General features: G+C 62.9%; 54 protein-coding genes and 1 pseudogene (1 of these 55 only partly in view). 26 read left to right on the forward strand and 29 right to left on the reverse strand.

The features are described 5' to 3' along the window. Nucleotides 1–36: 36 nt before the first annotated feature. The 8 genes from VGO04_RS01505 to dapA form a co-directional block, all read right to left on the reverse strand. Nucleotides 37–2,082 carry an alkyl/aryl-sulfatase gene (locus tag VGO04_RS01505; protein ID WP_327494190.1) on the reverse strand — a complete coding sequence of 682 codons (2,046 nt, stop codon included), beginning with the start codon at nucleotides 2,080–2,082 and terminating at the stop codon, nucleotides 37–39. Between the two features lie 158 nt (nucleotides 2,083–2,240). Further along, nucleotides 2,241–3,569: a DUF1254 domain-containing protein gene (locus tag VGO04_RS01510; RefSeq protein WP_414650498.1), complete on the reverse strand. Its 1,329-nt coding sequence runs from the start codon at nucleotides 3,567–3,569 to the stop codon at nucleotides 2,241–2,243. A 286-nt stretch (nucleotides 3,570–3,855) separates the two neighbouring features. After that, the gene (locus VGO04_RS01515) at nucleotides 3,856–5,439 is read right to left on the reverse strand and encodes a DUF1254 domain-containing protein (protein ID WP_327494192.1); all 1,584 of its coding nucleotides are present in this window, start codon (nucleotides 5,437–5,439) and stop codon (nucleotides 3,856–3,858) included. 182 nt (nucleotides 5,440–5,621) lie between these two features. Then, nucleotides 5,622–7,133 (reverse strand): DUF1254 domain-containing protein, encoded by a 1,512-nt coding sequence (locus VGO04_RS01520; RefSeq protein ID WP_414650499.1) that lies wholly within the window; start codon nucleotides 7,131–7,133, stop codon nucleotides 5,622–5,624. A 448-nt stretch (nucleotides 7,134–7,581) separates the two neighbouring features. Further along, nucleotides 7,582–8,223 (reverse strand): Isoquinoline 1-oxidoreductase subunit, encoded by a 642-nt coding sequence (locus VGO04_RS01525; protein WP_327494193.1) that lies wholly within the window; start codon nucleotides 8,221–8,223, stop codon nucleotides 7,582–7,584. A gap of 2 nt (nucleotides 8,224–8,225) precedes the next feature. Further along, a complete protein-coding gene (locus tag VGO04_RS01530) occupies nucleotides 8,226–10,379 on the reverse strand; it encodes a xanthine dehydrogenase family protein molybdopterin-binding subunit (RefSeq protein WP_327494194.1) in 2,154 nt (717 codons plus the stop codon). A 4-nt stretch (nucleotides 10,380–10,383) separates the two neighbouring features. Continuing rightward, nucleotides 10,384–10,839 carry a (2Fe-2S)-binding protein gene (locus tag VGO04_RS01535; RefSeq protein WP_327494195.1) on the reverse strand — a complete coding sequence of 152 codons (456 nt, stop codon included), beginning with the start codon at nucleotides 10,837–10,839 and terminating at the stop codon, nucleotides 10,384–10,386. A gap of 202 nt (nucleotides 10,840–11,041) precedes the next feature. Further along, the gene (gene dapA, locus VGO04_RS01540) at nucleotides 11,042–11,956 is read right to left on the reverse strand and encodes a 4-hydroxy-tetrahydrodipicolinate synthase (RefSeq protein WP_327494196.1); all 915 of its coding nucleotides are present in this window, start codon (nucleotides 11,954–11,956) and stop codon (nucleotides 11,042–11,044) included. Between the two features lie 425 nt (nucleotides 11,957–12,381). Between dapA and VGO04_RS01545 the strand changes: the two genes are divergently transcribed. Together VGO04_RS01545 and VGO04_RS01550 are read left to right on the forward strand one after the other, a co-directional pair. After that, on the forward strand, nucleotides 12,382–12,996 hold the full coding sequence (locus VGO04_RS01545; protein ID WP_327494197.1) for a hypothetical protein: 615 nt from the start codon (nucleotides 12,382–12,384) through the stop codon (nucleotides 12,994–12,996). Continuing rightward, nucleotides 12,996–14,882 (forward strand): caspase family protein, encoded by a 1,887-nt coding sequence (locus VGO04_RS01550; RefSeq protein ID WP_327494198.1) that lies wholly within the window; start codon nucleotides 12,996–12,998, stop codon nucleotides 14,880–14,882. Before VGO04_RS01545 ends, VGO04_RS01550 begins: the two co-directional genes overlap by 1 nt. 109 nt (nucleotides 14,883–14,991) lie before the next feature. Here the strand turns inward: VGO04_RS01550 and VGO04_RS01555 are convergent, their stop codons facing one another. Beyond that, nucleotides 14,992–15,387, reverse strand: a complete 396-nt coding sequence (locus VGO04_RS01555) for an Ohr family peroxiredoxin (RefSeq protein ID WP_327494199.1) — start codon at nucleotides 15,385–15,387, stop codon at nucleotides 14,992–14,994. A 152-nt stretch (nucleotides 15,388–15,539) separates the two neighbouring features. Here VGO04_RS01555 and VGO04_RS01560 point away from each other — a divergent pair, with 152 nt between their 5' ends. After that, nucleotides 15,540–16,025 (forward strand): MarR family transcriptional regulator, encoded by a 486-nt coding sequence (locus tag VGO04_RS01560; RefSeq protein WP_327494200.1) that lies wholly within the window; start codon nucleotides 15,540–15,542, stop codon nucleotides 16,023–16,025. 72 nt (nucleotides 16,026–16,097) lie between these two features. After that, entirely contained in the window at nucleotides 16,098–16,628 is a 531-nt protein-coding gene (locus VGO04_RS01565) for a dihydrofolate reductase family protein (RefSeq protein ID WP_327494201.1), read from the forward strand. An 88-nt stretch (nucleotides 16,629–16,716) separates the two neighbouring features. On the opposite strand, the gene VGO04_RS01570 is transcribed toward VGO04_RS01565, so the two are convergent. Both VGO04_RS01570 and VGO04_RS01575 read right to left on the reverse strand, forming a co-directional pair. Then, nucleotides 16,717–17,742, reverse strand: a complete 1,026-nt coding sequence (locus VGO04_RS01570) for a DUF3095 family protein (protein ID WP_327494202.1) — start codon at nucleotides 17,740–17,742, stop codon at nucleotides 16,717–16,719. A gap of 224 nt (nucleotides 17,743–17,966) precedes the next feature. Further along, nucleotides 17,967–18,125 (reverse strand): annotated as a pseudogene (locus tag VGO04_RS01575) (DUF2280 domain-containing protein); the annotation flags it as partial. 33 nt (nucleotides 18,126–18,158) lie between these two features. Between VGO04_RS01575 and VGO04_RS01580 the strand changes: the two are divergent. Next, nucleotides 18,159–18,347 carry a hypothetical protein gene (locus VGO04_RS01580; RefSeq protein WP_327494203.1) on the forward strand — a complete coding sequence of 63 codons (189 nt, stop codon included), beginning with the start codon at nucleotides 18,159–18,161 and terminating at the stop codon, nucleotides 18,345–18,347. A gap of 213 nt (nucleotides 18,348–18,560) precedes the next feature. Here the strand turns inward: VGO04_RS01580 and greA are convergent, their stop codons facing one another. Further along, on the reverse strand, nucleotides 18,561–19,043 hold the full coding sequence (greA, locus tag VGO04_RS01585; protein WP_327494204.1) for a transcription elongation factor GreA: 483 nt from the start codon (nucleotides 19,041–19,043) through the stop codon (nucleotides 18,561–18,563). 240 nt (nucleotides 19,044–19,283) lie between these two features. Next, a complete protein-coding gene (locus VGO04_RS01590; RefSeq protein WP_327494205.1) occupies nucleotides 19,284–20,567 on the reverse strand; it encodes a phenylacetate--CoA ligase family protein in 1,284 nt (427 codons plus the stop codon). 294 nt (nucleotides 20,568–20,861) lie between these two features. Here VGO04_RS01590 and VGO04_RS01595 point away from each other — a divergent pair, with 294 nt between their 5' ends. From VGO04_RS01595 to VGO04_RS01605, 3 genes are all read left to right on the forward strand, one after another. After that, the gene (locus VGO04_RS01595; RefSeq protein WP_327494206.1) at nucleotides 20,862–21,515 is read left to right on the forward strand and encodes a glutathione S-transferase family protein; all 654 of its coding nucleotides are present in this window, start codon (nucleotides 20,862–20,864) and stop codon (nucleotides 21,513–21,515) included. Between the two features lie 36 nt (nucleotides 21,516–21,551). Further along, nucleotides 21,552–21,983 (forward strand): phosphotransferase, encoded by a 432-nt coding sequence (locus VGO04_RS01600; protein ID WP_327494207.1) that lies wholly within the window; start codon nucleotides 21,552–21,554, stop codon nucleotides 21,981–21,983. A gap of 188 nt (nucleotides 21,984–22,171) precedes the next feature. After that, nucleotides 22,172–22,336, forward strand: a complete 165-nt coding sequence (locus VGO04_RS01605; RefSeq protein ID WP_327494208.1) for a hypothetical protein — start codon at nucleotides 22,172–22,174, stop codon at nucleotides 22,334–22,336. A 291-nt stretch (nucleotides 22,337–22,627) separates the two neighbouring features. On the opposite strand, the gene VGO04_RS01610 is transcribed toward VGO04_RS01605, so the two are convergent. Then, a complete protein-coding gene (locus VGO04_RS01610; RefSeq protein WP_327494209.1) occupies nucleotides 22,628–23,161 on the reverse strand; it encodes a hypothetical protein in 534 nt (177 codons plus the stop codon). A gap of 158 nt (nucleotides 23,162–23,319) precedes the next feature. Here VGO04_RS01610 and VGO04_RS01615 point away from each other — a divergent pair, with 158 nt between their 5' ends. Continuing rightward, a complete protein-coding gene (locus tag VGO04_RS01615) occupies nucleotides 23,320–23,877 on the forward strand; it encodes a putative immunity protein (RefSeq protein WP_327494210.1) in 558 nt (185 codons plus the stop codon). A 34-nt stretch (nucleotides 23,878–23,911) separates the two neighbouring features. On the opposite strand, the gene gcvA is transcribed toward VGO04_RS01615, so the two are convergent. Further along, the gene (gene gcvA, locus VGO04_RS01620; protein WP_327494211.1) at nucleotides 23,912–24,820 is read right to left on the reverse strand and encodes a transcriptional regulator GcvA; all 909 of its coding nucleotides are present in this window, start codon (nucleotides 24,818–24,820) and stop codon (nucleotides 23,912–23,914) included. Between the two features lie 121 nt (nucleotides 24,821–24,941). On the opposite strand from gcvA, the gene VGO04_RS01625 reads away from it, so the two are divergent. The 5 genes from VGO04_RS01625 (at nucleotide 24,942) to VGO04_RS01645 (ending at nucleotide 29,158) form a co-directional block, all read left to right on the forward strand. After that, the gene (locus VGO04_RS01625) at nucleotides 24,942–25,646 is read left to right on the forward strand and encodes an SDR family oxidoreductase (protein WP_327494212.1); all 705 of its coding nucleotides are present in this window, start codon (nucleotides 24,942–24,944) and stop codon (nucleotides 25,644–25,646) included. A 182-nt stretch (nucleotides 25,647–25,828) separates the two neighbouring features. Beyond that, entirely contained in the window at nucleotides 25,829–26,224 is a 396-nt protein-coding gene (locus VGO04_RS01630) for a cupin domain-containing protein (protein WP_327494213.1), read from the forward strand. A gap of 11 nt (nucleotides 26,225–26,235) precedes the next feature. Beyond that, nucleotides 26,236–27,573, forward strand: a complete 1,338-nt coding sequence (locus VGO04_RS01635) for an epoxide hydrolase family protein (RefSeq protein ID WP_327494214.1) — start codon at nucleotides 26,236–26,238, stop codon at nucleotides 27,571–27,573. A gap of 264 nt (nucleotides 27,574–27,837) precedes the next feature. After that, entirely contained in the window at nucleotides 27,838–28,548 is a 711-nt protein-coding gene (locus VGO04_RS01640) for a hypothetical protein (RefSeq protein WP_327494215.1), read from the forward strand. 187 nt (nucleotides 28,549–28,735) lie between these two features. Continuing rightward, a complete protein-coding gene (locus VGO04_RS01645) occupies nucleotides 28,736–29,158 on the forward strand; it encodes a hypothetical protein (protein ID WP_327494216.1) in 423 nt (140 codons plus the stop codon). A gap of 110 nt (nucleotides 29,159–29,268) precedes the next feature. On the opposite strand, the gene VGO04_RS01650 is transcribed toward VGO04_RS01645, so the two are convergent. Continuing rightward, nucleotides 29,269–30,171 (reverse strand): LysR family transcriptional regulator, encoded by a 903-nt coding sequence (locus VGO04_RS01650; RefSeq protein ID WP_327494217.1) that lies wholly within the window; start codon nucleotides 30,169–30,171, stop codon nucleotides 29,269–29,271. Nucleotides 30,172–30,465: 294 nt separating this feature from the next. Here VGO04_RS01650 and VGO04_RS01655 point away from each other — a divergent pair, with 294 nt between their 5' ends. Then, nucleotides 30,466–31,239: an SDR family oxidoreductase gene (locus tag VGO04_RS01655; protein WP_327494218.1), complete on the forward strand. Its 774-nt coding sequence runs from the start codon at nucleotides 30,466–30,468 to the stop codon at nucleotides 31,237–31,239. Nucleotides 31,240–31,480: 241 nt separating this feature from the next. Here VGO04_RS01655 and VGO04_RS01660 read toward each other — a convergent pair whose 3' ends face one another. Next, entirely contained in the window at nucleotides 31,481–31,789 is a 309-nt protein-coding gene (locus VGO04_RS01660; protein ID WP_327494219.1) for a hypothetical protein, read from the reverse strand. Between the two features lie 671 nt (nucleotides 31,790–32,460). On the opposite strand from VGO04_RS01660, the gene VGO04_RS01665 reads away from it, so the two are divergent. The 4 genes from VGO04_RS01665 (at nucleotide 32,461) to VGO04_RS01680 (ending at nucleotide 36,220) form a co-directional block, all read left to right on the forward strand. Beyond that, the gene (locus tag VGO04_RS01665) at nucleotides 32,461–34,755 is read left to right on the forward strand and encodes a mechanosensitive ion channel domain-containing protein (protein ID WP_327494220.1); all 2,295 of its coding nucleotides are present in this window, start codon (nucleotides 32,461–32,463) and stop codon (nucleotides 34,753–34,755) included. Between the two features lie 421 nt (nucleotides 34,756–35,176). Continuing rightward, nucleotides 35,177–35,308: a hypothetical protein gene (locus tag VGO04_RS01670; RefSeq protein WP_327494221.1), complete on the forward strand. Its 132-nt coding sequence runs from the start codon at nucleotides 35,177–35,179 to the stop codon at nucleotides 35,306–35,308. A 144-nt stretch (nucleotides 35,309–35,452) separates the two neighbouring features. Next, a complete protein-coding gene (locus tag VGO04_RS01675; protein WP_327494222.1) occupies nucleotides 35,453–35,731 on the forward strand; it encodes a hypothetical protein in 279 nt (92 codons plus the stop codon). A 366-nt stretch (nucleotides 35,732–36,097) separates the two neighbouring features. Continuing rightward, nucleotides 36,098–36,220: a hypothetical protein gene (locus tag VGO04_RS01680; protein ID WP_327494223.1), complete on the forward strand. Its 123-nt coding sequence runs from the start codon at nucleotides 36,098–36,100 to the stop codon at nucleotides 36,218–36,220. 510 nt (nucleotides 36,221–36,730) lie between these two features. Here VGO04_RS01680 and ftsZ read toward each other — a convergent pair. From ftsZ to VGO04_RS01710, 6 genes are all read right to left on the reverse strand, one after another. Beyond that, nucleotides 36,731–37,768 (reverse strand): cell division protein FtsZ, encoded by a 1,038-nt coding sequence (gene ftsZ / locus VGO04_RS01685; RefSeq protein ID WP_327494224.1) that lies wholly within the window; start codon nucleotides 37,766–37,768, stop codon nucleotides 36,731–36,733. 459 nt (nucleotides 37,769–38,227) lie between these two features. Next, nucleotides 38,228–38,836, reverse strand: a complete 609-nt coding sequence (locus VGO04_RS01690; protein ID WP_327494225.1) for a glutathione S-transferase family protein — start codon at nucleotides 38,834–38,836, stop codon at nucleotides 38,228–38,230. A 579-nt stretch (nucleotides 38,837–39,415) separates the two neighbouring features. Further along, on the reverse strand, nucleotides 39,416–40,456 hold the full coding sequence (locus tag VGO04_RS01695) for an ABC transporter ATP-binding protein (protein ID WP_327494226.1): 1,041 nt from the start codon (nucleotides 40,454–40,456) through the stop codon (nucleotides 39,416–39,418). Then, the gene (locus VGO04_RS01700; RefSeq protein WP_327494227.1) at nucleotides 40,444–42,216 is read right to left on the reverse strand and encodes an iron ABC transporter permease; all 1,773 of its coding nucleotides are present in this window, start codon (nucleotides 42,214–42,216) and stop codon (nucleotides 40,444–40,446) included. The genes VGO04_RS01695 and VGO04_RS01700 overlap by 13 nt, the downstream gene beginning before the upstream one ends. A gap of 10 nt (nucleotides 42,217–42,226) precedes the next feature. Further along, on the reverse strand, nucleotides 42,227–43,207 hold the full coding sequence (locus tag VGO04_RS01705) for an ABC transporter substrate-binding protein (RefSeq protein WP_327494228.1): 981 nt from the start codon (nucleotides 43,205–43,207) through the stop codon (nucleotides 42,227–42,229). Between the two features lie 119 nt (nucleotides 43,208–43,326). Beyond that, the gene (locus VGO04_RS01710) at nucleotides 43,327–44,403 is read right to left on the reverse strand and encodes a peptidoglycan-binding domain-containing protein (RefSeq protein ID WP_327494229.1); all 1,077 of its coding nucleotides are present in this window, start codon (nucleotides 44,401–44,403) and stop codon (nucleotides 43,327–43,329) included. A gap of 141 nt (nucleotides 44,404–44,544) precedes the next feature. Between VGO04_RS01710 and VGO04_RS01715 the strand changes: the two genes are divergently transcribed. Together VGO04_RS01715 and VGO04_RS01720 are read left to right on the forward strand one after the other, a co-directional pair. Then, complete coding sequence (locus VGO04_RS01715; RefSeq protein WP_327494230.1) at nucleotides 44,545–45,012, forward strand: carboxymuconolactone decarboxylase family protein; 468 nt, start codon at nucleotides 44,545–44,547, stop codon at nucleotides 45,010–45,012. Further along, nucleotides 45,012–45,869, forward strand: a complete 858-nt coding sequence (locus VGO04_RS01720) for a sigma-70 family RNA polymerase sigma factor (RefSeq protein WP_327494231.1) — start codon at nucleotides 45,012–45,014, stop codon at nucleotides 45,867–45,869. Before VGO04_RS01715 ends, VGO04_RS01720 begins: the two co-directional genes overlap by 1 nt. Before the next feature lie 32 nt (nucleotides 45,870–45,901). On the opposite strand, the gene VGO04_RS01725 is transcribed toward VGO04_RS01720, so the two are convergent. Continuing rightward, nucleotides 45,902–46,480, reverse strand: a complete 579-nt coding sequence (locus VGO04_RS01725) for a hypothetical protein (RefSeq protein WP_327494232.1) — start codon at nucleotides 46,478–46,480, stop codon at nucleotides 45,902–45,904. A 112-nt stretch (nucleotides 46,481–46,592) separates the two neighbouring features. Beyond that, nucleotides 46,593–47,039, reverse strand: a complete 447-nt coding sequence (locus VGO04_RS01730) for a hypothetical protein (protein WP_327494233.1) — start codon at nucleotides 47,037–47,039, stop codon at nucleotides 46,593–46,595. 241 nt (nucleotides 47,040–47,280) lie between these two features. Here VGO04_RS01730 and bla point away from each other — a divergent pair, with 241 nt between their 5' ends. Beyond that, complete coding sequence (gene bla, locus VGO04_RS01735; protein WP_327494234.1) at nucleotides 47,281–48,237, forward strand: subclass B3 metallo-beta-lactamase; 957 nt, start codon at nucleotides 47,281–47,283, stop codon at nucleotides 48,235–48,237. Between the two features lie 94 nt (nucleotides 48,238–48,331). Further along, entirely contained in the window at nucleotides 48,332–48,703 is a 372-nt protein-coding gene (locus VGO04_RS01740) for a hypothetical protein (protein ID WP_327494235.1), read from the forward strand. 144 nt (nucleotides 48,704–48,847) lie between these two features. Here the strand turns inward: VGO04_RS01740 and VGO04_RS01745 are convergent, their stop codons facing one another. Continuing rightward, a complete protein-coding gene (locus tag VGO04_RS01745; RefSeq protein ID WP_327494236.1) occupies nucleotides 48,848–49,255 on the reverse strand; it encodes a RidA family protein in 408 nt (135 codons plus the stop codon). 170 nt (nucleotides 49,256–49,425) lie between these two features. Between VGO04_RS01745 and VGO04_RS01750 the strand changes: the two genes are divergently transcribed. Further along, nucleotides 49,426–50,016 carry a TetR/AcrR family transcriptional regulator gene (locus tag VGO04_RS01750; RefSeq protein WP_327494237.1) on the forward strand — a complete coding sequence of 197 codons (591 nt, stop codon included), beginning with the start codon at nucleotides 49,426–49,428 and terminating at the stop codon, nucleotides 50,014–50,016. A 122-nt stretch (nucleotides 50,017–50,138) separates the two neighbouring features. Continuing rightward, a complete protein-coding gene (locus tag VGO04_RS01755; protein WP_327494238.1) occupies nucleotides 50,139–50,474 on the forward strand; it encodes a hypothetical protein in 336 nt (111 codons plus the stop codon). A 7-nt stretch (nucleotides 50,475–50,481) separates the two neighbouring features. Here VGO04_RS01755 and VGO04_RS01760 read toward each other — a convergent pair whose 3' ends face one another. Next, nucleotides 50,482–52,416, reverse strand: coding sequence for an adenylate/guanylate cyclase domain-containing protein (locus VGO04_RS01760; protein ID WP_327494239.1), 1,935 nt, complete (start codon nucleotides 52,414–52,416; stop codon nucleotides 50,482–50,484). Nucleotides 52,417–52,697: 281 nt separating this feature from the next. Between VGO04_RS01760 and VGO04_RS01765 the strand changes: the two genes are divergently transcribed. Beyond that, the gene (locus tag VGO04_RS01765; RefSeq protein ID WP_327494240.1) at nucleotides 52,698–53,897 is read left to right on the forward strand and encodes a hypothetical protein; all 1,200 of its coding nucleotides are present in this window, start codon (nucleotides 52,698–52,700) and stop codon (nucleotides 53,895–53,897) included. Nucleotides 53,898–54,064: 167 nt separating this feature from the next. Here the strand turns inward: VGO04_RS01765 and VGO04_RS01770 are convergent, their stop codons facing one another. Next, a complete protein-coding gene (locus VGO04_RS01770) occupies nucleotides 54,065–54,670 on the reverse strand; it encodes a nucleoside deaminase (protein ID WP_327494241.1) in 606 nt (201 codons plus the stop codon). Nucleotides 54,671–54,926: 256 nt separating this feature from the next. Beyond that, nucleotides 54,927–56,304, reverse strand: the 3' portion of a protein-coding gene (locus VGO04_RS01775) for a nucleobase:cation symporter-2 family protein (protein ID WP_414650500.1). Its footprint extends 92 nt past the window's final position; the window shows 1,378 of its 1,470 coding nt (coding positions 93–1,470); its start codon lies off the right edge, out of view; it ends in the stop codon at nucleotides 54,927–54,929.

Consider the following 56,304-nt stretch of genomic DNA (forward strand, 5'->3'; position numbering starts at 1 on the left):
TTTGATCCCGAGAGATCAAAGGGCACGACTGGAGGTTCATGCGGTCACGATGTTGAACCAGAACTCGAAGTTGTCGAGCAGGCCGACAAACTCCGAGAGCTTCTTCGGATCGCCCGTCAGCTTCGCCTTTCCTTCCACCACCTGCTTCTCCATGGTCGAGATCCCGAGCATGACGTCGTTGAGATCGGCGCGCGTGGTGACGATCGAGACGTCGGCGTTCGGGTCGCTCTTGTCCTTGGAATAGTGGATCGCCGAGTTCTCGACGCCGACGGCGTATTTCTCCTTGGTGTCCGTCAGCTCCATGTTGATGGCAATCGTCTTGCCGGCGGCCCGGTCTCCGTTCAGCCTGACGCCGAGGAAGTCGAAGAACATCTCGAGCGGCATGGCCTTGATCGTGTCGGGGCTTGCCGTGTTCGGCGTCGGCAGTTGGGTGACGCCCTCGCGCAGTTCACGCGCGCCCGTCAGGTAAAAGTTGCGCCAGGGACCGGATTCCGACTGGTAGCCGAGCTGCTCGTAGGTATCGGCAAGCAACTGCTTGGCCGCGATGTTGTTGGCGTCGGCAAACACCACGTGGTTCACCACCTCGGCCACCCAGCGATAGTCGCCCTTGTCGAAGGAGACCTTGGCTTGCCTCAGCACATTGTCGGCGCCGCCCATGAAGTCGACGTAACGTCGGCCTGCTTCCGTCGGGGGAAGCTGGTGCAGGTTGGACGGAACGCCGTCGAAGAAGCCGAGACGCAGGTTATATTGCGCCACCGCGTCGTGGTAGACGGTGCCGTAATAGCTGCGGCAGGCCCAGGTCGTCGCCAATGTGTCCGGCAGACGGATCACCTCGCCGATTTCCTTCGGCGTCATGCCGCTGTTGGCCATGCGCATGACTTGGTCGTGCAGATAGCGGAACAGGTCGCGCTGCTTCTTGATGTGGTTGACGACGCGCTCATTGCCCCAGGTCGGCCAATGGTGCGAGGCAAACAGCACCTCCATCTCGCCGCCGAACATGTCGAGCGCCTGCTGCAGGTATTTCGACCACAAGAGACCGTCACGCACCTTGGCGCCGCGCAGCGTGTAGAGATTGTGCAGCGTGTGGCAGGCGTCTTCCGCGGCGCAGAAGGCCTTGTACTTCGGAATGTAGAACATGAACTCCGAAGGCGCTTCCGAGTTCGGCGCCATCAGCACATGCAGCTCCAGGCCGTCGACCACGATCTTCTGCCCGGTCTCGGTCGCCCAGTCCGTCGGAAGGGCAAGCCCGATCTCGCCAGACGATGTCGATTTGCCCAAGCCCCCGTCGACCTGGCCTTGCGGGCCACGCGACAGAAGGTTGCCGTACATGTAGCTGGCGCGCCGGCTCATGGCGTTGCCGGCGATGATGTTTTCGCCGACTGCGGCCTCGGTGAAGTCGGCAGGCGCGATGATCTTCACCTTGCCGGCGTCGATATCGGCCTGGGTCACGAGGCCGCGCACGCCGCCATAGTGGTCGACGTGGCTATGGGTGTAGAGCACGGCGACGATCGGCTTGTCGCCGAGCTTGGGGATCACCAGCTCCTTCCAGACGGCTGCCGCGGTCTCGGAGCTGACGAGCGGATCGATCACCAGATAGCCGGTATCGGTTCGAAGGATGCTCATGACCGACAGGTCGTAGCCGCGCGCCTGATAGACGCCGTCAGCCACCACCTCGAAGAGCCCGTGGATCATGTTGAGCTTGGCCATGCGCCACAGGCTGGGGTTGACCGTATCGGGCGCGTCGTCGGCTTCGGACGAGCCGAGGAACTGGTAGACGCTCAGGTCCCAGACCGGCACGCCGTCGGCGTTCTTGATGATCACGGGATCAGGCAATGCGGCAAGCAAGCCTTTGCGCGAATCCGCGAAGTCCTGGACATCGTCGAACGGCAGGCCGTTGCGATACATCGCATTGTACTGAAGTGTCGCCTCTGTCGCCGCTTTTGCCTTGGCCCCGGTCTGCGGCACCGGCGGCGCATCCTGTGCACCCGCCTGCCCGGGTTTGCCGACGAAGGTGACGGCAAGACCCGCCGACGCCACGCCACGAAGAAAATCTGCCCTGCTGATACCGCTGCTGTCCGACATATGCTCAGTCTCCAACTTCTGGTTTTCAGGAAAACAGGGCAAACGGTAGGGTGGCCGGCGCTTCGAGGAAGTACGTAACGGTTACTTTCGGGGTGATCCCGGTTCACGTTGCTGTGAGAGGCAGCCCTTCGGCAAGAAGGGCCGCCCTGCCTGAGACCCTATGCCAGCGCAATCTTTGGCGGCTGCCAGGAGCCGTCGAGGATGCCGGATTTGCCCCAATAGGCACGAATGTAGAGAGAGAACTTGCCGTCCGGTGCCGGCAACCAGTTGCTTTCCTTGTCGCCGCCAGGGTTCTTGGCGCCGGCATAAAGCGTCAGCGAGCCGTCCGCATTGCGCTTCAGGCTCTTGTTCTTGGTGCCGAGCGAGTAGCGCTTGAGGTCGTTCGGGTGGAAGAAGTGCTCTTCGGTATAGAGCGTCAGCGACCAGAAGCCTTCGACCGGAGGCTCCTCGCCGGCGGCAAAGGTGATCGAGTAGGTCTTCGCCCCCTCGAGCTGAGCGCCCGCTGCGTCGTTGTCCGTATAGAAATACTGGGTCTCGTTCGGCTTGTTGTCGAACATGTTGGATTTCGACGTGCCGGTCCGGTTGAAGTAGTCGAGGCCCCATTTGGCGTTGTTGAGCGAGCGGTTCCAGCCGTTGCCGGCCGGCACGCCATTGTGCTCCCAGCGATGGAAGAGCTGGATGACGTCCTTTTCGGTCGCAACAGCCTCTTCGGTAATCCGCTTCTTGATCTCGGGGTCCTTGGCCGCCGCCGCCATCAACTGCCGGAACTGGGCATACATCGCCTCCTCGCCCGGCTGCGGCGATACGGTGTCGAGAACCTCCTGAAACTGGTCGAAGAACTTTTCGGGGATCACCCATTTCGTCTCGGCCTTGCCCTCCGACTTCGGCCCGGGAATATCCGGTGCGGCGCTCCAGTCCACCGTCTTCATCTTGCCGTCGAATTTGCTGAGCGGGTAAAAGACGATCTGGTCGATCTTCTCCTGGATCGCGCGCTTGTCCTCTTCCGTATCGTCCTGGAAGACGCGCGGAATGCCGTTGGCAAGCGATGTCGGCGAACGGAAGATGTCGGTGATCCCCTCTGGCGTGTCCCTGTTCCAGGTCGGTCCGACAAGCAGGTAGAAGCCGGGCTTGCTGCCATAGGGCTTGCCGAGATCGGCAAACTGATCGGTCCGCGCATCATAAAGCGCATAGACCCAGAAGCGGTCGCCGAAGTCCGGCACCTGCGCCACGACCGGTTCCTTGTCGAGATCGAAGAAGCCCAAGCCATAGACCACGTCCTGGTTCGGGCAGGCGATGAACGTCTGGGCCGGATCGATATAGTCGCTGAGCATGCCGACTTCGCTGAGCGGCGCTGCGGGCAGCACGCCATTCAGCTTGCCGGCATGCGGCGCCTTGGTGATCGCCGTGCGCCGGTTGATCATGTTGACCATCGGCCAGCCCCAGAGATAGGCCTGCCGCGCCACGCTCACGGCATATCCCGGCTGCATCTTGGCGTCGTCAGACGGAAGCGCGAGTTCGGCGGCGGCCTTCGGCTTGGCGGGCGGCGCATCCTGCGCCAGCACAGGGCCGGCAGAGGCGAGCAGCGTTGCTGCGGGAACCGCCGCGCCCACGCCGACTGCAGCCAGCGAAGCGGCACTGATACCGCCCTTCATCACGTCGCGGCGGGAGAGTTCAATCGGGCTTTCGAATGTCTTCGTCATCGTCGATCCTCATCTATCTGTCGCTTGATGTCGAAGGGGCGCCCGGATCGGCGCCCGCTCGCTTCGCTCGGCGTCACTTCACCTTGACCAGATCATCCGGCTTCCATGTCTGATCGTAGAATTCGGTTCCGGTGCCATAGAGGCGCAATGTCGCGATGAAATTGCGGTTGGGTGCCGTCTGGATCCAGTTGCTGTCGGCGGCCTCGGCCGGCTTGCTCGCCCCGAAATAGAGATCCACCGAGCCGTCGCCGTTTGCCTTGACGTTGTTGAAGGCGTTGATCGACGGCAGCAGTTGCGGCGTTTCCACCATCGTCCCGTCTGTGACGTTGTAGGCCGTCACCGCCCAGAACAGTTTGGCCGGCGGGTTCGCAGGCAAGTGCATCTTGTAGGCTTTCCCGCCATCCAGGAAATCGCCGTCGGCGTCGCGAACGGCGGTCGGATATTTCGAGCCGGAATCGAGCGTGTGCATGGCCATGGCCGGTGCCGAGGAATAGGCCACCTGGAAGAAGCCGGCACGCTGGTTCACATCGAGATAGCTCTCCTGGAACCATTCGGCCGTGGCGCCGGCCCAGACGTTTTCGTACTGCCGGTCGGTGTAGTAGAAATTGCGCTTGTCGGAGCGGCCGGTCTGGCGCAGCGCCATGATCATCCTCGGCGCCGTCTCGACCGCCTTCTTCAAAAGGTCCTTCTGTTTCGCGCTCGGCTCGAACGGCTGACCCTTGATGATGCCGATCGACGCAAGCACGCCGCGAAGCTCAGGCGTAATGGCAGACACCGGCTCGTAGTCGACGAATGCCTTCAGTTTCGTCCAGTAGCTGTTGTCGACCGGGTACATCATGTTGATGCGCTTGCCCGAGCCGTTCGGAAACTCCATCGGCTTGGCGTCCTTCTCGGTCGCCGAGAGCGGATAGATCCGGGTCCGTTCTGCATTGGCGACGGCAGGCTTCGGGTCCGGCCCGTTGTCGCCCTTGCCCATGACCGTGCGGAAGAACAGGAAGACGTTATAGGTCGAGGATGTGAAGGTGTAATAGCCCTTCGGCACCTCTCCGTCGTAACCCGGCGGCAATAGCAGATAGAGCCCGCCGCGTGCCTCGTCCGGCCCGATCGCGCCAACGTCGGTAATGGTGCGCTGGAAGAAGTCGGTGAACATGCCGATCACGTTCGGCGGCGCGGCGATGACGAGCGGCCCGGTCTCCTTCAGGTCCAGATAGTTCATCGAATAGATCACGTCGGCGTTGGGGGTCGGCACCCAGGCGCGTGCATCCATGCGGTCCTTCCAGATCGGCAGCACGTTGTAGCCCTTGCCGAAGGCCGCTTCCGAGCCGTCGCGCATGCCGATGACGTTGAGCGCCGGCAGCATGGTCATGTAGGCGTGCACGGCGCGCTGGTAGTAGAGTTCGTCGATGAGGCTCTCGGCTTCCGCCTTGTCCAGCCATTTGCCGTTGTTGATCTGCTCGACCAGCGGCGGGGCCGCACCCTCCTGGGCGAACGTCGGGGGTGCAAGGACGACGCCCGCAAGAGCCGTCGTGAGAAGCGCAAACGCCCTGACGGCGGGCAGCACCCGCGTGTGAACGACGCCAACCGACGCGGCGCCGCTGGGGCTCTTGGTCAGATCGCGAAGGGTCTCAACGACATGACGGCTTGAACTTGTTTCCATCGTCATTCCCTCAAATTGAGTTGGAGGCACTTCAGGGCACCGCGTCTTGGATCCCCAGGCTGCTGCGGAATTGCGCAACATCGTCTCGCCGGCGGGCGATTGCAGGGGACTGCCCGACCGCGTTTCGCCTACAGCAATCACAAGGATGACTGTCCGGTAAGTACGTAACAGTTACGCCCCGCCTATTGCGCCGCCGCCACCATGATCTTCGGCGGCTGCCAGGTACCGTCGAGAATGCCCTCCTTGCCCCAGTAGGCGCGGATGTAGAGCGAGAAGATGCCGTGCGGCGCCGGCAGCCAGTTGCTGTCTTTCTCGCCACCCGGGCGCTCGGCGCCGACATAGATCGTCAGCGACCCGTCCGGATTGCGCTTCAGTATCTTCGTCTTGGTGCCGATCGAGTAGCGATTGTATTCGTTGGGGTTGAAAAGGTGCTTGTCGTTGTAAAGGGTCAGCGACCAGAAGCCGTTGACCGGCGGGTCCTCGCCCGGCGCAAAGGTCACCTCGTAGAGCTTGACGCCGGTCAGCTGGTCGCCCGCGCCGTCGAAGTCGGTGTAGAAATATTGCGTCTCGGTGGGGCGGTTGTCGAACATGTTCGACTTGGCCGTGCCCGTGCGGTTGAAATAGTCGATCCCCCATTGCGCGTTGTTGACCGAGCGGTTCCAGCCGTTGCCGGCCGGAAGCCCGTTGCGCTGCCAGTCGAAGAAGGGTGCGATCACCTTGTCCTCGGTCTCGATCGCGGTATCGACGAGCATCTGCCTGAGCTCCTCGTCCCGTTGCGTCGCGTCGAGCAGCAGGCGAAACTGCGCATAGAGCGCCTCTTCCCCCGGCAGCGGATCGGCCGCCGCGATGGCGTCGGCAAACTGGTCGAAGAATTTTTCCGGCACCACCCACTTCGTCTCGCCCTCGGTCGCGCCGTCATCGGCCGGCGGCGCCGGCAGATCGATCAGCATGGCCCAGTCGATCGTCTTCATCTCGCCGGTGAAATCCTTGAGCGGATAGAAGACGACCTGGTTGATCAATGGCTGGATAGCCTTGTTGTCGTCGCCGGTATCATCCTGGAATATGCGGGGGATGGCGTTGGCAAGCGACGTCGGCGAGCGGATGATCTCGTTGATCCCGGCGGGCTTCAGGCCGTCCCAGTCGGGGCCGACGAGCAGGTAGAAGCCCGGCTTGCTGCCATAGGGCTTGCCGAGCTCGCCGAACTGGTCGGTGCGCGCATCATAGAACGCATAAATCCAGAAGCGGTCTCCGAAATCGGGCACCTGCGCCACCACGGGCTCATCGTCGAGCTCGAAGAAGCCGAGACCGTAGACGACATCCTGGTTGGGGCAGGTCACGAAGGTTTCCGAAGGCTCGATGAAATCATGCAGCATGCCCACCTGGCCGCGGGGTGCTGCCGGCAGTATGCCGCCGAGCAGGCCCGGGCTCGGCGCCTGGGTGATCTTGGCCTTGCGGTTCAGCATGTTGACGATCGGCCAGCCCCAGACATAGGCCATCTGCGCGATCGTGCGCGCATAGCCCGGATGCATGTGCACGCCGGTCACAGGCAGCGTCGGCGCGCCCGGCCCCAGCGCCTGCTGCGCGGCGGCGGAAGTTGCCGAGGCCGCAAGCGAGGCGGCCGTAACCGCCGCGGGAACGGCGGCGCCGGCGCCGATCGCGGCAAGCGATGCCGCGCCGAGGCTGCCCCTCATCATGTCGCGCCGTGACATTTCCAGGGGGCCGGTCCTTGCCGATGGTTTTGCGTCTTCGAGTGGGCGGGTCGTTGGTGCGGGCGCGCTTGCGTCCAAGGGATTGCCGAACTGCTTTGTCATGCTCACTCCCTAAAGCACGGCTGGGCGCGCCTTCGGGCGCGCGGTGTTTCCGTTGATCACCTCGTCGAACCCCTTGGGTTCTCGCCGCAACGGCAGACCGTCGCGGAACCTTGCTGATGTCTTTTCAAGCGCGTTCGCCCCGAATGGAAACATGTGTCTCCCAGTCAGGTAAAGTACGTAACAGTTAAGATTGCTAATAAAGGGGTTGAGCGCGTACTGCCGACCCATCGCCAAAGGAGTGCCGCAAAACATCCGCGCGCGGCGGTTGCCGGCGGCGCGCGCGCCGCTGGCAACGCCAGCATATCGACACTCAGTCCAGACATGAGCGCACTCAGTCCGGACATGCAGCGCCCGTCTCCACCCAGGCGGAAATCAGCGCCGCCAATTCCGGTTGCGAGCCGGGCGGTGCGCTGCGGCCCTCGCCCGGATGCCAGGCCCAGCCGACGAGATGATCCTCGCCCATGTGCTTGATCAGGTCCGCGTGCGAGCGGTTGCCGTTGCGCTCCGTGTCCTTCACCTGTTCGCAGATTTCGGCAACACTCAAACCCTGCCAGGCCATGCTTTCAGGCGCCAGCTGCCAATGGGCGTTGCCGGGAATGGATTTCAGCCGGCTGCCGACGATCGGCCGGTTTTCAGGCCCGTGGCAGGTGCTGCAGGCAAGGCCGGCCGGCCCCATCGAGCTTTCGGCCGCGATCATCAGCGGCACATGCGGGTGCATCTCCTCCCCTTGCGTCGGGCTGCGCGTTGCCGGATGGCAGTTGATGCAGCGCGGATGGGTGAGCACCCGGCTCGCCTCGGCAAAGATCGCCTTGGAGCGCGCCGTCGAGTCGGCTATGGAGGCAAATTCCGCGGGCGGCTTCAGGGCGCCGCCCGAGGACGTTTCGGCAAAGCCGCGGATCGGCTCCAGGCCGGCGATGATGCCTGCCGCGGCCAGAAGTGCGGCAAGCGGGAGGGCAAGTGTTCGCTTGGTCACGGTCACACCCTCCTTAGATCGCTCTGGTCGATCGGCCAGGTCCGCAGCCGCTTGCCGGTCGCAGCAGCGATCGCATTGACCAGCGACGGCGCCACGCCGGGCGTGCCGACTTCGCCAATGCCGCCGGGCGGTTCGGTGCTCGGCACGATATGCACCTCGATCGGCGGCGTCTCATGGATGCGCACAACAGGCGCATCGTCGAAATTGCCCTCCACCACCGCGCCGTTTTCAACGGTGATGCGGCCGTAAAGCGCCGCACTCAGGCCGTAGACGACGCCGCTCTGGATCTGCGCCTCCACCGTATCGGGGTTGATCACCTGGCCGCAGTCGACGGCGCAGACGATCCGGTCCGTTTTGAACTTGCCGTCCTCACCAACCGTGACCTCGGCGATCATCGCGGCAAAGCTGCCGAAATCCTCCGCAAGTGCTATGCCCCGGCCCTTGCCTTTCGGCAGCGCCGTCGACCAGCCGGCCTTTTCGGCGGCGAGATTGAGGGCGGCGAGCAGCCGCGGCTTGTGGGCAAGCAGCCGCCGTCGGTACTCGAGCGGATCGACGCCGGCGATCCCTGCCAGTTCGTCGATGCCGCATTCGACCGGCGGAATGTTGCGCGTCGCGCCCACCCCGCGCCAGTTGCCGGTCAGCATGCCATCCGGCGCCTCGTGGCGGGCAAAATCGGTCTGTCGGTTGGGGATCTGGTAGGGCGTTTCAGCCCCCGCCATCTGGTCGAGGTCGACGCCATCCTTGGTAAAGGCCGGCAGCCAGCGCGCCATCACCGAAGGGCCGATCACCCGATGCCGCCAGGAGACGGGCAAGCCGTCTGCCCCGAGCGTCGCCGTCACCCGGCTGTAGTTGAGGTAGCGATAACAGTCGTGGCGGATGTCCTCCTCACGGCTCCAGGTCACTTTCACCGGGCCGTCGACCTGTTTGGCGATCTTGGTCGCCAGCGTGATGCCGTCGACATCCAGCCGCCGGCCGAAGCCGCCGCCAAGCAGGTGGTTGTGCACCACCACCTTTTCGAGCGGCAGGCCGGTGACATCGGCGGCCGCCTGCCGCGCCCGGCTCATGATCTGCGTTCCGACCCAGACATCGCAACCGTCTGCCCGCACGTGCACCGTGCAGTTCATCGGCTCCATGGCCGAATGGGTGAGGATCGGCATGCGGTAGACGAATTCGTGCACCGGCCCGTGTTCGGCCTCGGCTTTCGTCACATCGCCTTCGTTGACGTGCGGCAGCGCCTTGCCGTCGATCGCCTGGTCCATCAGCCGTTCAAGCTCGGCCTGCGCGAGCGAGCCGCTCGGACCGGGATCCCAGTCGATCGAAAGCGCCGCAAGCCCTTTTCGCGCAGCACCGGTATTGTCCGCCACCACGGCGACGGCCTCCTCGATGCGCACGACTTTCTTGACGCCCTTGACCGCCATCGCCGGCGCCTCGTCGACGGCGCGCACCTTGCCGTTGAAGTGCGGACAGATCGCGATCGCCGCATAGGACACGCCGTCCGGACGGGCGTCGATGCCGAATTTTGCCGTGCCGTTGACCTTTTCCGGGCTGTCGAGCCGGCGCGCCGGCTTGCCGATCACCCGGTAGCTGGAGGCAGGTTTCAGCGGCACGTCCTGCGGCACGGCTTCGGATGCCGCCGCCGCAATGAGGTTGCCATAGGCGGCCTTGCGGCTGCCGCCGGTCTCGACCACCTGTCCGGCCTCGGCCTTGCATGCGTCGGGTGAAACACCCCAGTCGCGCGCCGCTGCAGCGACGAGCATGATGCGCCCGGCAGCCCCCGCCTTGCGCATCTGCTCGTAGACGCCACGCACCGACAGCGAGCCGCCGGTGATCTGGTCGCCGAGCAGCGGATTGGCATATTGCTTGGGATCGGTGGGCGCATGTTCGAGCACCACCTGGTCGAGCCCGACCTCCAGTTCCTCGGCAAGCATCATGGCAACCGCCGTGTAGATGCCCTGCCCCATTTCGACGGCCGGCATCACGAAGGTAATCTTGCCCTCGGGCGGAATGCGGATGAAGGCGTTGGGCGCGAAGGGCTGGGCCCCCGCTTGAGCTGCGGCCGGCTGCGGCCTGAAGCCGATCACCAGGCCGGCTCCGGTCAGCGATGCGCCGATCAGAAAGCCACGGCGCGAGACGGCAGTCCTGTCGAATATGGACATCTGATCACCCTCTTGCTGCCTGTTTGATGGCTGCGCGGATGCGCGGATAGGTTCCGCATCGACAGATGTTTCCGGCCATGACCGCGTCGATGTCGGCGTCCGTTGGTGAAGAGTTTGTGGCAAGAAGGGCTGTGGCAGACATGATCTGCCCGGACTGACAGTAGCCGCATTGCACGACGTCGATGTCGAGCCAGGCTGCCTGAATCTTCTTGCCCTCGGGCGTCTCGCCGATCGCCTCGATCGTGGTGACCGGTTTTTCCGCCGCCTCCGATACCGGCAGGATGCAGGAGCGCACCGGCAGCCCGTCGACATGCACCGTGCAGGCGCCGCACATGGCGATGCCGCAGCCGAACTTGGTTCCCGTGAGACCTATGGTGTCGCGCAGGACCCATAGCAGCGGGATATCGCCGTCCACATCGACGGCATAGCTCTTTCCATTAACCGTGAGGTTGTAAGGCATGCGACCATCGGCCCTCAGGGCCGCTCCCCTGTACATGCGAAGGCGCGAAAATACCAACGGGGGCGACGGTCGGCCAAATTACATTTCCGTGAGGTCGCGCTTTTTGCCTGCGGCGGACCGGTGCCGCCGCCGCTCGCCGCGGCGGTCGCAGCCCACCCCGGCGCGTTGGCGCCGGGGTGATGGCGCCGGGGTGATTGGGCCCCTAAACCTCCTGCTCCTCGGCCACCGCCCGGTCGATCCGTGCCGCCAGCTCGTCGCTCACCGGCACCATCGGCAGCCGCATCTCCGGGCTGTCGATCAGCCCCTGACGCCAGAGCCAGTGCTTGACCGGCCCCGGGCTCGGCTCGGCAAAGAGCAGCCGCGGCAGGTCGGCGAGACGCTGCCAACGGCCAAGCGCGCCCGGCTGGTCGCCGGCGAGAAGACGGTTGCGGATTTCGGCAAAGGCGGCCGTGCGCACATGGGCGGATGCGGTGATCCCACCCTCGGCCCCTTGCGTCAGCGCCGTGTAGAACAGCGGGTCTTCGCCGGTCAAAACGGCAAAGTCCGCGGGCTTCTGGCGCAAAAGGTCAAAGGATTGCGTCGCATCGGCCGAACAATCCTTGACGCCGACGATGTTGCTGCGCTCGGCGAGCTTGAGCATGGTCTCGTTGCCAAGGTTCACGCCCGTCCGGTAGGGAATGTTGTAGATGAGGATCGGCCGGTCGGTGGCATCGGCAAGTGCCGAGAAATGCGCAAGCAAGCCCCGCTGCGACGGCCGCGTGTAGTATGGGCAGGCAATCAGATAGCCGCCGACATCCCACGCCGCCGTGCGCTGCAGCGCCTTCACCGTCTTTGCCGTGTCGCTGCCGGACAGGCCGAAATAGACGGGCACGCGCCTGCCCGTTAAAGCCAGCGTCTCGTTGGTAATCGCAACCAACCGCTCGCATTCCTCTTCGTCGAGTGCCATGCCCTCGCCCGTGGTGGCCCCGAGAATGAAGCCGTCGATCGGCTGGCGGGCATAGTGGGTCACGAGGCGTCTGAGCGAGCGCTCGTCGACCGCGCCGGCGTGAAACGGGGTGATCAGCGGCAGCCAAAGGCCGCCAAGCGCTGGCGGTCGCGTCGATCCGGTGTTGTCCATGAAATTCCATCTCCTTCAAGAAACCGGAGACGGAGCACAAGCAAAAACCCCGTCCGAACCGGCGGGGTCGATCTGATCCTTGAGCTTGCTAGATTCTGCGCGCAACGACCGAAAGCCCCAGGAACGGGGCTTTTTTCGAGGTCGTCAGTTTGGGGTGGCGGCAGGTCATGGCGCGAAAGTCGAACAGTTAGGGTGACGAGTCAAGGTGGCGTGAACGGCAGCTCCAAACAACAATGGGCTTGAACGGTTCGGCTTGTACCCAAGCACGCCTAAACTTCTGGCGGCGCGGACGCAGCCGCGCGCCCGCAGCACCCATACGCGTGCAACGCGCCCAAGCATCTTCTAATTGCAAAAATAACTCAATGAACTTGCATGGAGGGTGCTTTGGGGACTACTTATGGAAGCTATGAAGCGGAGATAACCAATTGACGCCATTTCTATTTGACGCCCGCACCCGGGATTTCGACAAGGCCATGGCACGACAACTGCAGATAGAGTTTAAGAAAATCAGCAACCGGATGATGCCGGAACGCAATACCCAGCGCTTTAGCCATGGACGAAGATGGTCAACCAAACCCGATAACGGTGGGGACGAAGCCGGCGAAATGCAGGTGCATTCTTTCGAGCTCTCTACCCGCTTCGAAGACATTGTCTCACATAACTTGGCAGTGCTACCGGATTTTCGGCAAAGAATCGCCGAATCGATGTTCTCACAACTAATGGGATCACTTTACGAGACGGTAAATCGGTCGACATCGAAGTCGGGAAACGTTGTTGACGCCAAAGCGCACGAATCGTTGGCGCATGCTTTTCTTGCAGCGCTGCGCCAAATCGAATTCGGCGTCGACGAAGACGGAAACGTCAGTATGCCAGAGTTCCATCTTGGCTCCGAAGCTTACGAGTCGATGACAGCCTCACTTGAAGCGCAAGGCCCAGAGTTTCGCGAAGAAGTTGAAAGGGTTAAAGCAGAAAAGATCGCCAAAGCATTGGAACGAGAAACGGAGCGTCTTTCCAAATTTCCCCATGATGAGGAAGGTTGATGCGAATATTACTCGCCGTCGGGTGCGATCAATATGACTACAAGCCCCTCAGTCAGTTGCACGGCGCCGAGAGCGATGCAGCAGCTATTTTCGATCACCTAGTAACCAAGGGCTGGGGAGAATACGACAAAGCTCGTTCACGCCTGCTTCGGTCTCCATCGCTTGCTGAGATCCAAAATGAAGTCTCTGCAATCCTCTTCAATGACGGGCGCGTGGTCGAATTTACATTCTTTTTTGCGGGGCATGGCGGCGTGAAGGATGGTGCATACTTTTTATGCGCCAAGGATTCGGATGTCAGCAAGCTTTCCATGACATCGCTTTCTATGACCCAGCTGTTCGCGTGGCTAAACGAAGCAAAAGTTGCTCAGACAAACATTATAATCGACGCGTGCCAATCTGGCGGCGTCGTGCACGACATCAGCACGCTGCTGAATCCCAACGTAATCGGAAAGGTCGGTTCTCTAGCACTGTCTATTCTCGCAGCTTCAGGTTCGGACGAGTACGCCGGGGAAATCGATGGGGGTGGCATCTGCACCTCCGCCTTACTCTCTTGTCTTCGCGGCGATATCATCGTTCAAACGACGCGACCTACTCTGGACCTTGTGGAGGTAGGCAAAGTCGTTTCCGAGACGCTTGGACATGGGAACCAAACCCCTGTGTATTGGGGCATAAACCTCTACGGCAGGGCCCGGCTGGCGAAAAACCCAAAATTTGCTCAAGGAGCGCCGCATATTGCCGAAGCGTGGGCAAGCTTTACGCCAAACGAGGCAGCCAACGATCACATAAGGGCTAATGCTGATAAGATTTGGGGATTATACATTTCGCTCGCGCGTGGCTTCGATGCTGACCGGTTTTTTGAGGTTTTGGAGCCATTATGCGATCACTTCGCGAATGAGATCGCCATCGCGTCCTCCTTTGTGGAGGGTCTGGCAAATACCTTTGGTCCGCGTATTCGCCAAAACGGAGATCTGTACGACGAGGCGCAACTTTATGCAGCCTGTGTTGCTTCTCTGATGAAGCTCATAGAGAGCGGGAACGTTGCTGATCAAGTTTCTCAAGATCTGATCCGCCGTACCGTTCGATGTGTCAACGAGGCAAACGAAGCCTTACTAAGTCAACTTCGACAAGATAAGTATGCACTATTAGCCCCGCGCTCAGGGTTTAGCGATCTCTACTTCCTACCATTGCGCGTCCTCAGCGTGTTCGGGTGGATTGGCGCGGCCGCCCAAGCAGCAACCCTGCTGGGACAGCCGACATTACTTTCTAGAACGGCCGCTGCCGATTTGGTAGAATTGATCCTTGCCGAGTATTCGCAATCTGTGGTCGCCGTCTCCGATGAGCAAGCTCCGTTTTACGTGGCTTTCGTCGCTGGGTGCGACACCCTGGACTGCGCCGAGGCCGCCGAACTAACCTCGGGTTATCTGTTTTCAACACTCTGCGACAGTCGCGGGCAGCTAGCTGCGAGTCGCTTAACGGGCGACCAAGCCTTGGCGTTCCTAGACGCTAAAATCTCCGGCAACTACGCGGACATCGACGACACGTTGGCGCGACCAACAAGTCTGTTACCCGCCCTCATCCTGCATTATCACAAGATGGGTATGCCAGATCTTGTGGATCGTGCGATAAGAACATTCGACCATGTCCACATGAATATTTTCACTCCTTTTACGTATCGAAGTTTCTGCGATCCCGTTGTGGACGGCATTAACTATTCCTACCAGGTTGGCCATTCTATATGGCGCACCGCCGACCTCGTTGGCGAATGGAGGAACATCAGAAGTAAGATTGATGACGATCCAGCTTTGAAAATCGCCTCGTTAAGAGTTGGTGCGTTGCTGGTGTCACTTTTGCGGCCCGACCGAGAGGCATGGTTTAACTTCAACTAATTTCTGCTAGTACTCCGAGCTAGGCGCACGCCACGGGTATCACGATGCGCCGCGGCTGGTGACCCAGCGCCGGCGCATCCCGATGATCTTAAGGCGCTTTCAGGCGAAATCAGACGAGATTGGTCTCGACGTTGATGTTGCCGCGCGTGGCCTTGGAGTAAGGGCAGATCTCGTGGGCGGCGTGGATGATCTCCTCGGCGACGCCGCGATCGAGCCCGTCAAGGCGGACATTGAGGCGCGCGCTCAGGAAGTAGGAGCCGTCGTCGACGTTGAGGTTGATATCGGTTTCGACCTCCGGACCCGCCGGCAGCTTGATCTTGCGCTGCTGCGCGGCAAGCTCGATCGCGCCGATGTAACAGGCCGACCAGGCGGCGCCGAAAAGGTTTTCTGCGGCCGGATGCGGCTGCGACAGCTTGAGCTCAAGCGTTCCGTCGCTGCTCTTGGTGCCGCCGTTGCGGCCGCCGGTGTTGTGGGTCTTGCCAGTGAATACGAGCTTCGCGGTCATGTCATTTCCTCTCTGTTTCAATTTTTATCGGATCCGATTTATTCGGATGCGATGTATATACGCAAATCCGAATGCGCCGTCAACACTGTTGCGATTTAATCGGATACGATTTATATTAAGTGCAGATACGGAAAAGGAAAAAAGGTGACCTCATGCCCGCCACGACAACGAAAGACCAGGATGCAGCACCGGCAAAGGACGGAAAGAAGCTCTCAAACTTCCTGTGCTTCGCCATCTATTCGGCAAACCTCGCTTTCGGCCGCGCCTATAAACCCCTGCTCGACAAGCTCGGCCTGACCTATACCCAGTATGTCACGCTGGTGGCGCTATCCGAGGAAGACGACCAGACGGTCGGCATGCTCGGCGAAAAGCTCTTCCTGGAATCCAACACCCTGACGCCGATCCTGAAGAAGCTCGAGGCCGACGGTTACCTCAAGCGCCGGCGCGATCCCCAGGACGAACGCCAGGTGCGCCTCACGCTGACACCGGCCGGCCGCGCGCTCGTGGACGCGGAACCGGGCTCGGCACTGCTCGAGGCGACCGGGCTCGGCGACGATTTCGGAGCGGTGCAGCAGTCGGTGGCGGACCTGCGCGACAACCTTCTTGCCTCCATGCGTCCCGGATCGGCGAAGGAATAGCCGGCGCCGCCGCACTTACACCCGATCGACGCCTTTGCTATCCTCGGTAAACCAGAGGTGGAGGTTCTCAGCATGGCAAGGATCGTCTTCGGCATGAACCTGTCGCTCGACGGCTATGTCGATCACGAGCGCTTTGCACCGGGCCCCGTGCTCTTTCGCCACTGGATAGAGCACGTCAAGGGCCTGGCCGGCAGCCTCTACGGCCGCCGCATGTACGAAATCATGGGCTATTTCGACGAAGACCATCCCGAATGGACGCCGGAGCTTCAGGAGTTTGCCGAAGCCTGGCGGAAGCTGCCGAAGTGGGTGGTGTCACGCTCACTGACATCGGTCGGCCCCAACGCCACGCTGGTTGCGGGTGACCTCGAGACGGCGGTCCGCAGGCTGAAGAGCGAGCTTGCCGGCGACATCTCGGTATCCGGACCGAAGCTTGCCCAAGAGCTGACCGACCTTGGCCTGATCGACGAGTATCGGCTCTACTTCCACCCGGTCGTGCTTGGCCACGGCACGCCGTTCTTCGCCGGCCCCCGGCCGCCGCTTCGCCTTGTCGCCAACGAATTGATCGACGAGAGCGTGATCCGGCTCACCTACGTTCCCGCCTGATCCGGCGGGCCGATCTGCCGCCGAATTCTGACGTCAGTGGCGAGGCCAGCAGCCCGTCGAAAACGTTGGCTGCCCGATTGAAGCTCGCTCAGAGCGCCAGCCGCTTGCGCGGCTCCATCATTTCGGCTGCCCTCGCGTAGCCGCCATCCATGCCGTCTAGAAAATGCAGGTGCGCATCCGGCCGGGCCGATGGCACGAGGCAGGTCATCAGTGCGTGCGACTGCCGATGCAGACCGAAATTGACCTCGCCCCGCGCCTTCGCTGCAACCAGGATTGATTCGACCCGATCGATCTGCCCGACGGTGCAATCGACCGTCAGCCGCAGGCCGTCGTCGTATTTGCGAAAATCCGAGTTGGCGGCAACGCCCGCCCAACGAGCGGGCTCGACATGCACGCGCGGGTCCTTCGGCACTCCCATCTCGCTCGGCAGCGGATGCGACTGGCGCGGCGCTTCGTCAAAGACTGCCATCACCTCTCGTGCCAAAGCAGTGAAGCGTTCGGGGTCGGCATTATCAGCAGGCTCGACCAGAAGCGACAGGATCAGGCCCTGTCGGCTCGGAAACGGCCGCCATTCGCAGGCAAGTCCCGCAAGATCAGGCTCGCCCTTGGCCGCTTCCGGCGCCAGCCGGTACCGCCCTTGCTTCAGCTGCTGCTCGGCCCATTTGAGCCCGCCACCGGCAAACATCGCATAGGTCGCCTCCGTGGAAGCGGCATAGCGCGCGATCCGCACGTCCTGCCCGCCCGCGCGGATTTCGTCGACCGTCAGCAGGCCGACCCGAAGCTCCAGATCGAAACGATCCCTGACAAAGACCGCCAGCTGCCTGAGCGCCATAGCCGCCATCTCCCGGCCCTCCGGCGGCAGCGCGAAGGCAGCTCCATCACCGCGAAAGACGAAGGGAAAGTCGAAGCTGCCCCAGGCGTTGCCGATCGCCGCGATCGCCGAGGCGCCCGTATAGTTGACGTCCTCGTAGCGCCCGGCCCGGATCGCCAGCGTCGAATCGACGATATCGGTGATGCCGATCAGCCAGTCGCCCGGCAAAGGCTCGTAAATGCCGGGATCGAGCATGCGCGAAAATTCGCTGTGGGCCTGCACGCCCTGGGGTTCAATGTACATCAGCTTTCTCCGGTCGACGGACTGACCGCCGGGGCGGCTCACCAGCGGATGCCGAAACGCTCTCAAGCGTGGCGGTCATCCGGTGGCCGGGCACCTCACATTAAATCGGATGCGATATAAATACCGAAACATCCACGATGTCAATCGCGCTATTTAATCGTATCCGACAATAAATGCCGGAGATAGCTATACCAAAGATTGGCTATGCTGAGGGATAGCCGTCCGGCCAGCGCTGAAGCGGCCTTCCTGTTCGGGTCGCGGCTCTGTAACAGCCGTCGGCTCACATCGAGCACGAAGGCTGAAAAGGCCGATGGGCTGTCGAAGCAAACCAGCGCCTGTGCGATGTAGGTCTTGACCTCATCGTTGAGTTTTGCTTTGGCCATTGGTCTGTCAAAGTCCCGTCGAAGGAGCAACACGTGACGAAGTACCATCCCGATAGACTGAAACTTCAAATCCAGGGACGTGGCCTGAACACGTGGAATTGGAAGCTGCTGCTTGACGGCAAGAAACTCATAAAATCCGGAACCGTCTCGGGTTCAAGACGCAATGCCGAAGTCGCGGCTCAGGCTGCAATCCGCGAAGTATCTGATCTGGATGCAGAATAGGCGCCCCTGAGCTGGCAGGTCCCGCATGCGCGCGATCTGCGATCTCAGGTTTCTGGTTGGCGGCATCGACCATGGCGCGTACGCCAGCAGCATCTGCCCCTAGCGTCTGCCCCCTCCGACGAACTCCTCGACATCATGTCCACGGAACACCGGGCGGGCGATCGCCTTACTGAACTTCGGGGCGCCGAATGCGTCGACGGTTTGGCGTCGCACTTAGGCGATGGTGATAATCTCGAGCTCCTGGCCGCCGACGGTGACCACGTCGCCGATGCCCTTGCCAGAGAGGGTGCGCGCCACCGGCGAGACATAGGAGATCGACCCCGCCTTGGGGTCGGCCTCGTCCTCGCCGACGATCCGGTATGTCTGCACCCGCCCGTCGTCGCGGCTGAAGGTCACCGTGCTGCCGAAGGCAACGACTTCGGTTGACGCAGGCTGCGGCATCAGTTGCGCCGTCCGGATGCGCTCGGAAAGATAGCGCGCGTCGCGCAAGGGGCCGGCCTGCTGCCGGCGCTTCTCGTTGACGTCCTCGATCGCCGCTGCCGCCTCATAGGCCGCTCGCGCCTCCTCCATCTGCGCCTCCAGCGCCTTCAGGCCCGCTTCGGTCACCAGGTTCGGATGCGGCGAAACCGGCCGGTCGGGCAGCAGGGTTTCCGCCGCGGTTTCGGCACTTTCTTCCTTGGTGAAGGCAACGCTCAATCTCAAAAACTCCGTATCGGCGGCAAAGCGCGTGGGCTGCGACGACGCGGCAGCCGTTGACTGGGGCAACGCTGCGCGGGGGTGACAAGGTCAGCCGGTCGCAGGCAGGCTCGAGCCAATACCATAGCTTTTTTCCGCCCCGGCTGACCACCCGGCATGTTCCACCGTCGGTGCGGATCCAGAGTTTTCGCGCCCGCTTGCAAAGCCGGAAGCGTTCAAGCCCGCACCGCGCGACGCCCGTCAAGGCTGCCTAGCGGGCGCTGCCGCCACCAGCTTCTGCTTGGCGCCTGCGCCAGAGCGTTCGATCTCGTCCACCACCCTCACCCGCAGCTCGGCCGGTTCGGCACCGACACCATCGAGTGCTGCGCGCACGGCCTCTTCGACATCCACCGTGACCGCGCCAGCGTCCACGCCTTCAAACACGGCAATGACAACCTCCAGCCCGTCGGGCAACTGCACGAACTGGAACTGCCGCACCCCCGCCATGCCGGTCAGCGGCGAGCGCAGCCGGTGGGCGTGTACCCGCACGGTGCCGCCCCCTTGCTGCGGCAACACCAGCGTCTCTTCCCTGCGCCCGGCGATCGATCCAATCCGCCAGAACGGCAGGCCGCACGGGCATGGTTCGGTCGCCATCGCCACGATGTCGGAGACCTCGTAGCGCACCAGCGGCAGCACGCGATTGGTGAGCGTCGTCACCAGGAGCTTGGCGCCCTCGACGCCATCAGGCACAGGGCGATCGTTTTCGTCCACCACCTCGAAGAAAAAGCTGTCTTCGGCCAGATGCAGGCCGTCGCCGAAAATGCACTCGTGGCCCATGGGCCCTGCTTCGGTGCACACATAGCTGTCGGCGATCGCCGCCTGCCAGGTCTCGGCCGCAAGCTCGCGCACCGCCTCGGTCAGCGTTTCGGCGCTGGTGCGAAACAGCCGCGGCTTGATCCTCAGCCGGCCCTCCTTCTGCTCCCCCGCCAGCACCCGCACGAAGGACGGATAGGTCGAAATCACCTCGGGCTGGCTGAGGTTGAGGCCCTCCACGATCTCTTCCAGCGGCATCAGCACGTTGAAGGGCGGTGCCGGCTGCCGGATCTGACGAAGCTCGGCGCCGACATGGTAGGAGATATGCAGCGGCGACGATGCGAAGATGGCGATGCTGCGCGTCGTCTCGTCGATCCCGACGATCGCCTGGAAGCGCGCCATGTTGGCAATTGCCGCAAGCCACGCGGCACGATCGTAAACGGCAACCCCGCGCTCTCCGGTCGTACCTCCGGTCGCCACGGTTCTGTATTCGCCAAGGAGAAGGGAGCCGGCACCCTCGCCGCTCAGATGCCCCTCCACCAGATGCCGGTTAAGCCTTCGATCGGTGACGATCCGGTCGAAATTCTCCATCAGAGCCCGCTTGGTCAAAACCGGGAATGCGTCGAGCGGCGCGTCCCGCGCCATGAGGTCGCCGATGGTCTCGCAATAGAAGGCTGACGAACTGACGGCGTGGCGCAAGGCTGCCTGCAACGCGCCCTGTTGAAAGGCCAACAGGCGCTCCCTCGACCACTCTGCACGCAAGAGACGCTCCCGCGCAGCTTTCAGCAGAAGATCGCGGTCGAGCGTTGGAGATGCGGCTGGCGACATCGGATTGGCCCTTGCGTTTGCCTGCTTCTGGCGCCGGCGCGCCGCAACCGGTATTTGTGACGAAGCTCTCCATCACACCTCAAGACCTTGATTGTAACGCGAAAGCGGGGATCTATGCGACGGCGACGGGAAAAGTGATTTGCCTTTGGTCCTGAAGAGACAGGTCGCTGAGGATTGCGTCGCCAGGAGGAGAACGTATTGGCCGAACCATTTGTCGTCTTTGGAGCATCCGGCTCCGGGTCCGTGCCGATCGAGGCGGCCCTCAGCCTCATCGACGTGCCCTATCGCCTCGAGGATTTCGCCCCATGGGAGGGACAGGAGGAGGCAGACCGACTTGCCCGGATCAATCCCTTGCGCCAGGTCCCGGCGCTGGCACTACCGACCGGCGAACTGATGACGGAAAGTGCCGCGATCCTGATCTGGCTCGCCGACGCCTACCCCGACGCGCGGCTCGCACCGGCCGTGACCGACGCCAGGCGACCGGCGTTCCTCAGATGGATGAATTTCGTATCCTCGGCCATCTACGCGCTCTATTGGATCACCGACAACCCCGCCCGCATCGCCGAAGACGAGGCCGTCCAGGCCGACGTGAAGACCCGCGTGTTCGACCGCATCGCGACCTGCTGGGCGCAGATGGGTGCACAGTTGCGTCCGGGAAAATACCTCCTCGGCGAGGACCTGTCCGTTCTCGATCTCTATGTCGCCACGGCATCGCGCTGGTCCCCCGGTCGCCGCCGCTTCTATGAGGTTGCCCCGGCGCTTGGCGAAACCATGCGTCGCGTCGACGGCGACCCGCGGCTCGCCGCCATCTGGGCCGAGCGTTTCCCGTTTTCGCCCGGCTGGGAGCGCTAGGCGTGAGCATCCCCGGCGAAAGGTGAGCGACCCGTCGTGACCGGCATCGACAGAGATTGGGACAGAGATTGGCTCTCCTCGCGATACGCCCGTGGTTTTACCGACATCGATCTGGTGACGGGCGGCGTCAACCGGACCTACCGGCTTCGGCAAGGTGGAGACACGTTTTACCTGCGCCTCTATCGCCCCTCTGGCCGCCCGCTTGCGCAAATCGCGGCAGAAGCAAGCCTTCTGACGCAGTTTGGCGAAACCGCGCATGTTGATGTCAGCCGACCGGTCGCAACGGCTGACGGCTGCCATATCGTCGACGTGTCCTTCGATGGGGAAAGGCGCTACGCCTGCCTGTTCGAGAGTGCCGATGGCGAAGAGATCGAATTCAACGCTGCCCACATGCAGCGCTTCGGAGCGTCGACGCCCATCTGCAAAATGCCATGCCGGCCCGCGTCGATGGCGAGGTCCGCAGTCTAGACCCCATCGCCATTGTCGAGGACGCCCTGTCGGCACTCGCCAGCGTGCCCGACAGCAAGGCGGTCACGGACATCATCGCCCATGCCTACCTTCCATCACTCCGTCGCTTTGATCTGCGGGCCCTGCCCCATGGCCTCTGCCACGGCGATCCCTAGACGGGAAATGCCCGCTTTCGGAGCGGCAAGGCCGTGTTCTTCGATTTCGACGATTTCGGTCGTGGCCCTCTCGTGCTCGATCTGAGCACCGCCGCCTGGCATTTTGCACAGACGCAAAGCGCGGAAAACCAGGCCATGATCGAGGCCCTGATATCGGGCTGCGAGACCGTCCGTCCGCTCGAACGGCGTTCGCGGTGATTTATCCGACTTTGCGCGAGAGTCTCCTTTTGGCGCAAAGCGGCCGCTACCATTTTATGATAAGTTGGGATTGGACTATATGTCCCAGGTCTGCCAAAAGGCGTCCAGGACGCGACTGCCGTTATCTTGAGAACGGGGTCGGGCGACCGATTGACGTCACGTTGCTGCCGCGAGATTACGCTGGCCGTCCTACTACTCCTGACCGTTCGATACCGGCCTGACCCGCTGGCCAATACGGAGCGATAGCTCCTTTTGGCCCGAAGTCCCCGAAGCGAACAAACATCCGACGGATCAGCGCCGCAGCAACGAGAGCTTGCCCTGAAGCTCCGCCGCGCTGACAGTGGCGAGGTTTGCCCCACGGAAAAAATCGTCTCCTGTAACCTCCAACCTGCTCCACGGCGGAGGTGCCAAGGCACGCAGCGCATCGCTCGAGCTGGCTTCGACCTCCGACAGGATCAGCCCGGCGAGTGCGCCCTCAAAGACGTCGATGCTGTAGAGCATCCCCTCGAAATCGAGACGATAGCGGCGCTTGCGAACCGTGTTTCCCGAAAGACGCGACAGCAGTTCGTACTCTCCGGCAGTCAGGTAGATGTTTACGATCGGCGCGGACGTGACGCTGTCCGACGGGTATTTCTTGCAGAACTTGAACGCAGGCGGACGGCCGTCGCTGAAGGTGATCGCGCGAACCCGAAGCCGGCTGTCGGCCACATAGATATCCTCGATCGTCCGATAGTCGCGCTCGCTCAGGTCAGGGCAGCGGTAGACGAGAAAGCGCCTCTCGTGCTCGACCTCGGCATATTTGGGAACGTCGATATCGGTAGCCATCACCATCCGCTTCATCTCGTCTTCGGGCATCGCAAGCGCACAATAGGTCTGTTCGGGATCGCCGCAAGCGCCGCCATGGCTGCAGCAACAAAGGCCCAGCCCTCTCGCCGCTGCTTCGCGCCGATTGCGGCATGCCGCCTTCCATGCAAAAAACGACCATGCCCGACGAAGCCACCCGGCCGCTCCTGAACGAAGACGACCTGCGCCACATCACCCGCTGGGCGGTGCTTTCAGCCGAACGCGCCCTGCCGGTCTTCGAGGCCGCGGCACCGGCCGATCGGCGGCCGCGCCATGCGATTGCCGCGGCCCGCGCCTTTGCCGAGGGCGCGCCGCGCACCGCGCAGCTGCGCAAGGCCGCCTGGAGTGCTCAGGCCGCTGTCCGCGAGATTGACGATCCCGCCGCCAAGGCCGCCGCCCGCGCGGCCTCGACCGCCGCCGGTGCCGCCTACACCCACCCGATCGAAACGCCGCACCAGATCAACCACGTGCTTGCACCCGCCGCCCATGCCATCCAGGCGCTCTCGCTTGGCGCGGGCGAGGAAGCCGACCTCATGTCCGAAGTCATGGCCGAGCACATCGAAGCAGAGGTCGCTCGCGCGATCTCTGCCGCCTCGCCCGAGCTTCGGCGGATCGTCCGGAAAATGCCGGGGAGAAAGCCGAGCAAGGGCACCTTTCATGCCCTGCTCTACCGGCTCGATACGGCGCTGCGCAGCTGATCGGCGCTCCTGCCAAGGCGCGCACGGTCAGAAATCACGGCAGCGCATGCTCGCGCGCCTTGTTCGCCTCCGCGCTGATCCAGGCAATCACCGTCTGAAGCCCCTGGGATTTGCGGTAGCGCGGCCAGACGAGGTAGAAGTCCGACGGCCCGGTGAGTGACCCCTCGAAAATGCGCACGAGCCGCCCTTCGGCAATGTCCTGCGCCACGAAATCGCGATTGGCGAGCACGATGCCCTGGCCAGCCGTCGCCGCCTCGATTGCGTGCGAGGTCTGGTTGAAGCTGATGCCCTTGAACGTTGCCTGCCGGCTTCCCCCCAGATGCCGCTCGATGAATTCGGGCCAGAAATTGTGGGCGTCGTGCAGCAGCGTGTAGCCGGCAAGCTCGTCGGCCGTGTCCGGCACCTTGCCGCCGGCCATCAGCATCGGGCTGCAGACGGCGACGATTTCCTGCTCGAACAGCAGTTCCACCGCAAGCCCCGGCCCGAAAGGCGGTCGCCCGTAGCGCACCGCCAGGTCGACGCCATCGACCTGGAAATTCGACATGCGGTCGGTCGCGAGAATGTGCAGGTCGAGATCGGGGTGGCGCTGGGTGAAGTCGGGCAGTCGCGGGATCAGCCATTTCGAGGCGAAGGACGGCGTGGTGCTGATCGTCAGCCTGACCGGCTGCGGCTTCAGCCCGTCCGTCGCCCGCGCGATGATTTCGAGCGCCCGCCTGACATCGGCAATGTAGACGCGCCCGGCGCCCGTCAGCGCCAGCATGCGCGGCAACCGCTCGAACAGCGTCACGCCAAGCTCGGCTTCGAGCCCGCGGATCTGCTGGGCGACGGCGCCCTGCGTGACGCCGAGCTCTTCGGCCGCCAGCCGAAAGTTCAGGTGGCGCGCCGCCACCTCGAACACCTTCAGCCCATTCAACGATGGGAGCTTTCCAGGAGCGTCATTCATCGAATAGTTTTTCTACTGCCATTTGAAAGCGAAACTGCTTCGCCGTCCCACCCGGAAGATGGTATTTCAATTGCAAAGGCAGCACAATCGGCGCCCGCGTCAACCGAGAGAGGATCGAAAGATGGCAGTAGAAAAAGTCGCAATCATCACCGCCGGCGGCTCAGGCATGGGAGCGGAAAGCGCACGGCGTCTGGCAGCCGACGGCTACAAGGTGGCGATCCTTTCCTCCTCCGGCAAGGGCGAAGCGCTGGCGGCCGAGCTCGGCGGCATCGGCATCACCGGCTCCAACCAGGTAAACGACGACCTGAAGCGCCTGGTTGACGCGACCATGGAAAAATGGGGCCGCATCGACGCGCTGGTCAACAGCGCCGGCCACGGTCCGCGCGCCCAGATCCTCGAGATCACGGACGAGCAGTGGCACACCGGGCTCGACGTCTACCTGATGAACGTCATCCGCCCGGTCCGGCTCGTCGCCCCGATCATGCAGAAGCAGAAGTCGGGCTCGATCATCAACATCTCCACCGCCTGGGCCTTCGAGCCGTCGGCGATGTTCCCGACCTCTGCCGTCTTCCGCGCCGGCCTTGCCTCCTACACCAAGATCTTCGCCGACACCTATGCGGCCGACAACGTGCGCATGAACAACGTGCTTCCCGGCTGGATCGACAGCCTGCCGGGCACCGAAGAGCGCCGCGACGCCGTGCCGATGAAGCGTTACGGCACCAGCGCCGAAATCGCCGCCACCGTCGCCTTCCTCGCCTCGGAGGGCGCCGGCTACATCACCGGCCAGAACCTCAAGGTCGACGGCGGCCTGACGCGCTCGGTCTGAGCGCCCTTCGTCCGTTCAGATGCACGGACGGCGCGCGCCATGAAAGCGAGATCCGGGTGGCCACCGCCCGGATCTCAGACACATGCTGATACAAATCTCCCTTCCGCCGGACACATCCCCGGTGCAGTTCTCAGGCGAAATGGTCCCCGAACCGAACAGCCGGAACCGAAGGGAACGATCTGATGAACACCACCCGCACGACGGCCTTGGCACTCCTGCTTCTTGGCAGCGTCATCGCCCCCGCCCAGGCACAACAGCCGGGCCTCCAGCGCACCGATCTCATCCAGCAGGATATCGAGGCCCCCGGCCGCCAGGTGGTGCAGGTGCGGGTCGACTTTGCGCCGGGCGCCGTCTCCATCAAGCACAACCATCCGGGCGAAGAGGTCGCCTATGTGCTCGAAGGCGTGCTCGAGTACCGGCTCGAGGGCCGAGAGCCCGTGACGCTCACGGCCGGCCAGAGCCTGTTCATTCCCTCAGGCGTCGCCCACGTCGCCGCCAATGTCGGCAGCGTCAAGGCGTCCGAGCTTGCGACCTACGTGGTGCGCAAGGGCGAGACGCTGCTCGCGCCGGTCAAGTGAGGCGCGCGATCATGGCTAGCAGTTCCCAGCCGAAGGGCGGCTCTACCCGCGAGGCAAGCGCAATCCCCATGCTTTCCCGCCGTGCCCTGCTTCTGGCTGGCGCGGCGGCGGCCGCAGCCGGTATCCTTTTCCCGGCTGCGGCCAACGCCGAGGCATCCGCCGCCACCCCTGCGGCGGATGCCATCCGACCTTTCCGCATCGACATTCCTCAAGCTGACCTAGACGACCTGCGCACGCGGCTTGCGGCGACCCGTTGGCCGGATGCGCAAACGGTGAGCGACCGTTCTCAAGGGGTCCAGCTTGAAAAGCTGCGGCCGCTTGTCGACTACTGGCGGGAAGGTTACGGCTGGCGCATGGTCGAGGCCAGGCTCAACGCGCTTCCCCAGTTCGTCACGCGCATCGACGGGCTCGACATCCACTTCATCCATGTCCGCTCGCCGCACGCCGATGCCCTGCCGCTGGTCATGACCCATGGCTGGCCGGGCTCGGTCCTGGAACTCCTGGGCACGATCGGCCCGCTCACCGACCCGACAGCCCACGGCGGAAAGGCCGCGGACGCTTTTCACCTGGTGTTGCCGACGATCCCCGGTTTCGGCTTCTCCGAAAAGCCGAAGGCGTCTGGCTGGAACCCGGACCGGGTCGCCCGCGCCTGGGATCAGCTGATGCAGCGCCTCGGCTACGACAGCTACGTGGCGCAAGGCGGCGATTGGGGCGCCATCATCGCCGACGCCTTGGGCCGCCAGGCGCCAGCCGGCCTCAAGGCCATCCACGTCAATCGCATCGAGCGCGCGACCACGCTGCCGCCCGAAATCGCCAAGGCGCTGAAGAGCGGCGACCCGGCACCGGCCGGCCTGACGGCCGAGGAAAAGGCAGTCTTCGACGAAGCCAGAGATTTCCTCAGCAAGGGCTTCGGCTATGCCGCGATCCTTGGCACGCGACCCCAGACCATCGGGTTCGGGCTCGAGGATTCGCCTGTCGGGCTTGCCGCCTGGCTCTACGACAAGATCGCCGACTGGGTCTTTACCCGCGGCGACCCGGAACAAGCGCTCGGCCGCGACGCGATCCTCGACAACATCACGCTCTACTGGCTGACGAACAGCGCCACATCGAGCGGCCGCATCTACTGGGAAAACGGCAACACCCCCGGCACCCGCGGCCCCATCACCGTCCCCGCAGCCGTCACCATCTTCCCCGGCGAGGTCTACCGCCCGCCGAAAAACTGGGTGGAGCGAACCTACCAGCACCTCGTCTACTACAGCCACGTGGACAAGGGCGGCCACTTCGCCGCCTGGGAAGAGCCGGAGCTTTTCAGCACCGAGGTCCGCGCAGCGTTTCGCGGGGTGCGCTGAGGATGCGTTTGTTTTGGCGGTGCCGGATATCCGGGCCGGTGGCGCGAAACGCCACCGGTAGCCTAGAAGATTGGGCAGGTGCTGCTCATTTGGCGGCAGCGCATCCCGTCGTCTCCCGAAGCGGTTTTGACCTTCGGGCGGTACCCTGACCTCGGCGAGCCGTTGGGACACCGAGCCTTACGTCCAACCACTCCGTTACCCGGATATTGACTCTAGGTTGCGACCTGCGACCATCTAAGGCGAAGGATGGGGAGGGCTGGAACGATGTCGACAATCACCACTCATACAGACGAAGTCACGCGAGGAGAGGAAGAATTGACTCGGCCGGGAAAAGAGATCGTCCATAACTTACCACCTGCACTTCCGGCCCCCACTTACATACCGGTCACCGGTGAGAAGTACAATCAACACTTCCTTGTCGGCGGATTGATCTTCCTGACGGCATCCATGGCATTGTTCGCTATGGCCGCATATACGTCATTTATTGCGATGCAAAACGCCCCACAGTTCACGATTGCTGCCTTTGAGAATGCCAAAGTACCTGGAGCGCCCCCAGAGGAACACCTAGTCAAGTTGGTCGCAGGGCTAATCGGTTTTTTGCTTGCTCCGGCCATTTGCGTTATTTCGGCCGCGATATGTTCCATGCTGGGAATTCGACTGCTTCGAAGTTCCGGAGCCGTTGCCGCTCACGTGATTGCACCTCAAGACTATGCCTTGTTGGGACCTGCGATTGCCGCCGGAAATTCGGATGCAATCGGCCAGTTCATACGACTCAGCAGCCTTTCGGGCGCAACCGGAACCTTCACAAAAGTCGGCCTCACCGGGCTACCGCTCGCAACCATCGTCCTGACGCTGATTTTAGCCGTCCTGGGACTGTTCAATGATCAGTTCTTTGATCTCGCAAAACTCACTTTGGGCGCGTTTCTCGGATCGTTTGTCCAGCGCCAGGCCGAAGCGACAGCGCCCAAAGCTTGAGTTGGCTCAAAAGCTGCGGTGAGGATGGAATAGCCCTGTCGTGTTTATCTGGCACCAAGGAGCCGGTGGCGACAACAGGCGCAAACTTGCTTGGTTGAGCCCGCGAGGCACCCGGGTGCACGCGCTTCGACGAACCGCCACGTCTCGTTGCCACTAAGAAGCCGCGACTTGCCGGGGAGAACCAAAGGTGCCGCATTTGACATCAAGCATTTCACGAACGGTCGCAATCCTTCTCGCAACCACGCTCGAATCTCCCGCATTCGCCGGCGAGACGATCCACGCTCCCTCGGGAACCTATTGCGGCCAGCTTTCGTCCGCCGGCGTCATGTCGGATGCGCAGACCCGGTTCGAGACCAATGCCGGCAACCTCGTCGGAGATTACATGTTCTCCGATCAGGGCCAGCCCGTTCAAGGAGAGCTTGCCGAGACCGGTGACGATGGCGACGGCAGCGATCTGACGCGGACCTTCATGTGGCGCGACAAATATGGCTACGGTCAGCTGATCGTGACCTTCACGCCGGACTTCTCCGAATTCGAAGGCAAGTGGAACGCCGGCGGCTCGGAGTTCCTGCCGTGGAACGGGCGGCGCTGCAACCAGACGATCAGCTAAAGTCCACGTCGTGCGTTCACTACAGCGCCTGGAAAAGGATGGAACCTGTCTGAGACTTCAGTCAGATCCGTTATCGAACTTATCCATCAAGAATTTCGATAGCTCCCCCCTCATGCCGCTATCACGCCCCGCAACAGCCCCTCCAGCCACTCGGCAAACGCCTTGAACCGGCCCGACAGGTGCTGACGGTGCGGGTAGAGCAGCGCCATCGGCATCGGCGCTGCATTGTGGTTCGGCATCACCTCGACCAGATTTCCGTCCCTCAGGTGGTCGATCACGTCGAAGGCGGGGATCTGGATGAGGCCTAGGCCGGCGAGGCAGCAGGCGATACTGCCCTCGGCGCTGTTGACGCTGACGCGGCCCGGCACCTGCACGCTGCGCACCTCCCCCGCCTCGATCCATTCCCACTCCTCGACCCTCCCGCTTGAGGGCGAGGCATAGTTGACCGCGAAATGTCCCTGGAGGTCGCCGGGCGTCGCCGGCGTGCCGTGGCGCTCAAGATAGTCGGGGCTGGCCACGTTGATCAGCCGGAGCGAGCCGAACGGCCGGGCGATCAGGCCGGAATCGGCAAGCGGCCCGACGCGCAGCGCACAATCGACGCTTTCCTCGATCAGGTGCACGGCCCGGTCGGTCATGCCGAGATCGATATCGATCCCGGGATAGCGCGCCAGGAATTCGGGGAGCGCCGGCGCAACGATCAGCCGGCCGATGCGACTTGGCAGGTCGACGCGCAACCGCCCGGTCGGCCCGGTCGCACCCCGGCGAAACAGGTTTTCCGCCTCGTCCATATCTAGGATCAACCGCAGGCAGCGCTCGTAAAAAGCAGCGCCGTCCTGCGTCGGCGCGACCTTGCGGGTCGTGCGGTGCAGCAGCCGTGTGCCGAGCCTGGTTTCCAGCGTCTGCACCGCCGCCGAGACCGACGAGCGCGGCAACCCGAGCGTATCGGCCGCCCGGGTAAAGCTCGCGCTTTCGACGACGCGGGTGAAGATGCGGAAAAGCTCGATCCGGTCCATGGCTCGCCCTATTGTTCGCCAATTCTGACAAGTCATGTCACGCGCTGGCGCTTTATGCCAGCGGCATGGACGATATTCTCTCCCTTGCGATGCCTCTCGTAGCCACCCCGCCCCTTACGCGTTGGCGGCGGCAAGGCATGCGCTATGTGAAATATGGCGTGCAGGCGCGTGCGGTCGGCTAAGGCGCCGCCACCGGGAGCGCCAAGCAGGAGGCATGGGTTCGTCCCGCAGCCATCCCCAGCGCCAGACCAACGACCGGCGAGCGCCAGGCGCGGCCGCAAACAGGAGAAGCCCATGGCAGACCACAGCATCACTGGTAAATCCGTTCTCATCGCCGGCGGCGCGAAGAACCTTGGCGGCCTGCTTGCCCGCGATCTTGCCGAACACGGCGCGCGCGCCGTTGCGATCCACTACAACAGCGCGGCCACGAAGGCCGCGGCCGACGAGACCGTGGCGGCGATCAAGGCGACCGGTGCTGCGGCTTACGCTTTTGACGGCGACCTCACGCGCGCTGCCAATGTCGAGAAGCTGTTTGCCGACGCCAAGTCGGCGCTTGGCGGCATCGACATCGCCGTCAACACCGTCGGCAAGGTCCTGAAAAAGCCCTTCGTCGAGATCACCGAGGCCGAATATGACGAGATGAGTGCGGTCAATTCCAAGTCCGCCTTCTTCTTCCTGCGCGAGGCTGGCCGGCACGTCAGCGACAACGGCAAGGTCTGCACGCTCGTCACCTCGCTGCTCGGCGCCTTCACCCCCTTCTACGCGGCCTACGCCGGCACCAAGGCGCCGGTCGAGCATTTCACCCGCGCAGCCGCCAAGGAGTTCGGCGAGCGCGGCATCTCGGTCACCGCGATTGGCCCTGGGCCCATGGACACGCCCTTCTTCTACCCGGCCGAAGGGGCAGACGCCGTTGCCTATCACAAGACGGCATCGGCCCTTTCCGGCTTCTCAAAGACCGGCCTCACCGACATCGAGGATATCGTCCCCTACATCCACTTCCTCGTCTCCGACGGCTGGTGGATGACCGGCCAGACGATCCTCGTCAACGGCGGCTATACGACCAAGTAGGGTCGCCGCTCCGGTGAGGGCCTGCCCCTCATCCGCCTGCCGGCACCTTCTCCCCGTCACGACGGGGAGAAGGGAGCAAATGGCACCGGGTTCGCCAGACATGAAGCTTGACCAATGAAGCAGCGAAAGTTCGGAATCCGAGCGTGCACCCAGCGTCTCTCTCCCCGCGTGGTGGGGAGAGATGTCCGGCAGGACAGTGGGGGGCAAACGGGCAAGGCCGGCGACCCCATTTTCGACGGCATCAGTCCGAGTTTTGAAGCCGCTGGACAACCTCAACCACGTCTCGCGTGCGCGTTGCCCGCCCGTGCCATGTGGCATCGAATTCCGTACCCGGCGATTGCATGGCCGCATTGGCCGCCGCCAAACTGGAGAACTCGTAAAAGGCAGTGTGCTTCGAGGGAACGGTTCGGCTCCATGTGCGCCACCCCCGCAGTGCGCCAAACGCGCGCAACGCGTCTGGCATATGGCGGTCGTACCACTCGTCGAAGGAGGCTCGGTCCGCTTCGTCGGGAATTTCGGCGTGCACGATTAGCAGAACTTGAGTGGACATCTTGCCCTCCCGTTTCTCAGATCGCATGTGCCGCGACGCGCTCTGACAAGCTTACAGGATTCCGACGCGGTTCGCGACAACGTGCCCATGCGGAGAGGCGAAATGCCAGGTCCCTCATCCGCCTGCCGGCGCCCGGAAAGGGGGGCAAGGGGGCAGATGGCATCGGATTCGCGAGACTGACGGTTGGGCAATGAAGCGACGTCTTTGGAAAACGGAGGTCTGGCTGCGGCGGGTGCCCCCTGCGTCTCTCTCCCCGCCTGCGGGGAGAGATGTCCGGCAGGACAGTGAGGGGCAGTCTGGCACGGCCGGCGGCCCAAGCCCCTCATCCGCCTGCCGGCACCTTCTCCCCGCCGAGCGGGGGAGAAGGAAGCAAGCAGCATCGGATTTGCCAGGCTGACGGTTGGGCAATGAAACGACGGTTTGGAAAACGGCGAGGTCTGGCTGCGGCGGGTGCGCCCAGCGTCTCTCTCTCCGCCTGGCGGGGAGAGATGTCCGGCAGGACAGTGAGGGGCAGCCTGAGACGCTGCAGGCAATGAGGGGCAGCCTTTGATGCGGCCCGCATCAAGAACGCAAAATACGTTTGGAATTTTAGAACGTTATGTAATGTGATGTGCAGGTAACGTGGGGCGTGAGGCCGCAGGGCGCACAACCGATCTTGATGGATGAATTTCATGGTGCGTATCCCCTTCCTCAGCCGTTGCCTGCTTGCAAGCCTCGCGCTGCTTCTGGCGATCGCCCTGCCCGCAGCCGCCCAGACGCCGCCGCCGATCACCGTCATTCTCACGCCCGGCCAGAGTGCTGCCGAGATCGAGGAGACCTTGCGCGCCGCCGCCAAGGCTGGCGGGCCAGTCACCGTCGAGTGGCGCGACGCTGCAGAGCAGGCCCAAGGTCCGGCCGCGACGACAACCCCGGCCGGTGCGACCGCTGCGACACCGGCTGCTGAGGGCGGGACGACACAGGCGCCCGCCCCCGCAACCACGACGTCAGAACCTGTGCCTGCCGCAGATACCCCCGATACCCTCGACACCCTCTCCGCCCGATTTTTCAACGGCTTGCAGATGGGTGTTGCCGGCACGTCCGGCATTGCCGGCGTGATGGCTGACGTTGCGGCAGGTATCCGCGCCGAGGGCTGGTCGGTGATATCAGTCGCCGCCATTGCGGCGCTCGCCGTTGCCGCCGGCCTTGCCGCCGCCTTTGCCAGCCGGTTCCTGATCCATCGGCTGTTCGGCGCCCAATTCGAAGTGGTCGACCTGCTCCACCGCGTCCGTGCCTCGGTCGTGCGCCTCGGCTTCGACATCGCTTATCTCGCGATCTTTGCCGCAGTCGCCCATGCGCTTGCTCGGCTGTTCGTGACGCCGGGCACGGCGTCGGCCGAACTCGCCCACGCCCTCATCACCATTGCCCTGGCCTCAGGCACCTACGCCGTCGGCGCGCGCTTCCTCTTTGCGCCGACGCGCCCCGAAATCCGCCTTCTCGGCATCGCCCATCCCCGCTTTCACGCCAACATGCTGACCGCCTATGGCGCAATCGGCGCCATCCTCGGCGCCAGCCTTCGCTTTGCCCATCAGCGCGGGCTGGAGACCGCCGCCACCGACGGCTGGCTGCTGATCGGCGTGACGGTCCTGACGCTTCTCAAGCTCTACTGGTTCATCGCAGGGGCAGCCGATATCCGCGCGGTGTTCGCCGGCGAAAACCCCGGCCCGGTCAGGCGCGCCATCGCCTTCGGGGTGCCGGAGTTCTACGTGGCAAGCGCCATCGTGCTCTGGCTGATGAGCGTCATCGTCGCCGGCAGTCCCAACAGTGCGGCCTGGAGCTTTGCCGGCGGCACGACACAGATCATCCTGCTTGCCCTGCCGATCCTCGCCTTCGGCATTCATTCGCTCGCAGGTGCGGCGGCCGAGCGGCGACGCACCCCCGCCTCGGTCGCTCTCCATGCCGCAATCTCGGGCAGCATCCAGACAGCCCTTGCCGGCGCCATCTGGCTGATCGGCCTGCACGTGATCATCGAGCTCTGGCGCCCGGTGCTCGTCCAGAAGGACACCGCCGGCGCCATCGGCTGGATCGTCATCCTCGAGCGCATCAGCCTTGCGGTTGTCGCCGCCTGGGTGATCTGCAGCTTTCTGTGGCGCAGTTTCGAGGCCTTCGCGCCGACAGCCCGCGTCGCCCTTCCCGGCGAAAGCGAGGACGAGACGATGATCCGCCAGCAGAGCCGGCTCTCGACCATCCTGCCGCTCGTCCGCAACCTCATCTTCGGCGGCATCTTCGCGGTCACCAGCCTCGTGATCCTGTCGGCGCTCGGCATCAACATCGCGCCGCTCCTGGCCGGCTTCGGCGTACTCGGCCTTGCCCTTTCCTTCGGCTCGCAGACGCTGGTGAAGGATGTCGTCTCCGGCATCTTCTTCATCGCCGACGACGCCTTCCGCGTCGGCGAATATGTCGACACCGGCAAGCTCAAGGGCACGGTCGAGCGCATCTCGCTGCGCTCGCTCCGGCTGCGCCACCAGAACGGCCAGATCCACACGGTCCCTTACGGCCAGCTGCAGGCGGTCACCAACTTCAGCCGCGACTGGAGCACGGTGAAGTTCGAGCTGAAATTCGAGCGCGACGCCGACCCGGAAAAGATCCGCAAGACCATCAAGAAGGTCGGCCTTGCCATGCTGGAAGACCCGGAAATCGGCGGCGAGTTCCTGGTGCCGCTGAAGATGCAGGGCATCCAGGACGTGACGGAAAACTCGCTTGTGGTGCGGCTGAAGTTCACTGCCCGCCCCGGCAACCCCAGCATTCTCCAGCGCGAGGCGATGAAGCGGCTGTTGCCGGCGCTGCGCGAAGCGGGCCTCGACCTTGCCTCCAATGCCGTCACCGTGCGCTCGGGGCCCGGAGGGGCTGCCGAGGCGGAAGCGGCAGCCGTCAACCTGGCACTCGCAAAAAAGCCGGTGGCCGCCGAGGCGGCGGACGCAGAGGGGTAAGGACAGAACCGGCAAGGCCGTCGCGCCTTCCGCCGAACAGGCTTTCACCCGCCCCGGAAAACAGGAAAGGCCGGGGCTGCTGGCCCCGGCCTTCTTCTTTTTTGCTCTCAAGACTTGCCAGTACATCCATGGTCAAAGTCGAAAGCAGCGCGCGCTTGCCGGCATCCTGTTCTGTCACACCAGACAATTGCGCTTATGGGTAAAGTGTAAGGCGCGGCGCACCGCAGGACAAGCTGTCCATCGGGATTAGGAAGACGGTCGGGGATTAATTCCGTGTGCTCAAACAGCAAGATCCTCAACTTCACCCCTCGCCCGCAGGGATGGGGGACTTCCGCACCTGAGTGAAGCGGCATGGAAGATGAGGTGTTTTATCCCGCCGGCTATTTGTTAAAAGCGAGGCAACGCAACGGAGCCCTGGGCAATGGACAACGACAACCTTTGGTACTGTCTCACCGGCACAAGAGACACCAACTCCGGCATGCTGCGCTTCCTGCTCGCGGTCGGCGCCTTCATCGTGCTGTTCGGCAGCCTGTTCTGGATCCTCGGCCTATAGGCCTCTGCCCGCAAGCGCGTCCAGGCCGGCCGATGGAGCCCGCCTGACAAGCCTTTCGTAACCATCGCGGGATTTCGTGGATCGCGGCCCTGTCGAAATACGGCAGGTGCCGTATGTCGCCGGCGCGCCGGCGCAGCTAGGCGAATGGTTGCCGCGCGCTCGGCGCGGTTCAAACCGAGGAGACGCCCCATGAAAACCATCATTGCCGCAGCGGCTGTGTTCGCAATCGCAATGCCTGCCTTGGCCGCCGCGCCATCGGCACCCGTCGAAAAGAAGGCGGTACAAAAGACTGCGGAGCTGATCGAGCTGGCAAACGGAGAAAGCCGGACCGGCGCCATCAGCGCGCGGCAGAACGACAGCAAAAGTCGAGATCGGAACAAAGGCTCGATCACCGACGGACGATCGCTGTTTTCCGGCAAGTAAGGTTCGGTCAGGGTGGCGAAGGCCACCCTCACTTTCGTAAGGGCCGCATCTGCGCCCCGAGACCCGCGCACGAGGCCCGCCTTCGCCTCCGGCTGCACTCAGCAGGCAGAAGAGCGAAAGCGGCACAAAGCCCGTTTCTTCCACGCGGATTTCCAACGTCCGATACTGAGGCGCGTGCGCCACGGCAAAACCCGCGCACCAGCATTCCCCCTGTCCCCGCGGGAACAATAGCCGCGCCCGTCCATTTGCTAAAAACATCTTAACGAAAGGCAGACGCCTTTTACCGGGAAGCATCGGTTTCCGGATCAATCACAGCCTGGCGCAACAAGGGTCAAAGCCAGGCGAAAGGAAGTCGGAGCAACGCCCATGCGTATCATCCTGGTAGCACTCTTTGCGTCGGTCATGAGCATTCTGGTGTTCAAATACGCCGATCATTCGCTCGGCAACGCCCAGATCGTCGCGACCGCCGAACAGCTGGCAGCGCTCTGAACTTCAGCCTGTGGCCGACCGCAGGAACGCCCGTTTCGCGCGTCCCGTCGGACCAGACTCTCCCCACATCTGTAAATTGCACTTTCGAATCCGCTCGGCGGCGCGCCCGCCGTGTCTCTATGGTGCGCCCGCTTCCACAGCCGCCTGGCAGCCCCGACACTGCGGCGCACGGCGAACGGAAATAGTGCTTGATTAACGGCTATTTCGGTCGATCCAGCTACCCCTCGTGACGCAGGTCGAGGCCCTCCACGGCCCCTGAAATTGGTAGCGCCCACTTTGCAAGCGATATCTAATGCAAGTTGAACGATGCGAGAACGCTCCAAGCACGAAACGAGTTTCCGTACCCCTGCCTCCCCCGATTGGGTGAGGAACAATGCGTGAAGACGCTGCAAGAGACACAGCCTCAATCCGGGCGTACGGCTCACCGCGGCGACATGCAAAAACGCCATGCGCCGCAGAGCAACGCATGGCGTCTGATAGGTCAGCCTCGCCGCTCTAAAGCGGTGGCGGTTACTGCAGCGTGCGGGTCGGCGCAGGTGCCGGCTGACCGGCGGCAACGCCGGGTGCCTGGCTGGCGGCAGCGCGGGCGCTGTCGAGGCCGGTTGCGACCACCGAGACGCGGAACGTGCCATCGAGCGAGCGGTCGAAGATCGAGCCGACGACGATGTCGGCTTCGTCATAGACCTCTTCGCGGATGCGGGTCGCGGCTTCGTCAACCTCGAACAGCGTCATGTCCATGCCGCCGGAGATCGAGATCAGCACGCCCCGTGCGCCGCGCATCGACACTTCGTCGAGCAGCGGGTTGGCGATCGCGGCTTCCGCAGCCTTGAGTGCACGGCCCTCGCCGGTCGCCTCGCCGGTGCCCATCATCGCCCGGCCCATGCCCTTCATGACCGACTTCACGTCGGCGAAGTCGAGGTTGATCAGGCCTTCCTTGACGATCAGGTCGGTGATGCAGCCGACGCCGGAGTAAAGCACCCGGTCGGCAATCACGAAGGCGTCGGCAAAGGTGGTCTTGGCGTCGGCGATGCGGAAAAGGTTCTGGTTCGGGATGACGATGACGGTGTCAGCCGCCTCGCGCAGCCGCTCGATGCCCTGCTCCGCCGTCTCCATGCGACGCTTGCCTTCGAAGCTGAAGGGCTTGGTGACGACGCCGACCGTGAGGATGCCCGCCTTGCGCGCGGCCGCCGCAATCACCGGGGCCGCACCGGTGCCCGTACCGCCGCCCATGCCGGCTGTGACGAAGCACATATGCGTGCCGCCGAGGTGGTCCATGATCTCGTCGATCGATTCTTCCGCCGCCGCCCGGCCGACATCCGGCAGCGAGCCGGCGCCGAGACCTTCGGTCACGGCCGCACCCAGCTGGATGATGCGCGACGACTTCGACATGGCAAGCGCCTGTGCGTCCGTGTTGGCGACCACGAAATCGACGCCCTGAAGCCCCTCGTTGATCATGTTGTTGATGGCGTTGCCGCCACCGCCGCCGACCCCGATCACGGTGATCTTCGGACGCATTTCGGTGATCGTGGGCTTCTTGAAATCGGTCATGGCTTTGTCTCCTAGAGCCGGCGCCTCGCGCGGCACCGGCAGCGGCGAATCGGGCAGCTTGTATTTTAGGAATTGAAAAAAGCCATGGAGAAGGCAAGGAAAAAGGACAGAACGGCTATCCACATATGAATTTTAGCGGGTCCGCAAAGGCGGGAAACCGGCCATCAGGCTGCTGCGGAAAAATAAAGAAATATCCCCGAAGATCAAGGCTTTAGGGGGCGTCTGCCCCTCACCCTGGCCCTCTCCCCGCATGCGCGGAGAGGGAACGAGGAAGACGGCTGGCTACCAACCCGAGACCTGCCGACAGAGACTGCGGCTGCCAGATTGGCCGATGGAACGAGCGGCTGCCACACGTCTCCTTCTCCCCGTCAAAACGGGGAGAAGGTGGCCGGCAGGCCGGATGAGGGGCAGATCCGCACTGCGTGGCGAGGCGGCCCACCCCTGCCCTCTATCGATCCCTCAAGCCTCGAAACTCGGCCGCGCGCGCACCCGCTCCAGCCAGCGCTGGACATTCTTCGCCGAGGCCGGGATCTCCATGCCGAAGACGTCGCAGAGCCAGGCGGTGACGCCGGCGGTGATGTCGGCGATCGAGAACGCATCGCCGGCGAGGAACGGCCGGCCGTCCGAAAGCTCGTCGTCGAGCCAGCCCCACTTCTTCGGCACCGCCACCCGCTCGGTCTCGGCAAAGGCCGGAAACTGCGTCAGGCGCTCGGCGAAGAAGGCGTCCGAGTGCAGCGCGACGTTGCCGACGGTGCCGAGGATCACCAGCTCGGCGCGGCGGTTCCACATCTCCACCTTGGCGCGGCTGACGGCATCGTGGCCGAAGAGTTGCGGCTCGCGGTGCATCTCCTCCAGATAACGGCAGATCGCGACGCTCTCGGTGATGATGGTACCGTCGTCGAGCTCCAGCACCGGGATCTGGCCGAGCGAATTGACCGCCAGGAATTCCGGCGCCTTGTGCTCGCCCTTGGCGAAATCGACATCGACCATCGGCAGCGAAATCCCCTTCTCCGCCATGAAGATGCGCACGCGATAGGAATTCGGCCCCATGCCCTGATAGAGTTTCATCTTGTCCTCCTGTCGATGAGGCGCTTCGCCTCGTTCCTCCTCAACCGCATGTCAGCGGAACACCGGTTGTTTATAGCAACCGGTTTCATTTAACTCAATGGTTTATTTCAACGTGCCGAAATTTTCCCGGCTCCCCTTCACTCCGGCTTTCGCAAGCACCCGGTTGAATGCGGCCTGAAGCCGTGCTTGGCTGGCGCAAACAGGAGCCATGCCATGCTTGCCCGCTCAACCCTTTGCTGCCTCGCCCTTCTCCTTGCCGCCGGCCAGGCAGCTGCGGCGCTCGCGCCCAACTATCAGCGCGCCCGCGAGCTGAATGCCGTCATCAACGCCGTCGCCGCGGCCGTTCCCAAACACCGATCGACAAGATCGTCAGCCAGGGGCGCGACCGCTATGCGGTGGTTGCCGGCAAATGCGCTGTTATCGCCAAGATCGTCGACCTGCCGGCAAAACCTGGCCTGGTCGGCCCGCGCCAGTTCGAGGTGGTGCTCGACAAGCCGAATTGCGATTGAGGCCGGCGCGCGCACCATCCGGATTGCGTACGGACAAAGAGTGGAATCAACTCAAGTTTCGATGAACGATCTAGAGCCGCCAGCCCCGGCTGATGGCGAAACGCGCCGTCTCGCCCGGTGTCATGGCCTGGTCGCCATAGGCCTTCAACAGCTGACCGTCCGGTAGCAAAAGCGTCAGCGCAAACCGTTCGCCTTCGAAGGTGCAGGTGTTGACCCGAAGCGAAATTCCCTCGCCGTCGCGCGCGACATGCTCCGGCCGCACCAGCACGTCGCAAAGGCGGGCGGCACCTGAAGCGGCTTTGCCGAGACCGTCAAGCGCAGAGCGCAGGACCGTCCACTCGAGCGTCCGCGGCGCACCCTCGGGCAGCGCCAGCCGAAGCACAGCGCCGCGGCCGATCAGGCCGCCGACAACGGCGCCTTCGGGCCGCGCATAGATCTCCGCCGGCGGCGCCATCTGCACCAACCGCCCCTCCGACATGACGGCGACATCCGTTGCAAGCGCCATCGCCTCGGCCTGGTCGTGGGTCACATAGATCATCGTCGCGCCAGAGCGCTCGTGAAAGATACGGAAGGTCTCTTCCATCGATTTTCGCAAGTGCTGGTCGAGATTGGCGAGCGGCTCGTCGAGCAGCACCACATCGGGCGAAGTCACCAGGCAGCGGGCGAGCGCCACCCGCTGGCGCTGTCCACCGGAAAGGGCCGCCGGCCGGCGCTCGGCATAGTCTGTCAGTTTCACCAGCGAAAGCGCGTCGCCGACGCTCCTTTTCCAGGCCTCCCCGGAAATGCCGCGCACTTTCAAGGGATAGCCGACATTTTCGGCGACCGTCATATGCGGCCAGAGCGCGTAGGACTGGAACACCATCGCCATGTTGCGCCTTTCGGGCGGCAGCGCCTGTGCAGCGTCCGAAAGCCGCCTCTCGCCAAAGTCGATCGAGCCGTCGCTTGGGCGCTCGAAACCGGCGATCATGCGGAGCACCGTCGTCTTGCCGCAGCCCGATGGCCCGAGCAGCGCCAGGAAGCCGCCTTCGCGCACCTTGAGCGAGACATCCGACACCGCCGGCCGGCCGCCGCCAAAATGCTTGGAGAGATGGTTCAGGATCAGTTGCGCCACGGCAGCACGCCTTCCGGAAGATATTTCGCGAGCGCCTCGAGCGCCGCCATCAGGGCGACGACCATCACCACCACCAGCACGGAAAGAGCCGAGGCAAGATCGGACGAGCCGCTGTCGTCGAGGTTGAAGATGGCGACACCGAGCGTCTGGGTGCCGGCCGACCAGAGCAGCGCGGAAACCGTCAGCTCGTTGGCGGCGATGAGAAAGACGAGGATGATCGCCGCCCCCGCCGCCGGCGCCACCAAGGGCAGGATCACGTCGCGCATGCGCCTGAAGAAGCCCGCGCCCGAAAGCCGCGCCGCCTCTTCCAGCGACGGATCCATCTGCAGGAAGGCGCTCATCACGGGCTTGAGACTGACCGCCAGAAACGAGGAGAAATAGGCAATCAGGATGATCCAGATCGTGCCGTAGAGTGAGACTTTGAAGATCGGCAAGGGTGCGGCGAAGGTGAGGATGAAGGCAACCGCAAGCACGATGCCGGGCAGCGCATAGGGAATTTCGATGAGGATGCCGAGCCCATTGGCGAGCGCCCCCTTGCGTCTTGTCATCAGGTAGGCCGCCGGCACCGAAACGGCGAGCAGGCCGAACGCGGCCGAAACGGCGAGGAACATCGAGTTGCCGAATGCCTTCAGCGTCATCGACTGGCGAAAGAGGATCTCTTCGTAGGCTCTGAGCGACACCGTCTGAAGGTTGAGCGGCACGCCATAGGCCGGCACCAGCGAACTGGCGACAAGGGCCACAAGCGGCGCTGCCAGCACGAGGAACAGGATGGCGGCCAGCACGAGCTCCATGACCAGCCGGAAGCGGCCGAGCGAAAAGGCGGCATTAGCGCCGGAAAGACCGATGATGCGATAGTCGCGCCCGGAAAGCGCCCGCTGCTGCAACAACAGCCCGCCCGCAGCGATCACGGCGATGAGGCTGGAGAGCAGCGCGATCTCACCGAAGGTGCCGGCGCCGAAGCTTGCAAGCCGAGTATAGATCAAGGTCGGCAGCACCTCGATGCCCGCGGGAATGCCGAGGATCGCCGGAATGCCGAAATTGCCGACGCCGGAGACAAAGGCGATCGCGGCACCCGCGATCAGCCCCGGAGCCGACAGCGGCGCGACGATGTCGCGGAAGACGCGAAACGGCGTGGCGCCCGCAAGCCGCGCCGCCTCCACCCCGTCGCGCGGCGAGGCGGAAAGCCCGGCTTTCAGCGCCAGGAAGACGAGCGGCGCATGCTGCACGCCAAGCAGCAGCGAAATGCCGGCAAGCGAATAGAGCGGCTGCGGGCTGCCAAGCGGCGGCGCGATCCCGAGCGTCTTTAGAAGCGGGCTCGCAGGCCCCGTCATTTCGACCCAGGCCAGTGCGGTCACCTGCGGCGGGATCATCATCGGCAGCATGAAGGCGAAGCTTAAAGCCAGCTTGCCGCGCACGTCCGTCAGCGCCACAGCAAAGGCAAAGAGCGCGCCGATCAGCACGGAAACGATCATGCCGCCGGTCGCGGTCAACAGCGTGTTGCGGATTGCCGCAAAGGTCGCAGGCTCGCTCAGCACGCCAACCGACTGGCCGGAAACGAGCCCGGCAAGGCCCGCTTTGGCGAGGCTCACAAGCGGCAAAAGGCACAGCACGAAGAGGCAGGCAACGACGAAGGGCGCAAGCCAGCGTGGCTCTGCGGCAGGCGTAGCACCTGCCCTTGCCCGCCGTCTGCTGCCTGTCACGCCTTGAAAGAGAAAGCGCAGCCAGCGGGGCCGGCTGCGCGCATCGTTACGGTCGAGCATTCCAGAAATATCAGTTCGTGCCGAAGATGCCGGAGAAGGTTTTCAGGTCAGCGTCGGCGCTCTTGACTGCTTCAGCCGCGTTGACCGGCAGCACCTTGATCGTCTCGCGAGCCGGATAGCCCTCAGGCAGCGCCACGCCGTTGCGGGCCGGGATATAGCCCATCTTCACCGCCACCTCTTGGCCGTCCTCGGACAGGAGGAAGTCGACGAATTTCTTGGCAGCATCGACGTTCTTGGCAGTCTTCAGGATGCCGACCGGCTCGGTTACCGCCGAAACGCCCTCGGCCGGGAAGACGAACTCTACCGGTGCACCCTTGGCCTTTTCGCGGATCGCCATGAAATCGACGAGCATGCCATAGGCCTTCTCGCCGGTTGCGACGGCCTTCAGGACGCCGCCATTGCCGCCGGCAGCCGTAGCACCATTGGCAGCCAGCGCCTTGTAGTAGTCCCAGCCAAGGCCGTCGATGCCGGTCAGCGTCTGTGCGTGGATGAGTGCTGCACCCGAGGTCAGCGGGCTCGGCATGGTGACGAGGCCCTTGGCTTCCGGTTTGCTGAGATCCTGCCAGCCCGAGGGCTTCATGCCTGCAGAGGTGTTGTAGACGATGCCGGTCGTGATCATCTTGGTGGAGTAGTAGGCACCCTCCGCATCATAGAGCGAGGCGTCGAAGTTGGCGGCCTCGGGCGACTTGTAGTCGGCCAAGTGCCCGGCTTCCTTCAGCCGCTGCATCGTCACCGTGTCGGCAATCAGCAGCACGTCGGCCACCGGATTGCCGGCCTCGATCTCGGCCATCAGCTTGGCCATGATCTTGGTCGTGCCCTCGCGCACCCATTCCACCTCGATGCCCGGATTGGCCGCCTGGAACGCGTCAACCGTCGCCTGCGCGTCCTCGTTCGGCTGGCTGGTGTAGAGCACCAGGTTTTCGGCGTAGGCTGCGGTCGACAAAAGGCCCGCGACAAGCACGCCGGCTGCGGCAGAGACAAAGGATTTCATGGATATGCCCTCGTGTTGAAACTGGCGCCGAGGGATAGAGCCGCCGCTTTACAGCGGTATGACAATTGCGTCCGTCAAACGCTCGCGCAGCGGCCAAGCCTTCCAAAGCAGGTAAGGACTCACTGGGACGGGGATGAGGTAACGTTGCGGTAGTGGACGTAGGCCTTGGCCACCGTATGGAGAAATTCGCGGTCCCGGTGGCTGTTGTAGTCGTATAATCTGAAGACCCGCGCAAAATTCCGCGCCGCCCTTTCCGACCTCGCTCCGAAGTCGTTGTCGACATCGCCGTGGTAGAACCCCAGATAGCCAAGATATTTCTGCAGGAGGTCGACATCGCCGCTTGTGGCCTCAAGCATCAGCTTGTCGAATTCCTGCTCCACGTAAAGCGACAGGCCATGGTCGCTCTTCCTGTTCACGATGCTCAGTTCATATCCGAGGTTCGCCGCGGCAATGAATGTGTTCAGCGCGTTGAGGATGAGGTTGTAGTCGATGGGCCTGCCGCCGACGGGCAGGAGCGCGAGATTGAGCGACAGCATCATCGACGCGATCCGGGATTTCATGCGGAACGGGCTGTTCAGCGAGTATTCCAGCACCTCGAACAGGCAGCCGTCGCCCGCATAGTCCTCCGACGGATCAAGCACCCGCTTCAGATAGTCGTCGTTGACGCCCGTTATCCGGCTGTTTTCGCCATAGCGCAGACGGCCCTTGTCCTCGCCGCCGCCATCGGCGGCAACCGTCACCTGAAGCGCTTCCAGTGCAAGTTCCTTGATGGCGATGCCGACGCGCTGCATGAGCATCGTTGCAAGGATCGCCTCGACGGCGGTCTTCTCCATCCCGTGCCTGGGCACGACCGGGCCCAGATAGCCGTCAAGCCTGCCGAACGAGACGTCGACCTCCCCCCGCAGCTTGCCAAACCAGCTTGGAGACTGTGCCGTTAGAACAAAATGACGTTCTTCAAGTTTTCTCCAAAGAACAGCAACGTCCTTTATCGTTATGTCGAAAACATACGGCATGTCTAACGCAGCATTGATCTCTTCTGGCATGAACCCTCCATGAAGAACTCTGTTGCTGTTTGAGTGGATATCCCGCAAGTCTCGCATAATCACACAATGCAATTCTGTGAAATAGTCATCTAATTGGATTAGGGGCGTGCCAAATCGGTTCATTTCTACTTTAGAGAGCAGTGAAAACGACACATTGTGCGCTCCACGCGTCCCGTCTGGAGACGATCTGGCTGGAGACGATCCGGGGGCGGCTTTAAAAAAAATTGCGGGCGATGTCACACCGGGCGTAGCTGTCTCGTCATGGTATCGGAACCAACGAAAGGAAACGGAACCATGACTGCCAAGATCGACCTTTTCGCCGCTGCCCCGCAACTGATGAAGAGCTGGACCAGCGTCTCGATGACCATCGCCGCCAGCCTGGACCCGACCATCATCGAGCTCGTCAAGATCCGCGCCTCGCAGATCAACGGCTGCGCCAACTGCATCAACATGCACACGCAGGAAGCGCGCGCCAAGGGCGAGACCGAGCAGCGCATCTACCTGCTTTCGGCCTGGCGCGACGCGCCGGTCTATTCCGATCGCGAGCGCGCCGCGCTAGGCTGGACCGAAGCGCTGACTCGCCTGTCCGAGGGCCACACCCATGATCAGGCATACGACGCGCTGAAGGATCATTTCACCGAGGAGGAACAGGTGAAGCTCACGCTGATGATCAACGTCATCAACGGTTGGAACCGTCTCGCCGTCGGTTTCGGCCTCTGGATCGATCCGGCTGCGGCGAAAGCCGCGCAGGCGGCCGCCTGATGGCGGATAAGGCGACAATCGACGCAGCGGCGGCTTTCGACCCGCTGCGTCCCAAGCTCGTCCGCGTCGCCTACCGCATGCTCGGCTCGGTCGCCGACGCGGAGGACATGGTGCAGGAGGCCTTCATCCGCTGGATGGGGGCCGACCGCGCGTCCGTGCGCGAGCCGGAAGCGTTCCTGCGCCGCACCGTCACGCGGCTCTGCCTCGACCAGCTGAAATCCGCGCGGCTGAAGCGCGAAACCTATGTCGGCCCCTGGCTGCCCGAGCCGGTCGTCGAGGAGGAGCCGGAGGACGATGTCACCCTGCCGCTGATGCTGGCGCTGGAACGGCTGTCGCCGCTGGAGCGCGCCGCCTTCCTGCTGCACGACGTCTTCGGCCAGAGTTTCGAAGAGGTCGCAGCGACGATCGATCGCGACGCGGCCGCCTGCCGCCAGCTGGCCGCCCGCGCCCGCACCCATGTGCGCCAGGAGCGCCCCCGCTTTGAGATCGAGCAGCAGCGCGGACTGGAACTCGCCAACGCCTTCTTCGCCGCGTCCAGAAACGGCGACATGAAGACGCTCGGAGCGATGCTCGCAGCCGACGTCAGCGTGCATTCGGACGGCGGCGGCAAGCGCCCGGCGGCGATGCACCCGATCCTCGGCTTCGACGCCGTGATGAAGGTGCACGAGCAACTGGCCGCGCTCTTTGCCAAGCACGGCTCGACACTCGTGCGCGCCGGCTTCGTCAACGGCCTGCCAGGTTTCGTGACCAGGGAGGCCGATGGCGAGCTGCAGACGACCGCACTCGAGATCGAGGACGGCAAGGTCAAGGCCATCTACGTGGTGCGCAACCCGGACAAGCTTGCGCATCTGCACTAGGTGCGAGCGATCGCGACCTGTCGTTCCGCGCCTTAGTCGGCGCGGCGCAGGCCCTCAATATAGACACCCAGACTGGTACGGCGGCCGCTGATCAGAACGCGCCCGCCCGGATGAAGGCTCTGCCTGAACTCGTCTGATACGCTGCAGATGCTGTTGAAGAGGAACGGCACGTCCTGCAACTCGACCGGAGAGCGGCACCGACTGGTGTCGTGCCGTTCCGCATCCGCGACAGTGAATGGGATCTCGACCTCCTGCCCCGCGATCAAGGCAATGATCATGGGGCCAGCAAACACGACGATATTTTTTCCGGTATGGTAGCCGTAGAGAACGTAGAGTGGAGCGGCAAAAATGACAAAGAGCCGTTTCGTTTCACTGCCTCGAATTCGATATTTGCTGGCGTAGATCAGCCACAGGATTCCTGCAGCTAGCACCAGGCCGACAGCGACCCCGGCAATGTCTGATGTGGCCATCCATTCAACCGACGGCAGAAACGGAAAGCCAAGCATTTTCGCCCAAAGCGGCAGCCAGCCAAGCAGCGCCAAGATCAAGGCCAGACAGCGCGACGGGCCGGGTAGTTTCCGCTGCGGCTCCTCGTCATTCACTCCACCCATCAAGCCACACCCGTTCCTTCCAAAGAGGCTCCGCCTTCTTTGGCATACTGGAGGTTGTGGTCACAAGAGCGTCAATCGGTCGACGATGGCTTCTGCTCGTTCTCAGCGCGTTTCACTTCGCCGCTGCCGCCACGCCAAGCACGTAGCCGCCGTCCCAGTGCCAGATCTGCTTGTCGTCGACGGTGACCTTGACGATTGCCTGGAAGCCTGAGAGCGTCCCGCTGCCAGCGTGGAATGCGCAGGTCCCGAAGGGCGGGCTCGCCGAGTCATAGACGACGCAATAGCCGACCGCCGTGTCACCGTTGCCGACGGCAATGACCGCCGTGCTGCTGGAGAACAGCGGATTGGCGACGACAGGTCCATAATAGAGGATCTTCGTGCCCGCCGGGATCGCCGACAGGTTCGATTCCGTAATCGTACAGAAGCTCGGGACCTCTCCGGTAAACTGGCTGCACTCCTTGGAGATTTTGAGCGGTTGCGTGGCCGGGGCCGGTGCTGCGGACACGGCGGACGTCAGTGCAACGATGGCACCAGCCGACAGGATCAAGAGTCTGCTCATTGCCTACCCCCTACGGTCGAGTTGAAGCCGAAGATTCTACGCAGGCTCTCCCTTCGTCGCAATTCGCTGGATCTTCCCGGCAAGAAGTAGCCGCCTGCCCGGCTTCATTCGGTGCATTTGCAGGCGCGCACATCGCGGCCGGACCGGCAGGCGTAAACTACCGCGCGATCGTGTATAGTCCCGCACGGCGTAATTGCACGCGCTCCGAGGGGAAAATCCGAACGGGACCGGGGGAACGTCCATGAGGAAGGCAGTGTCATTGCCTGCGATGCTTTTGTCCGCGCTGCTGGCTGCTTCGGCAGCGCAGGCACAGCAGACCACGCTTGCCGAACAGGAACGGCCGGCCGACGACTGTGGCCCGCTGGCAGCCGCCGCCAACGTCCTTCTTTGGCCGGTACCGCAAAAGCCTTTCCACATTGCGGGACCGCTCTATTACGTCGGCACCAAGGGCCTTGCGTCCTACCTCTTTAGCACGAGCGATGGCTTGATCCTGCTCAATACCGGCGGTCGGACATCCGGACCGATGATCGCCCAGTCGATCAAGACGCTCGGCTTCGACCCCAAGGATATCAGGATCATCATCAACGGCCACGGCCATTTCGACCATGCCGGCGGCTTCGCCTATATCAAGAAGCTGTCCGGCGCTGAGCTCGCGATCATGGAGGGCGATGTCGCCATCATCAAGGACGGCGGCAGAAGCGATTTCCACTACGGCAAATACTGGCCGTTAGCGGGCCAGCGTGCGGTCGATGTCGACCGGGTGCTGAAGAAGCGGAAGAACGGCGATCCCGTGACGCTGGGCAATGTGACGCTGACTGCGTTCAACACGCCCGGCCACACGCTCGGCGCCACCACCTGGGTGACGGATATCGTCGAAGGCGGAAAGACCTATCATGTGGTCTTTCCCGACGGCGCCGGCGTCAATCCGGGCTACCACCTGACGGGAGACAAGGCCGAGTACCCTGGCATCGCGGACGACTTCCGCGACACCCACCGTTTTCTCGCGACGCTGCGTCCCGACATGTGGTTCGCCTTCCACACCGACCAGTTCGATTTCCGCGGCAAATATGCCCGCATGGCCAAGGAAGGTGCGGCCGTATGGGTCGATCCCAAGGGATACAGACAGTTTATCGCGTCCAAGAAACGTGCCCTTGACGAAAAGATCGCGCGCGAAGGCGGCGCAAAACCGAAGCTATGATCCGAGCCCTGGCCTATTCCCAAGAAGAGCTTGCCCTGTATCCGCTGATTGTCCAATCTAACCGAGGTGCAACTAGAGTTGTTGGAGGAACATCGTGCGCTTTGCAGTCTTAGCACTCTCGTTGTTATTAGCCTGCGCTGCATCGTCCGCATCAGCCGATGAAGAATTTCCGTTCCCTGAGCTTCAGACGGAGGTCTATTGCAAGACCTTGGTAGAAAAGATGCTGGACGAAAACGAACGGGCAACCGAGCACACAAGATGCCTTGCTCAAGAAGCGTTCCTGAAGGGGCAGCTGGAGCCCTGGTGGCCGTTTCTGGACCCCAGGACACAAAGAATGATTGTAAAGTCACACTATAGGGAGCCGAAGTATCAAACCTACATCACCCTGTTGCAATACACCGCGTCGGCCATAGGCGACGCGTGCCTCTCACGGCGGATAGAATGCAAGAATCCCAAAGCCCGGTGACGCGCCCGATCCTCGACGTTCGCAAGTCCTGCGCCACTCTTCGCGCCTCACTCCGAATTCAACGCTTTCGTACGGGTTTTCAAAGGAATCCGCGCACTGCTTCCAGGCCCGGAAGCAGTGCGCGGATTACAAGCTTCTCGAAACTCAGGCCGCCGTTTGGGCCGCCGGAATGCGCGCGATCACCTTGATCTCGAAGTCGAAACCGGCGAGCCAGTTGACGCCGATGGCTGTCCAGTTCGGATAGGGCTTTTCCGGGAAGACCCGGTTCTTGACGGCCATGAAGGTCTCGAACTGGTTTTCCGGATCGGTATGGAAGGTGGTGATGTCGACGATGTCGTCGAATGTGGCGCCCGCCGCCTTCAGCGTTGCTTCGAGATTGTCGAAGGCGCGCTCGACCTGGCGCTGGTATTCCGGCTCGGGCGACCCGTCCTCACGGCTGCCCACCTGCCCCGAGACGAACAGCAGGTCCTGCGACTGGATGGCTGCGGAATAGCCGTGTGCCTCGTAGAGCGCGTGGCGGTTCGCCGGAAAGACTGCGTTGCGTTTGGTCATCTGTCTGGTCCTTTTCCAAAACTCGAGAGCGCAGAAACAGGCGAGCGCTGCCGGCTCCGACAGAACTTCACAAGACCCGCTTCATTTGATATACGCTACGTATATGAACTAACCAAATACGATGCGTATGTCAAATCCATATACGCTGCGTATATGAAATTGAGGACGATATGGCCAGGCGTCGCCAGGAGACGATGGAAGAGAACCGCGTGAAGCTGATTTCGGCGGGCCGCAAGGCGTTTGCGGAAAAGGGCTACGCGGCCGCCTCGATGGACGAGCTGACCGCCGATGTCGGGCTGACGCGCGGCGCGCTCTATCACAATTTTGGCGACAAGCGCGGCCTGCTCGCCGCCGTCGTCACTGAGATCGACGGCGAAATGGCCGCCCGCGCCAAGGAGATCGGCGCCTGCGCCGGGGATCACTGGCAAGGCATGCTCGCCGAAGGCGCCGCCTATATCGAGATGGCGCTTGACCCGGAGGTGCAACGCATCGTGCTGCTCGACGGCCCGGCCGTGCTTGGCGATCCCTCGAAATGGCCGAGCCAAAACAGCTGCCTGGTGGCGACCAAGCGCTCGGTGGAGCAGCTCCTCGAAAAAGGCGCCTTGAAGCCGGTCGATCCGGAGGCAGCCGCAAGGTTGCTCAGCGGCGCTGCCCTCAACGCCGCCCTCTGGGTCGCCGCCAGCGATAACCCGAAAGACGTGCTACCGAAGGCGATCGACGCGTTCCAGACCCTGGCGTCCGGCCTGCTGGCCGATCGATAGAAGGTCTTCACCTTCAGAGGCCCTGACGGGAGAGGCAGCGCGTTGTTCGCGGGCAATCGGGTGCTTCGGCTGCCCGCCTGGGCGCGTTGCCGACAGTGCTGTTGAATGCCAGAATGCGAGTCATGAAAAATATTCAGGTTATCGACGGCGCGGCAAACGCCACGTTCAGCGTGTTCCAGGCAACCGAGGAGGAATACGCCGCGATCTTCCCGGATGGCCGGGACATCGAACTGGTCGAAGATCTGGTCGAACGGCTTGGCGATGACGCGGCGGATCGTGTGCTCGCGCCGCTTTGGAACCGTCCCGTCCTGAAACGCGATGCGCTCGGCCTCCATGGGACGCTGTTCTACGACAATGAACACAGGCGAAGGCACATCCCGCAATCGAAGCGCGAAGTGGATTGGGATGATGGTTCGCTCAACCAGGCCCAGAGGGACCTATTCTCCCTGAACCGATGAGCCGTTATTAGGGGCCACCCGGTCCGTGGCGGAGGGCGCTCTCGCCCCCTTCCCCCACCAGCTCCCAAAGGTCGATCTTCGCCGCGCGCCCCTTGACCTGCACCAGCCCCATCGCGCGGAACGCGAAGCCGCCGGCAACCGCCTGATGCACGTTGCCGCTGACGAGGATCGCGGTGTTGTAGTCCTTGTTCAACCCTTCGAGCCTGGAGGCGACGTTGATGGTGTCGCCCATCGCCGTATACTGCTGGCGCGAGAGCGCGCCGAAACTGCCGACGACGGCGGGACCCGTATGCACGCCGAAACGGGTGAACAGTTCCGGGCGGCCTGCCTGGCGGTTGGCTTCATTGAGGCGCTCCACACCCGCCTTCATCGCCAGCGCGCAGCGACAGCCGTTTTCGACATGGCGCGGGTCTTCCGCCGGCGCGTTCCAGATGACGAAGATGGAATCGCCGAGATACTGCACCACCGTTCCGCCGTGCTCCTCGGCGATCGCGTTCAAAAGCTCGAAATAGGCCGAGAGAATATCGACCACGTCCTCGGGCGAATGCTGCTCGGAAATGGTGGTGAAGTCGCGGATGTCGGTGAAAAGCGCCGTCACCTCCTGCCGCCTGCCCTTGACCACTGCCCCGCCCTCCGGGTCGATGATCCGCCGCACAACCTCGCGCGGGACGTAAAGCGCAAACTGAACGATGGCGCGTTGGCTGGCGGAAAGCGCTCCACCGAGCGTGTTGATCTCGGTGATCCAGGAATGCGGCACGCCCTTGCCGGTAAAGTTCAGGTCGCCGATCCGCCGCGCCTCGTCGGCCAGCCGATAGAGCTTCTGGCTGATCACCCGCGACAGCATCAGCGAGCCCAGGACGCCGGCCACCAGCAGGCCGGCAGCGATCGCAAGGTTGCGCAACAGCAGCCGGTTGGCCTGCGCCACGAGATCATCGAGCGGCACGACGATCGCGACCGAGCTGCCCTTGAACAGCCCGTCGAGGCTGACGGGAGCGACCTGCGCCAGATAGCGCTCGCCGTCGAGGTCGATCTCGGCAAGGCCGCCGTTGGCGTAGCGCGCCTCTTTCCGCAGTTGCGCAACCGCCTTGACGCTCGGGTCGAGGCTCTGCGTATCGGTGGCGTTGCCACCCGACCAGGTGCCGAGGATCCGGCCCATGATCGACGGATCGGAATGGGCGACCAGCATGTCGCCGTCGCCGATGATGAAGGACCGGGCGCGGGCCGAGATCTCGCGCGGATCGAGCAGCCGGCTGACGGTCTGCAGGTGGATGTTGACGCCGACGACCACCCGGTGGTCGTCATTCATCGATGCGGCCAGAGCAAGGGTCGGCACCCTCACCGTTCCGGTGACGAAGGGCCCGACCGAGACCGGCTCTCCGCTCAAGACCGCGGACTGGTACCAGGGGCGCTGCCGCGGATCGAAGGATGTCGGCTCCAACCGCGGCTCGCCGATCGGCCGCGTCGAGCGGTCGAGAAACCGGATCGTCGACACCGCCGCGCGGCCCTCTCCCGGCACGATGGTCTTGATGGCGAAGGCGGCCGCCTGCGGAGCCGAAAGGCTCTGGCGCACATAGTCCTTGGCCGTGTTGATCACCTGCAGATAGGAGCCGTCAGGGTAGCCGGCATAGATGCTGGTTGCGTTGGAGACGCTGCGCAGCACTTCCAGAAAGAACTGCTGCTTTTCTTCCAGTTCCCGAGGCGGCGCCGGAATGAGCTGCGGCACCGTCGACGCGAGCCCCACGGCCTCCTGTCCGCCCTCCAGCGCGTTTCTGTAGCCCTCGATCAGCCGGAAACTCATCTCGCGCATGTGCTTGGCGCCGGCAAGCACCGCCGCCTCCCGGCCCTGGCTGAACGCCATCCAGATGATCGGCGTCGCCGTGCCAAGGAGCAGCGCCACGACAAGCACGCTGAGATGCACTCTGAGAGGCCTGGACCAGTTCACGCACTTCCCCCGAAACGCGGACCGTTGTTTAGGCAAACCTATCACCGGGTCTTGCCGGCAGGAATGCGCAATTTATGGAAGAAGAGATCCATCCAATTCTGCCGCAACCGCAGGCGCCTAAGTCGAGCTTGCCTTGGAATGCGCCCAAAAGACCTAACCGGTCACGTCATCGCTTTCCCAAGGGCGCCCGCATCGCTTAGCCTGGGTTGCGCGACCGCAAACATGCACGTGCATTCCAATCGTTAAGCTTCCAGACGTATTGATTGCTGAAGAGGTGAGAAATGCTCCGAATACTCCTGGCAACATCTGTTCTTTCATCGTGGTTCTTTTCCTATCCCCTGCTGCCCGCCGCTCTAGCGACTGAGCGACAGTTCGAAGACTTGTGCCTTGTTCCCATCAAGGACGGACAGCCCACTCAGGAAGACTTTGGCGACGCTTGGCGGATGGTGGGCAAGTTTATCGCCTTCGATGGCATCCCGAGGCCGATCATCTACCCTTACAATCGCGCAGGTGTTTGGACGATCGATGGTAGCAACCGGTTTGTACCCTTCGGCGGAAAATTTCCGCAGAACCTGATCCAGGATCGGTTCGCTTCTGATCCGGAACGTGGAATTGTTATCGGAATTAGCCCAAGCGAGGGTGTGTTTGTAGCCCGCCGCGGAGAGACCGCATTCACGCTACTGTACGCAGCAAATGATAGCCCTCTCCGGTCCCCGCATGACATCACCTACGTGCCGCGCTTCAAGGGGTTTGCCCTGTCCGACCGAACCGGGCTCTATCTGCTTGATCAGCGGTTCAGCCTGGAGACCTTGCCCCTCCCGGCCAAGGGGGACCCGGAAATCGTCTTCGATTTGCCTGAACTCAATGCGCTGATCCTAAATCCATCGAATAAAGTCTATCTGCGCGACGATCGTGGCGATTTGGCACTGCTCGCCACCTTGGAAGACTGGGACTTCGTCGTGCAGACGCGCCTCACCCGGGAAGGACAAATACTCATCAAGACGTACCGAAACGAGTTTACCGTCACGCCGCCGATTAAGGATGCCTCCGGCAAGTTTTCGCGCGTGACGGATGCCGATCTCGTTCGACAACGTCCCGCACCGGCGGCCATTCCAGAGATGATCTCCGGGCCAAGGATAGGGGGACGCAGCTTTTTCTTTCGTTCCTCGGGGCTCTGGCGGGATGAGAACGGAGCAAGAGTTCCGATTGCGCTGCCGTTCGATGCCGCGAACTTTCCGATCACAAGTGTTGAAGACTATCCAGGTCGGCAAGATCTGATCGTGTTTTCATTCGCCGGAATTTTCGTGCAGGACGAACAAGGTGCCTGGATGGTCGTGCCTGGCAGCAAGGGGATCGTCAATCGCGTGACAAGAGAGCTGGGCGAGATGCCCGATCAAAGAGGGCTACTCTTCGCAGGAGAGGATGGACTTTATCTTCTCGCTTCAACCGCAAATACTGCGGCCGATGCCTGCCTCAAGTAGCAGTCAACCGTGGTCGCGTGCGCCGGAAGTGCCTCAGAGAAACATCGCATCGATCCAAAACGAGATGCCGCGCCCTGTTGACTACCGGCGCGGCATTTGAGGAAACCTTGATGTTTTAGTCAGTTGCAATGCTTCGCCGAATCCAGCGGAACGAAGCGGCAGGAGCCTCAGTTCAGCGGAATGGCGTTGCCGTCCTTGCTGTCCTGGTAGGTCGAGGAGAGGTCGTCGTATTTCACCCGGATGGCATCGGCGCGGGCCTTGAGCTCATCCCGCTGCCCTTCCGGCAGGCCATCGATCAGCCTGTGGATCGATTGCCCCTTCCAGAAGGCGTTGGTGCGGTTGTAGCCGCCGGGCTCCAGCGTGAAGACCTCTTTGAGGATCTTCAGGTCGTGCGGAATGGAGAAGCTGTCGCGGGAATCCTCGTGGCTGAAGAAATAGTAGAAATTGTCGAACCCCGCCCAGGTGATTGCCGACAGGCACATCGAGCAAGGCTCGTGCGTCGAGAGGAAGATCAGGTCGCGGCTATCCGGCCGCTCCGTGCCCTCGATCTCGTAGAAGCGCTTCAGCGTATGCACTTCGCCGTGCCAGAGCGGGTTTTCCGTTTCGTTGTTGGTTTCGACGAGAACGGTCGAAAGATCGGATTTGCGCATCAGCGCGGCGCCGAAGATCTTGTTGCCGGCGGCCACGCCCGCTTCCGTCGCCGGAATGATGCCGCGCTCCATGGTGGAAAGCAGGGCATCCAGCAGTTCGTAATTATCCGTCTGTTGTGTCATTCCCAGTGTCCTTTTGTTGGGTTTCGGAGCAACGCCAGGAAAAGCAGGAAACAACGTCCTGCCCGGAATGGCGGGTTTCATGTCAACCCCAGAAGCCGTCTGATGCGACGTCCCTCCGGGATTGCGGGGTTCAGAGCAATTCCAGGAAAAGTGCGAAGCGGTTTTCCGTTCGGGATTGCGTCAGTCAAAGCAATCCCAGGAAAAGTGCCAAGCGGCTTTCCGTCCGGGATTGCGTCAGTCAAAGCCTGCGGCGGCCCTAGTGCGCCTCCGCCGCAATCAACGGCACCTCGGCGCCCTTTGCGTCGTAGAGCTTGCCGTTGAGGAAGTAGTCGCCATCGTGCAGCCGCGCAATGTCCTGGTAGCGGATCGTGCGCTCGGTCGCAGCGACGAACACGGACTGCTGGTCGGAATTGCCTGTCTTGAGGTGGTTGAAGAGCAGGTTGAGCGCGATCGCCATCAGGGCTGCCGACGAGATGCCGGAATGGAAGATGGTTGCGACCCAGGCCGGGAAGTGCTCGTAGAAGCCGGGCGCTGCGATCGGGATCATGCCGAAGCCGATCGAGGTCGCGACGATCACCAGGTTCATGTTGTTGGCGTAGTCGACCTTGGACAGCGTGCGGATGCCGCTTGCAGCAACCGTGCCGAAGAGCACGATGCCGGCGCCGCCGAGAACCGAGGTCGGAACCGAAGCGACGATGCGCCCCATGATCGGCAGAAGGCCGAGCGCCACCAGGAACATGCCACCGGTTGCCACCACATAGCGGCTCTTGACCCCCGTGACCGCCACGAGCCCGACATTCTGGGCAAAGGCGCTCTGGGTGAACGAGCCGACGATCGGCGCGAGGATGCTCGAGAGCATGTCAGCACGCAGGCCATCGCCAAGACGGCGCGAATCCACCTTGGTCTCGACAATCTCACCGACGGCAAGAATGTCGGCAGACGTTTCCACCAAGGTCACCATGATGACGATCAGCATCGAGATGACCGCGGCAAGCTCGAAGGTCGGATAGCCGAAGTGGAAAATCTTCGGCAGCGCGAAGACCGGGCCGTTGGCGACCTGCGAGAAATCGGTCATGCCGGCGACATAAGCGATGCCGGTGCCGATCACGATCGAAAGCAGGATCGAAAGACGCGAGATCGAAGCGCTGCCAAGCTTGCTCAAGAGCAGCACGATGATGAGCGTGACGGCGGCAAGCTGGATATTGCCAGTGCTGCCGAAGTCCGGGGACGCCTTGTTGCCGCCCATCGCCCAGAATGCCGCAACCGGCATCAGCGTCAGCCCGATGGTGGTGATGACGATGCCGGTGACGAGCGGCGGGAAGAAGCGCGTGACGCGCGAGAAGATCGGCGTGATCAGAAGGCCGATCAGCGATGCGGCGATGACCGCGCCAAGAATGGCCGGAATGCCGCCATTGCCGGAAATGGCAATCATGGTTGCGACGCCCGAGAACGACACGCCCTGCACCAGTGGCAGGCGGCTGCCGAAGAACGGCACGCCGATCGTCTGCAGAATGGTGGCAAGGCCGCCGGCAAACAACGAGGCGGTGACGAGCAGGCCGACATCGCTGGAATTAAGCCCGGCCGCCTGGCCGAGGATCAGGGGAACGGCGACGATGCCGCCATACATGGTCAGC

Source organism: Ensifer sp. (assembly GCF_035999185.1).
GTDB lineage: Bacteria > Pseudomonadota > Alphaproteobacteria > Rhizobiales > Rhizobiaceae > Ensifer.

Coding starts and splice junctions, on each gene's coding strand:
- VGO04_RS01505 (WP_327494190.1), bottom strand. CDS start 2,082: ATGTCGGACAGCAGCGGTATCAGCAGGGCAGATTTTCTTCGTGGCGTG.
- VGO04_RS01510 (WP_414650498.1), bottom strand. CDS start 3,569: ATGCAGCCGGGATATGCCGTGAGCGTGGCGCGGCAGGCCTATCTCTGG.
- VGO04_RS01515 (WP_327494192.1), bottom strand. CDS start 5,439: ATGGAAACAAGTTCAAGCCGTCATGTCGTTGAGACCCTTCGCGATCTG.
- VGO04_RS01520 (WP_414650499.1), bottom strand. CDS start 7,133: ATGATGAGGGGCAGCCTCGGCGCGGCATCGCTTGCCGCGATCGGCGCC.
- VGO04_RS01530 (WP_327494194.1), bottom strand. CDS start 10,379: ATGTCCATATTCGACAGGACTGCCGTCTCGCGCCGTGGCTTTCTGATC.
- VGO04_RS01535 (WP_327494195.1), bottom strand. CDS start 10,839: ATGCCTTACAACCTCACGGTTAATGGAAAGAGCTATGCCGTCGATGTG.
- dapA (WP_327494196.1), bottom strand. CDS start 11,956: ATGGACAACACCGGATCGACGCGACCGCCAGCGCTTGGCGGCCTTTGG.
- VGO04_RS01550 (WP_327494198.1), top strand. CDS start 12,996: ATGCGAATATTACTCGCCGTCGGGTGCGATCAATATGACTACAAGCCC.
- VGO04_RS01555 (WP_327494199.1), bottom strand. CDS start 15,387: ATGACCGCGAAGCTCGTATTCACTGGCAAGACCCACAACACCGGCGGC.
- VGO04_RS01560 (WP_327494200.1), top strand. CDS start 15,540: ATGCCCGCCACGACAACGAAAGACCAGGATGCAGCACCGGCAAAGGAC.
- VGO04_RS01565 (WP_327494201.1), top strand. CDS start 16,098: ATGGCAAGGATCGTCTTCGGCATGAACCTGTCGCTCGACGGCTATGTC.
- VGO04_RS01570 (WP_327494202.1), bottom strand. CDS start 17,742: ATGTACATTGAACCCCAGGGCGTGCAGGCCCACAGCGAATTTTCGCGC.
- VGO04_RS01610 (WP_327494209.1), bottom strand. CDS start 23,161: ATGGCTACCGATATCGACGTTCCCAAATATGCCGAGGTCGAGCACGAG.
- VGO04_RS01615 (WP_327494210.1), top strand. CDS start 23,320: ATGCCCGACGAAGCCACCCGGCCGCTCCTGAACGAAGACGACCTGCGC.
- gcvA (WP_327494211.1), bottom strand. CDS start 24,820: ATGAATGACGCTCCTGGAAAGCTCCCATCGTTGAATGGGCTGAAGGTG.
- VGO04_RS01625 (WP_327494212.1), top strand. CDS start 24,942: ATGGCAGTAGAAAAAGTCGCAATCATCACCGCCGGCGGCTCAGGCATG.
- VGO04_RS01630 (WP_327494213.1), top strand. CDS start 25,829: ATGAACACCACCCGCACGACGGCCTTGGCACTCCTGCTTCTTGGCAGC.
- VGO04_RS01635 (WP_327494214.1), top strand. CDS start 26,236: ATGGCTAGCAGTTCCCAGCCGAAGGGCGGCTCTACCCGCGAGGCAAGC.
- VGO04_RS01640 (WP_327494215.1), top strand. CDS start 27,838: ATGTCGACAATCACCACTCATACAGACGAAGTCACGCGAGGAGAGGAA.
- VGO04_RS01650 (WP_327494217.1), bottom strand. CDS start 30,171: ATGGACCGGATCGAGCTTTTCCGCATCTTCACCCGCGTCGTCGAAAGC.
- VGO04_RS01655 (WP_327494218.1), top strand. CDS start 30,466: ATGGCAGACCACAGCATCACTGGTAAATCCGTTCTCATCGCCGGCGGC.
- VGO04_RS01660 (WP_327494219.1), bottom strand. CDS start 31,789: ATGTCCACTCAAGTTCTGCTAATCGTGCACGCCGAAATTCCCGACGAA.
- VGO04_RS01665 (WP_327494220.1), top strand. CDS start 32,461: ATGGTGCGTATCCCCTTCCTCAGCCGTTGCCTGCTTGCAAGCCTCGCG.
- VGO04_RS01670 (WP_327494221.1), top strand. CDS start 35,177: ATGGACAACGACAACCTTTGGTACTGTCTCACCGGCACAAGAGACACC.
- VGO04_RS01675 (WP_327494222.1), top strand. CDS start 35,453: ATGGTTGCCGCGCGCTCGGCGCGGTTCAAACCGAGGAGACGCCCCATG.
- VGO04_RS01680 (WP_327494223.1), top strand. CDS start 36,098: ATGCGTATCATCCTGGTAGCACTCTTTGCGTCGGTCATGAGCATTCTG.
- ftsZ (WP_327494224.1), bottom strand. CDS start 37,768: ATGACCGATTTCAAGAAGCCCACGATCACCGAAATGCGTCCGAAGATC.
- VGO04_RS01690 (WP_327494225.1), bottom strand. CDS start 38,836: ATGAAACTCTATCAGGGCATGGGGCCGAATTCCTATCGCGTGCGCATC.
- VGO04_RS01700 (WP_327494227.1), bottom strand. CDS start 42,216: ATGCTCGACCGTAACGATGCGCGCAGCCGGCCCCGCTGGCTGCGCTTT.
- VGO04_RS01705 (WP_327494228.1), bottom strand. CDS start 43,207: ATGAAATCCTTTGTCTCTGCCGCAGCCGGCGTGCTTGTCGCGGGCCTT.
- VGO04_RS01715 (WP_327494230.1), top strand. CDS start 44,545: ATGACTGCCAAGATCGACCTTTTCGCCGCTGCCCCGCAACTGATGAAG.
- VGO04_RS01720 (WP_327494231.1), top strand. CDS start 45,012: ATGGCGGATAAGGCGACAATCGACGCAGCGGCGGCTTTCGACCCGCTG.
- VGO04_RS01725 (WP_327494232.1), bottom strand. CDS start 46,480: ATGGGTGGAGTGAATGACGAGGAGCCGCAGCGGAAACTACCCGGCCCG.
- VGO04_RS01730 (WP_327494233.1), bottom strand. CDS start 47,039: ATGAGCAGACTCTTGATCCTGTCGGCTGGTGCCATCGTTGCACTGACG.
- bla (WP_327494234.1), top strand. CDS start 47,281: ATGAGGAAGGCAGTGTCATTGCCTGCGATGCTTTTGTCCGCGCTGCTG.
- VGO04_RS01745 (WP_327494236.1), bottom strand. CDS start 49,255: ATGACCAAACGCAACGCAGTCTTTCCGGCGAACCGCCACGCGCTCTAC.
- VGO04_RS01750 (WP_327494237.1), top strand. CDS start 49,426: ATGGCCAGGCGTCGCCAGGAGACGATGGAAGAGAACCGCGTGAAGCTG.
- VGO04_RS01755 (WP_327494238.1), top strand. CDS start 50,139: ATGAAAAATATTCAGGTTATCGACGGCGCGGCAAACGCCACGTTCAGC.
- VGO04_RS01765 (WP_327494240.1), top strand. CDS start 52,698: ATGCTCCGAATACTCCTGGCAACATCTGTTCTTTCATCGTGGTTCTTT.
- VGO04_RS01770 (WP_327494241.1), bottom strand. CDS start 54,670: ATGACACAACAGACGGATAATTACGAACTGCTGGATGCCCTGCTTTCC.